Genomic DNA, 56,693 nt, shown 5'->3' with positions numbered 1-56,693 from the left:
CTTTCCCAACGTTCCACCCGCCAGTTGCGCCCCACCGAGCATGGTGACGCATTCTACGAGCGGATGATCCCCCTCATAAATGAAATCAATCATACGGCGGAGAATCTGTCAGCGCAGGGCGAACAATCGCTGCGGGGTCAATTCCGCATTACCACTCCGATGGCATTTGGTGCCATATATCTCGGCCCGGTGATCGCCGAGTTCGCTCGCCGTCATCCCAGCCTGGAACTGGCAGTCGACTATGACGATCGGCTCGTCGATCTCGTGCACGCAGGATATGACCTCGGAATCCGCATCGGCAACCTCCGAGATTCAAACCTGAGGGCGCGAAAACTCTGCGATTGCGCTCGAATCGTCTGTTGCAGCCCGGCTTATGCCGAAGCGCACGGCCTTCCCAAGACCGTCGCCGAACTCGCTCAACATACCGTCATCGATTATGCCTACGTTCATGCCAGCCGGCTCTGGCAATTCGAGGGCAAAGAAAAGGGCGCGCCGCCGATCTCGGTCTCGATGCGCAGCCGTATCGTTGTAAACAACGGCACGGCGCAGAGAGATATGGCAATTGCCGGCCTGGGGATCACGTCAATGCCGATGTTCCTGGCGGCCGAGGCACTTCGCCAAGGTAAACTGGTTCCGGCGCTGCCAAGTTTCACCCAGCCGCCGTACACCATTTCCGCAATCTATCCGCCAACACATCACGTATCGGCGAAGGTCCGGACATTCATCGATTATCTCGTTGCATTCTTCACTCCGCCTCTACCTTGGGAATTGGGCTCTGAACGAAATGAAAAATCTGCTTTGCTGAGCCTGCACCAAGAGCATTGATCGCGACGGGCGTCTGCATCTATTGCTAGGTCGCGCTCCACGCTCGGCTATCAAACCGGCATCGGAAGCATCGAGATACAGTCCATCAACGCTGTATCGTTCGACCTCTTCGCGCGCGCCCAAGTCAAGGTCTACGGGACTCGCCGGTGATTGTCTGTTGCGCAAGGCGCAGATGTCGGCCACGGAGCGAACATGATCAGGAGAAGTGCACTTGCCGTGGTGTTGAAACTGCCCCCGCCTTGGGTAGACTCGAACCAATGAGCCTAAAACAATTGTGGCGGCGACGCGGGCGGGATATTCATGGCTGCTGACCATGCAGGCGATTGGGTCCGCATCTCTGCTGAGCCAATGCTATCCCCTGTATTCTCGGTTGCTGGACGATCCGGGTCACGTGCAGATTTATGCGTCGCTGTCTTCGCCTGCCTGGTCGCCGCCACACTTGTCAGCATGGCGCTGCGTGCCCGCCTGCCTGAGCATCATCCGGACGCCGCCTCTAAGGACGTGATCCGACTGGCGACGGCTATCGTTGGAGCGTTGTCGGCGCTCGCCCGCGGCCTTCTCATCGCTTCTACCTAGAACGTCTTCGACAGTGCGGACGCGGAGCTTCGAAACTCGGTCACCCGTGTGGTTCTGCTCGACCACGTCCTGTCCCAGTATGGCGGAGACCGCGGAGGCGCGCGGTCATTTGTATGAGCTCGTCCGGTCGGAAAGTGGTCCTCTATCAACTCGTACGAAGTCAGCCCGCCAAGATATCGGCTGCCGAGGGGTCAAAAGTATCCTTGACTCCGATCGTCGCGCTCGTCGCATACGCCCGCGCAGCGAGACTAATGCGTGGTCGGCCTCGTGCACCGTGGGCGCCCGCCTCGCGCGGCGGCTGCCACACAAGCTGCCACGCTGGCGCTAGTCAGATGGAACCAGACGATTTTCGCCTTGCATAATTATCGATAACATGCAGTTTTATCGATAATTTGAGATTTGGAGCATTATTGACATGAGAAAATTGGGTAAAAACGCGCAGGGTGCTCGTGAAAGCAACAATCGGTCGCCTCGCTTCTCGCTAGATGAGGCTCATATTATCTATAATTTACCCTTCAACGATCTTCTCTTCCGCGCGCAGAGCGTTCATCGCATGCACTTCGACCCAAACACCGTGCAGATGAGCCGGCTCCTATCGATCAAGACCGGCGGATGTGCGGAGGACTGTGGGTACTGTAGCCAGTCCGCCCACTATCCGACCGGCCTGAAAGCGTCGAAGCTGATGGAGGTCGAGAGGGTTCTCACCGAGGCGCGCAAGGCCAAGGATGCAGGCGCAACACGGTATTGCATGGGTGCGGCTTGGCGCAGTCCAAAAGACCGGGACATGGATGCGCTGGTCGCAATGGTCGAAGGCGTGAGAGCGCTCGGGATGGAAACCTGCATGACGCTCGGCATGCTGACAGAGGCTCAGGCGGACAGGCTCGCAGAGGCCGGCCTTGATTACTACAACCATAACATAGACACGTCCGAGCGCTTCTATCCCGAAATCATCACCACACGAAGCTTCGAGGACCGGCTCGACACGCTGGAAACTGTACGAGCAGCCGGGATCAAGGTCTGCGCAGGCGGTATCCTGGGGATGGGCGAGACCACCGAGGACCGGATCTCGATGCTGCTGACGCTGGCAAATTTGCCCGTTCCGCCGGAAAGCGTGCCGATCAACCAGCTTATCGCCATTCCTGGCTCTAAGCTGGCCAATGCAGCGCCTGTCGATCCGATCGATTTCGTGCGCACGATCGCGCTGGCGCGCATCCTGATGCCGACCTCGCATCTGCGCCTTTCGGCCGGACGCACCGAGATGAGCGACGAGATGCAGGCACTCTGCTTCTTCGCCGGTGCCAACTCCATCTTCGTCGGCGACACGCTTTTGACGGCAGACAACCCCGGCGAGGACCACGACGCAGCACTCTTCCGCCGCCTCGCGCTCTCTCCGATGATGCTGGAGCCGGCTGAGTGACTGCGCCGATGCTGTCCGGATATGCAGCCACACTTGAGGGCTTGCAGCGCAAGGCGAGGCTACGCAGTCTTTCGCCGCAACGAGGCGTGGACTTCACCTCCAACGATTTCCTTGCTCTTGCAAGCGCGCCGCGCTTGAAGGAGGCGATCATAGCCGCAATGGAGAGAGGCGTTCCGGCGGGTGCAGGCGGTTCCCGCCTGCTGCGCGGCAACCACCCGGAACACGAAGCGCTTGAGACGGAAGCCGCCGAATTTTTCGGCGCTGATCGCGCGCTCTATTTCGGCAGCGGCTACGCCGCCAATTCCGCGCTGTTTTCGACCTTGCCCCAACGCGACGATCTGATCGTGTACGACACGCTGATCCATGCCAGCGCCCATGAGGGCATTTCGGCCAGCAAGGCGGCGGGTGTCAGTGTTTCCCATAACGATGCGAACGCCTTCGATGAGGCAATCCGAAACTGGCGCAAGAACGGTGGCAGGGGCCGGCCCTGGATTGCGGTCGAGAGCCTCTACTCCATGGATGGAGACAAGGCCCCGCTCGCTGAACTTGTCGACGTCGCCGACCGTCACGAAGGGTTTCTGGTGATCGACGAAGCCCACGCGACCGGCGTATTCGGCGCAGGCGGCAGAGGCCTTGCCGCAGGTTTGGAGGGCCGGGAAAACGTGCTTGCCCTGCACACCTGCGGCAAGGCGCTCGGTGTATCCGGGGCCCTGCTCGCAGTACCGGGCGTCCTTGCAGACTATCTCGTCAACCGCGCCCGCGCCTTCATCTATTCCACCGCACCCTCGCCTCTCATGGCGGCCGGTGTGCGAGTGGCCCTGCGCATCGCGGAGGAGGAACCTCACCGCCGCGAAGCTCTGGAACGTCTCGTTGCACTTGTCGGGAAAGGTTTGGCAGGACGGTTCGGCATGGAGCCGAGCCGGTCGCAGATCCAGCCCGTCGTGATTGGCGACAATGCCAGGGCGGTGAGAATTGCCGGGATACTTCAGGCCGAAGGCTTCGATATCCGTGCAATCCGGCCGCCGACCGTGCCTGATGGCACTGCGCGCCTTAGGCTGTCAATCACCCTCAACGTCAATCCGCAGCAGATTGCGTCCATGCTGGATTGCCTCGCCGCCGCCATGGAGGAGCACAGGAGATGACCGCCCGTTTCGTGGTATCCGGTACCGATACCGGCATCGGCAAGACCGTCTTCGCCGCAGCGCTGGCCGGTGCGCTCAACGCCCGATACTGGAAACCGGTGCAATCCGGTCTGGAGGGAGAGACGGACAGTGACGTGATCTCCAGGCTAAGCGGTTTGCCTGTAGAGCACATCCTGCCGGAAGCCTACCGCCTGGCTACTCCAGCCTCGCCGCACCTTTCGGCGCGTCTCGACGGCGTGGAAATCGACATGGCCAAGCTTGAGCCGCCGACCTGTGCCGATCCGCTGGTCATCGAGGGGGCTGGTGGCCTGCTGGTCCCGCTCACCGAAAAGGCCGTCTTTGCCGATGTTTTCGCGCGCTGGCGCATTCCCGTCATCCTCTGCGCCCGAACATCGCTCGGCACTATCAATCACACGCTGCTGTCCATCGAGGCGCTGCGCAGCCGCGACATCCCTATCTGCGGCGTGGCGTTCATTGGCGCGGAAAATGCCGATACCCAGGCCACCATCGCTGCCATCGGGCGAGTGAAGGTCTTGGGCCGGTTGCCGTTCGTGGAAAGGCTGACGCGGGAAAACCTGAGCCGCGCCTTCCGCGAGAATTTCGATACTGCATCCCTGATGGAGGCACGCGCGTGATCCCCTCACCCGTCTGGCACCCCTTTACACAGCATGCCCTCGAAGCGCCGATGAAGCGCATCGTCGCGACAGAAGGCGCATATTTGTTCGATGAGGATGGCAATCGCTTCCTCGACGCAATCTCGTCGTGGTGGGTGATCACGCATGGTCATCGCCATCCCGGCATCATGGCGGCAATCCGCGAGGCGACGGAGGCCTATGATCAGATCATCTTCGCGGAGTTCACCCACGAGCCCGCAGAAGCCCTTGCCGCAGGTCTGCTCGACTTCGCCCCTCCGGGATTGCAACACGTCTTCTACTCGGATAGCGGATCTACGGCGGTCGAGGTGGCGATCAAGATGGCGCTCGGCACCTTCTACAATCGCGCTGTCGCACGCGACCGTATCGTCGTGATGGAACACGGCTATCATGGCGACACCATCGGTACCATGTCCGCGGGAGAGCGTGGTGTATTCAATGCGCCCTTCGAGCCGCTGCTGTTCGGCGTGGACCGCCTACCCTTTCCCGAACCAGGCTGCGAACAGGAAACCCTTGACGCGTTCCAAGCCATCTGCTGTTCAGGCAGGGTCGCCGCAATTCTGGTCGAACCTTTGGTGCTCGGCGCCGGCGGCATGAAGTTCTATAGCAGTGCCATCCTCGCCGCCTTGAAGGACATCGCCGGCCGACACGGTTGCCTATTCATTGCCGACGAAGTGATGACTGGTTGGGGTCGCACCGGAACGCGCTTTGCCTGCGAACAGGCAGGTGTGACGCCGGATATCCTGTGTACGTCGAAGGGGTTAACCGGGGGTGCCTTGCCGCTCGCGGCAACTCTGTGCACCGGAGAGATATTCGAGGCCCATCTGTCCTACGACCGCCGAAAGACGTTTTTCCATTCGAGTTCCTACACGGCCAACCCAATCGCCTGCGCGGCGGCTGTCGCCAATCTGCAAGTCTGGCGCGACGAGCCGGTAGAAGCCCGGATCGTCGAACTTGCAGCGCAGCACACGCAGCATTTGCAACGCTTCGACAACGACAAGCGATTTGCAAACGTCAGACAGTGCGGGACGATCGCCGCCCTCGATCTCGCAGTCCCCTCCGGCGGTTACCTGGCGGAAGTGGGACCCCGTATGCGCAGGATGTTCCGCGAGCGCGGAATGCTTTTGCGCCCGCTCGGAAACGTCATCTACCTGATGCCGCCTTATTGCACGAGCGCCGGGGATATCGCGGCGGCCTATGAGGCGATCGACGAGGTCGTCTCGCTCGTTCTGGAGGAGACCGCATCTTGACACCGCTGTCTTCGCGCTTCGCCGGATTCGGTCATGCCGTTCCATCCCGCATCGTCCACAATGCGGAAATCGAAGCCCGCCTTGGTCTCGATGAGGGCTGGATCGAAAGGCGGACGGGCATCCGATCCCGCTATTGGGCAAAAGACGGAGACACGTTGAGCGGCCTTGCGGCCGAAGCCGGGAAAATGGCCCTTGAGGCTGCCGGGGTTGCACCAGACGAGATCGCAATGACCCTGCTTGCGACCTCGACGCCAGATCATCTGCTGCCGCCGTCTGCACCGCTTCTGGCCTATAAGCTGGGACTGGAGAAATCCGGGGCCATCGATCTTGCCGGAGCGTGTTCGGGCTTCCTCTACGCGCTGACGCTCGCTGACGGCTTCGTGCGTGCGCACGCTCGGGCAGTGCTGATCGTCGCAGCCAACATTTTAAGCCGCCGCATCAACCCTGCGGAACGTGCGAGCGCCGTCCTGTTCGCGGACGGCGCGGGTGCGGTGGTGCTTGCCCCCTGCAGCAACGGGCAAAGCGGCCTCAGGGCAGCCGTCCTGGCTTCTGATGGACGTGGCTACGATCTGATTGGCATTCCCTCGGGCGGCAGCAACAGGCCTTTCTCTCCGGACACCGCAGCGGACCAGTTCCGGATGTCCATGCGCGATGGGCGCGAGGTTTTTTCCCGGGCTGTCGATCTCATGACGCAGACCTCGCGCCAGGCGATGACCGATGCGTCTGTAACAGTTTCCACCGTTGACCGCTTCATTCCGCACCAGGCCAATGTCCGCCTTTGCGAGGCGGTTCGCCACAACCTCGGACTGGAGGAGAGCAAGGTCGTCAGCACGATCGCCGAATTTGGTAACTCGTCGGCCGCGACCATTCCTTTGTCCCTCTCCATCCAACATCGACACAAGCCACTGAAGTCCGGAGAGCACCTGTTGATGACTGCCGCAGGCGCGGGCCTGAGCGGTGGGGCCGCTCTCTTTACTATGTGAGTTCGTGGGTTGAGTTGAGACGCTGGACTGCTTGCGCAGGCTCTGCGGAGCCTGCGCGCGACACTGGTGGCGAGAGCTGAGCGTTTTTGCTGCGGTGCGACGAAGGGAATTTCTGACCGCCGAAAAGATCGATACAAAGCGTTGCACGCCCGCTTTTCCGGAATCGATTTTGGGATATTCGGAGGAGGCACCTGCGGGCACCTGACTGGCGGGTTAGCCGCTGGCGCAGATCGTGTTACATCCTGCACGCTCAATTGTCGCAACAATGTCTTAGGCTTCTAAAGCTTACGGTGCTTCGATGCCGCGTCACGATACGCCACATCACTGACGTGCTTTTGCAACACCTGTTTCCGGGACATAGCGGATGAGCAAGGTGGCCACAGCCGCCGCCGATAATGCCGTAAAGAAAATGAGGCCGGATAGCCGAAGTATTCGGACATGGCGACGAACATGATCGGGCTCAACGTCGTTCCGCCCTGGCCGGTGAAGCGCCACAAGCCGAGGAAACGTCCGCGCGCCTGTGGCGGAGCAACATCGGCCCCGACCGTCTGAATGGATCCGCCGGTCAGCGCCTGTAACGCTACAGCGATAAAAAACAGAACCGTGTACCAGACGAAGCCAAGGCCTATCAGTGTCGAGAGGCCGAGCGCGGCCATCGCGACCGCGACACCGCTGAAGCCCGGCACCATTGTGCGCTTGCGACCGAACTGATCCATCATCCAGCCTGCCAGAAAGCCGATCGGCAAAGAGAGAAGTGCAGCACCGGTTGCCAGATAGCCGATTTGCTGGGGGCCGAGATGATAGGTGAAAGCAGCATAGAGATGCAGAAGGTCGGCCATGATCGGGCCACGGGTAAGCCCGGCAAAGAGAGCAACACCGAAGTAGGGAAGACGTGGCCGGATGATCTCCCATGCCGTTAACGGAGGTGCTTTGCTGTCTTTGCCATTCGATCCGACGTCTGGATTGTTGCGCGGCGTATCGGCGGCGAACAAAAACGCAGGCACGAAAGCGATCAATGCAAGAAGTCCATAGGCGAGGAAAGGAGCACTCGGGCCCCAAGTGCCTGCTATGAACCCGCCGAGGACCGGCCCCGCCAGCGCCCCGGTGTTGTTCATTCCGAACATCCAGCTCACCTGCTTGCCGCGCTGCTGGGCTGGCGCGTGATGAGAAATCCCTGCCAACCGCGCCATCAACCACATCTGCGCTGCAATTCCATCAAGGAATCGAAGGACCAGTAGTTCCGGAAACGAAAATGCGAAGGCCGCCAGAAACGCCATAAGCGACGTCAGCAGAGGCCCTGCGATCATGACAGGACGACGCCCGAGACGATCAATCAACCATCCGGAAGGAATAGTACCGAAAAGGTTGCCCAGCAAGAAAGCGGTCACGACGCCGCTGGCCACGCTGAAGTCTACGTCGAAGGATTTCGCCAAGGTGGGAACGGCAGGCACAGCGATCCCGGCGCCAAGGGCGAAGATCAGCGCCGGCAGGTAGGTGGATAAGAAAATGTTCCAGGAAAGCGCGCGGCCGGTCTGCGAGACATTGGAGGTTGCTTGCTGAGGCGGGGTGTAGCTGCTGTTGCTCATGGCGGGTCAAATATCGCTTTATGAATTAATACATTGCGTGGTCACGGTTGGGCGCGCCGGCCGCGCGGAGGAATCGTGCGGCTGTCGATTGAAATACGCTCGTTCATATAGTTCCATTATCCTGTTTTTTGCATGCCCGCATGCCGGAATTCACCTCCAATCGCGCCGATCGCGAGCAATTACGTCTACAACCACCATAAATGGACGGATCGAGATGAAAAAATTGTAATCATCACCGGCTGTTGCTGTGGGCTGCGAAGGACGACGGCAGTCTACATCATCAATCAGGGCTGGAATGTCGTCGCCATGTAAGGCCGGACAAGGAACTTGCCGCCGTTGAGGGCGTGTTTGTCAGTCATCTCGGCAGACCAATCCTCCAGCCTGACCAGAGCGTCTGAATATGGGAAGCCTCCGTTAATATCAGTTAGCGATGCGCCAACCCCGTGCCACCTGTAGCATGGGGTCGGAACTCTCGATGGAGGCCTGTGACGCGCACAGGTCCTTGGCAAGCCGGCAAGCATAGGCCTTCAACGGATCGAAATCGCCCACCGCCGCTTCCCCCTCCCACCTCGTCTGCGACCGCCTTGAACGGAATCGAACCGCAGGACTCAGCTCCTCGGCCACCGCAACGAAGTAGGATAACAAACCTCCGTTTGCTCGATATCTCCCAACCGCAGCCACATCCTCTATTTATCGAGGCGATTCATCGATTTCCGCAGGCATTTTAGAGAGAGCCCGCGCATGAATTGCTTCCGCGTCATCCTCCGTCAGGGGAACTGGTGCAGGTGACATCTCGCCCGCCGGCCGGCCGACCGCAATCGGGAGTATATCCAGGCCCTTGCAGACGCCATCGTCGGCAAGTGTCAGCCGTAAAGCGGCGCTCCTCCACACATCGACACCCTTCTCATCGTAGGTCGTGGCGCGGTTCGTGTGGAAGACGAAGTTGCCGAGGCCGGGATGATTGCTTTGCCGCGGTGAAAAGATATCGGCTGCATCACCGGCGCACCGGTTCCGAGGATGATGTCTGCACCATTATCGATCAGGCCTCGGCAGAGCTCGAGCATCCATTCGGGTGTCTCCAACCAGTTCGCATCCCAATGATGAGTATGAACCGCCACCGCCACCAGATGGCCGGCCGCTTTCACGGCAGCAATGCCAGCCATGAGCCGACCCCACTCCTTCATCGACATCTCGAAGAACGGCGACGGCAGTTTCGCGTTGAACCACCGCTGATTCCGGCTCAGCAGCAGCCACAGAATTGGCCTGCGACGTCCTCCGGTCCCTCTTTCTCTTCAATGCGCCGCTTAGAACAAGGGGTTTTGAGAGGATCCGAACCGCAGGCGTCATATTTTCCAGTGCAATGCTGCGTCACTCTCGTGTCAGCCTTTCCAGGGTTGCGGTCAACCTAGAAGCAACCTCTCTGCTTGCCCGGCTGAGCGGACGCTGGTGGCCGGTGACGAGCGTGACATGTCTGGTTATGAACGGGTTGCGGATGACGCTGCTTGCGAACATGCCCCGGGCCGTTTCGTCGGCGATGGTGTGAGGCGCCTTCACCATGTAGCAGCCACAGTGGGCAGCCATGGCCTTCTGTCCGATGGTCGAGTCGATATCGGCAATGACATTGAGCGGCACCTTGAGACGCCGCGCGACGGAATCGACCATGATTCTCAGGCCGTTCGTTCTTGCCGGCAGGACGAGGTCGTAATCGGCAAGGCGCTCGAAGTCGATTTCCGGAGGGATATTCCAGCTTTCCCGCGGCCCGGCGAGGACCAGGCGCGATTCCAGCAAGAGAGAAGACGTCTTTTCACCTTCGCGATATTTGCTATAGGCGCCGATATCGATCGTCCCTTCGGCCAGCCAGCGTTCGATCTGATCGCTGAACCCTTCATAAACCTGAAGGCGAATGCCGGGCAGGTCCCGCCGCAATTCGTTGACCAGAACCGGCACGACGGGTTCAACCAGAGACGTCGGCAGACCGAGCGACACGATACCGCTGGGCAGCCGGCTAAAGGCGCGCAGATCTTCGCTCGCCTGGTCGGCTTCTCGCAATAGAAACCGAGCCTTCGTAAGTGCTTCTTCACCGAGTTCCGAAAGCGAAACGCCCCTGCCTGTCCGGTAAAAAAGCGGGCCGTCCCATTCCGCTTCCAGCTCGCCGATGATGCGGCTTACCGTCGGTTGCGCAACGCCCGTCGATACGGCGGCCTTGCTGAAACTTCCAAGCTCTGCGGCCCGGACAAAAATCCTCAACTCGCCAAGTTCCATCGTAAGCCATCCAAAAAATGAATATCCGATATAGATAACATGCTGTGGACGGATGACAACAAGCCTGCTTACTTATTCGTTAAGCACATAGGAGGCCGCCGGTTCGCCGGCGGTGTGCATCGGAATACCAAGGAGGAGAATAGAATGATTTCCAGAAGACATTTGGTCATTGGTGCCAGTAGCGGTCTTGTCGCGCTTCTGATGTCCAGCGCGGCTTGGGCGGAAACGAAGGTGGTTCGTTTCCTGCAAAATGAGACCGATCCGCCGAGCATTGAATTCTTCAACAAAGCCATCAAGGAATTCGAAGCGCAGAATCCCGATATCAAAATCGAGATGGAAGCGGTCAGCACGGATGGCCGTCTTCAGAAGGTCCTCGCGTCGGTCAACACCAAGACGATGCCGGAAATTTTCAAGATCCTTCCCGAGGAGCGCTTCGAATTCGCGCGCAAGGGCTACCTGGTTCCGCTCGACGACATGGTCGATCAGATCGGCCGCAACGAATACGTTCCGGGATCTCTCGTCCCTGTTGAGGGCAAGGTCTACGACATTCCCTATACGCTCGGGAACTATGGCGTACTGTGGCAGCGCGACGATCTGATGAAGGCAAAGAATGTCGCCACGCCGAAGACCTGGGAAGATCTGAAGAGTGCTGCCGAAAAGCTTACAGGCGACGGCAATTTCGGCTTCATGTTCCCGGCCGGCAAGAACCGCATGACGGGCATCTTCCTGTCGCAAATGATCTGGAGCGCGGGCGGCACCTATTTCGACAAGGATCTCAACGTCACCTTCGACAACCCGGGCACCGTCAAGGCGCTGACCTTCCTGAAGGACATGGCGAAATTCTCACCGCGGGGTGTCGGGTCCTATTCTTACGGCGACATGATCAACGTCTATTTGACCGGTAAGATCGGTCTTGACGAATATGCGCCACGCCTGATTGCCAATGCGGCGTTGAACACTCCGGATCTTTTCAAGAACACCAGTGCCGCGCCGACACCCATCGGACCGAGCGGCGTGGGCGTGAAATTCGTGAACTCGAATAGCTTCGCGCTCTCGTCCGAGAAGGTTGGCGCCAAGAATGTCGACGCTGCGCGCAAGTTCCTCGAATTCATCGTCTCTGGCGATCGCCTCAAGGACTTCTCGCTGACGGTGCATCCGCATCTGATCCCGCCGCTGAAGAACGTGCAGGAAGAGGTGATCAAAGCAGGTTCGGCTGCAAGCCTCAGCGGGCGGGAAGATATTTCGCGGACCGCCTTTGACACATCGAATTCGCTGGACTTCGAATCCGAGGCCGGCGCGCAGTTCAAGGATGGCAAGGTCATCCGCTCCGGCGTAGTCAATCCCTACATCGGATCGATCGTGGCCCGCGACATCCCGGCTCAGGTCGTACAGCGCGTCGTGCTGCAGGGCGAGGATCCGGCCGAAGCTGCCAAATGGGGTCAGACCCGTATGGAAGCAATCGTCAAAGATCTGAAGAAATAACGGAATCCGGTCTGCGCGAAATGCGCGCAGACCTCTCATTCAGGAGAAATTCATGTCTCAGGAACACCCGGCAGCACCGGTGGTGTCGCTGCGCGAACGCGTCAAGTCGCCGCCTGCTCAGGCGATGGTGGATTCTTACTTCGGACCGGCGGTGGCCGCAGGCATCCGCTTCCAGTTCGAGCCAGAGATGCGCATTCATCTCGCCCATGCCGTCATGCTGGCCGAATGCGGCATTGTGGCCCGTGAGGACATCGCCCGGACTATCGCAGCCCTGCTCGAGCTCAAGGCATCCGGTGTCCAGGCCCTGACGATCGATTATCAGCAGGAGGATCTATACTCCTACATCGAGCGCTATATCGTCGAGAAACTCGGGCCGGAGACCGGTGGGCGCCTGCATACGGGGCGCAGCCGCAACGATCTGCACACCACGTCCTGGCGTCTTGCGCTGCGCGCATCGCTGATCAGGCTGCTTGAGACGGTTGCCGCCATGAGAGGCACATTGCTCCATCTGGCCGAGGAGCATATCGAGACGGTGATGCCGGGCTATACGCATACGCAGCATGCCCAGCCGATTTCCCTCGGTTACTATCTTCTTTCGGCCGCCGATCTTGCCGAGCGCGACTACATCCGCATCCAGCATGCGCTGGAGTGCTGTGACCGCAGCCCACTAGGTTCGGGTGCACTTTCCACCACGGGCTTTCCGATCGATCGCGAAAGAACCGCTGGCCTGCTTGGCTTCGCGCGCCTTGCGGAGGTCGCCTATGACGCTGTTTCAATCCGCGACGATCTGCAGGAAGCCTCGGCCGCGCTCGCCATCCTCATGACGGGCATCTCGCGCGTCGCAACGGATTTGCAGAGCTGGAACACGATGGAGTTCGGCATGATCGAGCTCGATGATGCCTATTCCAGCGTCAGCAGCATCATGCCGCAGAAGAAGAACCCGCAGGCGCTGGAGCATGTCAAAGCCGTTGCCGCGATGGCAACAGGCAACCTGACGACCGTTCTTGCGGCCTCGAAGAATACCGCCCTTGCCGACGTCAATGACGGTGTCTCGGCCGGAAACGCTCCAGCAATGGACATGATCGAGCGCGTCATCAAGGCGCTGACGGTGTTCGAAGGTACGGTGCGTACCATGACGGTCAAGCCGGACAAGATGCTGCATCTTGCCGAGATCGGTTTTGGCACGGCGACAGAACTCGCTGACGTCATCGTTCGCGAAACCGGAATGTCTTTCCGCATGGCACATAACGTCGTCGGCCGGATTGTCCGGCAGACGATTGAAGCGCATCTTACGGCAATGGATATCACGTCCGCCGACATCGACGACGCTTCCGTCGCTCTCTTCGGTCACACCCTGGGGATTTCAGAAGACGAAGTCGCGAAGGCTCTGAAGCCTGGCGAAAATCTTCGCAGCCGTACGGTGACAGGCGGGCCCGCCCCGGTGCGCATGAACGAAATGATCGGCAGGAGAAAAGCAACACTCGATGCCGATCTTCGGCAAATAGCCGAGATTTCCGGGCGCATTGCCGCGGCGGAAAAGACCCTCATGGAGCAGGCGCACCGGCTCGCCGGCGATGCCGTTGCAAATTCCAATGCCGCGAACGCGAGAGAGAACAATGGCACGAGTTGAAATCAAGCAGGTCAGCAAAATCTTCACGGATCATACTGCCGTTTCAAATGTCGATCTGGCGGTCAACGATGGCGAATTCCTCGTGCTTCTCGGACCCTCCGGATGCGGCAAGAGCACGCTTTTGCGCATGATCGCAGGCCTCGAGTTGCCAACCTATGGCGACATTTTCATCGGCGAGCGCCGGGCGACCCGGCTGCAGCCGAAGGACCGCAATATCGCGATGGTTTTCCAGAACTATGCGCTCTATCCGCATCTGTCCGTCTACGACAACATCGCCTTTCCGCTCAACGTTCGCGGCGTCGACAAGAAGACGACGGACGACAAGGTCAAGTGGGCCGCGGAACTGGTTGGCTTGACGCGCATGCTGAAGCGGAAGCCGCGCCAGATGTCAGGTGGCGAGCGTCAGCGTGTGGCGCTTGCCCGTTCGCTGGTGCGTGATCCCGATGTCTTCCTGCTCGATGAACCGCTGTCGAACCTGGATGCCAAGCTTCGCCATTCGGCGCGCGAGGAATTGCGCCAGTTTCAGGACCGTGTGGGCGTCACCTCCATCTACGTGACCCATGACCAGGTCGAGGCGATGGGGCTCGGCGACCGCATCGTGGTCATGCAGGCGGGCACCATTCGCCAGATCGGGACGCCAGAAGAAATCTACCTCAATCCGGCGGACACGTTCGTCGCCACCTTCATGGGGTCGCCGCCCATGAACCTGGTCGTCACCGGGGACATGACGCTCGGCTTCAGGCCCGAGAACTTCCTGCCGAAGTCGCATTTCCCCGAAGCAAGCTCTGTTACCAGCGTCACCTTCAGAATTCACCGCGTCGAATATCTCGGTGGTGACCGCTTGCTTTACGGGAATATCAGCGGCGATCTTCCTGAAACGCCGGTCATTGCCCGTATCCCGTCCAGCATCCACTACACGCCGGTGCTGAACACCGACGTTGCCTTCGCCGTCGCCAACGAGGAGCTGCGACGCTTCGATACCGCAAGCGGCAAAGCGGTCGCGCAGACGGCAACTCTTCCCAAACGGAGGACCGCACATGGCTGACTCCAAGACAGCCCTTGCCGGTGACCGGCTGCTCGCCTACGCAACGCTCGCACCGAGCGCCTTCCTGCTGCTCCTGCTTGCCGGCGCCCCGACGATCACCGTCTTCTTCACCTCCATGCAGGATGTTGGCATGGGTGACACCAGTGGGCCATTCGTTGGGCTTGAAAACTTTGCCTGGGCCCTGACCGAACCGACTTTTCTAACTGCACTATGGAACACCTTCGTCTGGGTCTTCGGCAGCGTAGCACTCGAAATGCTCTTGGGGCTGGGACTGGCGCTTCTGCTTAACAAGAGCTTCCAGTTCCGCGGCGCTGCCCGCGCCGTCATTCTGGCACCCTACCTCGTCCCGACCGTCGTTGCCGTGCTTACGTGGCGCTACATGCTTCACGACATCGTCGGCATCATCAACGCCACCCTGACCGGCATCGGCCTGATCAGCCAGCCGCTGCTCTGGCTGAACAGTCAATCGCTGGCAATGGTCTCCGTCATCATGGTGGGGGTCTGGAAGTTCTTCCCCTTCGCGGTCATCGCGATCCTCGGCATCCTCCAGTCGATCCCGCAGGAGCAGTATGAGGCCGCCAAGATCGACGGGGCTTCGAGCTTCCAACAATTCTGGCGCATTACCCTGCCCTACGTGATGCCTGTCTTCCTGCTGACGACGCTTCTCAGAACCATCTGGTCCTTCAACAAGTTCGAGATCATCTACCTGATGACGGGCGGCGGACCACTGGATGCAACGACGACGCTGCCGGTTCTCGTCTATCTCAAGGCATTCTCGGATTTCGAGTTCGGTCGTGCTGCCGCGATCGCGATCATCACGCTCGCCATCCTCTGCGTCCTGCTTGCGATCTACTTTTTCTTCATCAAGAGAGCGGAGGCACGCCAGTGACCGCCATCGTTCAAAGCGTCGACACGTCCGCTCCGCGCAATCGCGAAATGATGGACGTTCATTATCTCACCAGCAAGATCATGCTGTATCTGCTGGTGCTGACTGCAGTGACCGTGATCGGCTTCCCGCTGTTCTGGATGCTGATCTGCTCGTTCAAACCCGGCGGCGAACTTTACGCCACGCCTCCGACCTTTCTGCCGCATGAGTGGACGCTGCAGAATTATCGCGACCTCTTCGTGCAGACCAACTTCCTCACCTATTTTGCAAACAGCCTGATCGTTGCCTTTGGGGCAACATTCCTATCGCTGATTGTCGGCGGTCTCGGCGCCTACAGCCTCAGCCGTTTCAATTTCTTCGGCATCAGGGCTTTTTCGAGCGCGACGCTGATCTGCTACATGCTGCCCGAGGTACTGATCGTCCTGCCGCTTTACATCTATGTGGTAAAGCTCGGCATGGCCGATACGCTGATTTCGCTGATCGTCGCCAATACGGCCTTCACGCTGCCGCTCGCGCTCTGGTTCATGCGATCCTATTTCAACGCCATTCCCGTGAGCCTCGAAGAGAGCGCCATGATCGACGGCTGCACGAGGCTCGGAGCGATGATGCGGGTCACGGTGCCGCTCGCACTTCCGGGCATCGTATCGGTCGGCGTCTTCAGCTTTAACCACGCCTGGAACGAGTTTCTCTTCGCCCTGGTCTTCATCTCCTCGGAGACGAACAAGACGCTGCCGCTTGGCCTCGCAACCTGGATCGGACAGGACAACATTTATTCGTGGGGCATGCTGCTTTCGGGGGCAGTGCTGGTGACTATCCCCGTCATCCTTTTCTACCTGCTCGTCCAAAGAAAACTCGTCGTCGGTCTGTCGGAAGGCGGCAGCAAGGGCGAATAGCTTTCATCGTCTAATCCGGAGGAAAAAATGAAGATCAAGAACGTGACGGTCATCGCCGTCGAGATCCCACTTGCCCGCAATTTCGGCGGCAGCCGCTACAACGTCACCAAGCGCTGCACGATCATCACGCGCATGGAGACTGATACAGGACTAATCAGCGAAATCTACAACGGTGACAATCGCGATCACATGCGCGACGTCGTCGAGATCATCGAAAAGGAACTGGTGCCGATGCTGATCGGTGAAGAGGTCTTCGCCGTCGAACGCCTCTGGAAGAAGATGTTCAAGGCGGCAGAGTGGAACCGCGACCGGAAGCTGGTGATGGAAGCGATCGCCTGCATGGACAGCGCCATCTGGGATTTGATCGGCAAGGCCACCGGCGTCAATGTCTGCCGCCTTCTCGGCGGCTATCGCCAGGAAATCCCGATCATCTGCATCGGCGGCTACTACGAGGAAGGCAAGACGTTGTCCGATCTCGGCAAGGAAATGGAGCGGCTGCGCGAAGCGGGTCTCGCCGGCTGCAAGGTCAAGGTTGGCGGTCTCTCGCCGGAAGAGGACGCCAAGCGCGTCGAGGCAGCCCGCAAGGGCGGCGGCGACGATTTTTGGATTGCTGTCGATGCTAACCGTGGCTGGTCGGTTTCCGAAGCCGTGACCTTTGCAAGGTTGATCGAGAAGTACAACATCGCGTGGTTCGAAGAGCCTTGCCACTGGTACGACGATGCTCGCATGATGGCGCAGGTAAGGCGCTCAACGATCATCCCGATCGACGCCGGCCAGAGCGAGGTCAGCGCCGCAGGCGTCCGCCGCCTGATCGCCGAGGGTGCGGTCGATATCGTCAATTTTGATGCGTCAGAAGCCGGTGGCATTACGGAATGGCGTCGCGCGGCGGCAATGTGCGCGCTCTATAACCTGCGCGTCGGCCATCATGAGGAGTCGCAGATTGCCATGCATATGATCGCCGCGATCCCGAACGGGGTTTGCGTCGAATGCTTTGAGCCCGCGCGCGACCCGATCTGGGCCGGGCTGATCGCCAACAGGCCCAATCCCCGCAACGGCATCATTCAGGTTCCGCAAGGTCCCGGTTTCGGAATCGAGCTCGATTGGGACATGGTCAAGCGCTATCGCGTGAACTGACAATGACGACTGCCGCAATCATGATCCGTGCTGCGGATACGACGCGGCAACGCCAGGTGCGGACGGCAAAGCGCGTCAGGCTTGCCGCCGCATTCCTGCTGATGATGGTCTCGGGCCTTGTTTGGAACTCGTTCGGGCTGTTTCTCGTAGCACTTGAAGCAGAGTTCCACTGGTCGCGGTCGTCGATTTCCGGCGCTTATGGTGCCTTCGCCCTTATCAACGCGGTTACCGCGCCTTTCTTCGGTTATCTCCTCGGCCGCTATGACAGCCGCAGGCTCCTGGCGGGCGCCTCGCTGTTGCTCGCCTTCGCGTTTATGCTGACAGCTGCCGTCAGTAGCATCACCCAATATTGGCTCGCCTTTGGACTACTTGCGGGGCTTGGCACGCATTGCACAAGTTCCTATGCAGTCTTTACGGTCCTTGCGGGCCGTTTTCGCGAACGTCCGGCGACTGCGATGGCTATAGCTGACGCCGGCTCGGGCCTTGCCGCATTTCTCGGCATCCCGGTCATCCACTTGCTGATTGTACATCTTGGCTGGCGCAGCGCATATTTTTCGATTGGAGTGGCGATCGCGCTTATCGGCTTTCCAATCCATCTGCTGCTGATGGATCGTATCAAGAAGGTCCGGCGATCTCAGTCCGCGAAAGGGACAGGTGGGCTGCCGTTGTTCATCTTCGCTGCCCTCATCATCAGCTATTTCTGCGGTTCTGCGGTCTATCATGGCCTCCTGACGCAGCAGATCGCGCTTTTCGATGAGCAGAACATCGGTGAAGACAATGCGGTCTGGCTGGCTGCGATCGCCGGTCTCGTCGTTTTCGCCTGGCGCCTGATATCAGGTTGGGTCTGCGACTTCTGGGGGCCGGCAAGGACCATGCTCATTGCAGCTTCGGCTGCAGTTATCACTTTCCTGACACTGACGGTCGTCGTGAATTCCGGCAGCAGTGCGATGCTCTTCATCTACCCTCTGGTCCTCGGCGTCGCCTTTGGCGGCCAGCAGGTTCTGCTTGCGAATGGAGCCCGGCTGATCGTAAGTCTCACGGCATTGGCCGGTGTCCTCAGCCTCTGCCGCTTGGCGTCAGGCATGGGCATGGCAGGCGGTCCTTTGATTGCCAGTTTGCTCTATGACCTGACTGACGGCTATGCGATTGCAATCGGCGCCCTCACTGTTCTCGCAATCGCACATTTCGCGAGCTTTGCTGCTCTTTCGGCACACAAAACCAAAGCAGGATAGGCAATCCGCTGTGGCGATGCGCGGTACGCTAGCCAGACCACTAATTTTGGAGCCAGCGATCTTGAAGGAAGGCGATAGGAATGGCCCGTCAAGAAAGCTCTGAGCCTGCCTCGGCAGGTTGACCGGCAATTCGGGAGACCGATCCTTAGACCGGTCCCCACAAATGTCTCCTAAGGCGTCAGAAGTCCTGCACGATAGGACGGACCACGATTTCGTTGACATCGACGTCAGTTGGTTGCTCGATGGCGTATGCGATTGCTCGGGCAATTGAACTTGCCGGCATGGCAATCTTGTAAAAATCATGCACCGCTGATTCAGCCGTTCCGGTTGTCGTGAATTTGAGCTCACTGTCCACCGCTCCAGGCGCAACGGTCGTTACGCGCAACTTGGTACCAACTTCTTGCCGCAATCCCTCGGAAATGGCTCGCACGGCGAATTTGGTACCGGAATAGACCGTCCCGCCAGGTGCAAAGACCTTGATGCCGGCAATCGAAGTCAGATTGATGATATGACCGCTCTCCTGCTTCAGAAAAATTGGAAGCGCCGCAGCAATGCCGTAGAGGGTCCCCTTGATATTGACGTCGATCATGGCGTCCCATTCTTCGGTGTTAACCTCCGACATGGGGCGTATCGGCATGATGCCCGCATTGTTGACCAGAACGTCAAGCCTGCCAAAATCCGCTAGTACAGCGTTGACGACGGACTTCGCCTGATCCTTGTTCACAACATCCAGCACATATGCCCTTGCGGTTCCGCCAGCCTCGGTGATCGTCTGCACGACCGCGTCGAGTTTGTCCTTCCGGCGCGCCCCTACAGCGACTTTAGCCCCTTTGGAGGCCAGATGACGCGCCGTCTCGGCACCGATGCCGGAGCTACCACCAGTAATGAGCACGACTTTATCGTTGATACCGTTGTTCATAACGCCTCCTTTTGGCGCTGTGCTATCTATGAGGATCGCTGACCTCTTCCTGCCAAGCTCATCCCCAATGAAATCTCCCGCCGCGAGACATGACTGGCATTGAACGAAGCTTCAATCCGAAAGATCGGGATTGGCTTTTGCAAAATTCACAGTCTCGGTGGTGATTCACGGACGATCAGTCCTCCCAGGATTTATCGTCTTCATCTCCGTTCGGGGAGCAATTTCCATGCAGCATGTGCGACGAATTGCTCTGACATAAGCCACGTATCTTGCATCGTATGATTGCACAGCGACATGGTAACCTGTCAGACGATGATCGAACCTTGGGGTGGACCCCTCCGGCCGGTTCTTCGAGGATGCGATGCAATCCCCAACCGCTAGGAACAATGCGGGAGACAGAAAAATTGGGAGTTGCGAAATGCAGATTAACAATGGAGCCGCGCAGGCATGGAATGGGGCGATATACGGGTCTTTTTGGGGGTTGCAAGGGCGGGACAGATGGCCGGAGCGACGCGGACACTTGGTCTCGAACAATCGACGATCAGCCGGCGCATCGTGCGCTTGGAAGAAAAGATGGGCGTTTCGCTTTTCGAGCGGGCTGGCCGACGCTTGAGCTTGACGAGTGAGGGCTCAAAACTCCTCGCCGCGGCGGAGAGGCTGGAGTCGATCATAATTCGCGATGTCATGAGCCTCAGAGAGAGCAATCGGGAAATATCAGGACGAGTCCGCATCGGTACATCGGTCGGCTTTGGCGCACATTATCTGGCAGCCCGCCTTCCCCTGCTCGGGGAGATGTTTCCCGGACTGGAAATTGAACTCGTCGCACTGCCGAGAACGTTTTCACTCGGAATGCGTGATGTCGACATCGCCATCGTCATGGATCGACCAGAAACGGGCGACGTTCGGTTTAAAAAGCTTTCATCATACGTGCTTGCGGCCTACGCTCAGTGCGACTATTTCAACTCGAGAAAGCGCCCGTTGGTCATTGAGGACCTTCGGGACCACCGTTGGTGCGGCTACATCAACGAGTTACTGTATACGACCGAACTCGACATGATGACCTTCGGCGATGTTGTCATCACGCCGGATCTTCGAACGACGGAGGTAACCGCGCAACTCGAGGCTGTGAGAAGCGGGGCCGTTATGGGAATTTTGCCTTGCTACATGGCCGATATCGATCCGTCGCTCGAAATCATTTTGCCAGACCTTGTCCGGCTGGAGCGCACATATTGGATGGTGGTGCATAGCGACCTTGCGGAATCCCCGCGTGTGAGGACAGTCTGGCAGGAGATAGAGCGCTGGGTTCATATGGACCGAGCCCTTTTCATTCCGGAGCGACCTCGAGATTGAGAAAACAGAAACGGCGGGGGTGATGTCAGGTTAACCGGAGTCGACGTTGTTGGCTGCTAGTCGGTGGCCATGATCCAGTCCCCCCGTCAGTTACAAGCGTCATCGTTTCCCACCGTCTGTGATCGCCCATGCGGTCTGGCTCTACTTCCGATTTCCGCTGAGCCTGCGTCTGGTAGAAGAGATGCTGTTGGAGCACGGTATCGTCGTTTCCTATGAGATGATCCGTTGTCGGGCCAGGAAGTTCGGCCCAGACTATGCCGGCCGTTTGCGTCGAAAACCGCCAGGCCCAAGCGATGTCTGGCATCTGGACGAAGTGGTCAAGACGAATTATCTCGAGCCCAATCGACCGATATCTCCGCATGCCGCCCTCCTGTACCACCATTTCGTGCTCACCGGTGATAAGGCTTTACGCTGGTGCATTGGAGGAAATGTGCTACGCTTTTGCGACAACAACGCATTAGAAAATGCAATCATGATCTGGGAGGATTCATGGTCGAGATATTTTCGAAGCGGGATGGGCCTCGGCGCGAGGACGTCCAGATTAGGCGCTTCATCGAACAAAATCGTGGCGTGATCACCAAGCTTGCCGACCATCTGAGCAATGGCCGTTATTCCCTATCCCAAAAGCCGCGCGAACTCCCGCAGCCGGATGGGCTCATCATCAACATCGGCAATACCCCGGTCGTTGAATCCGTACCTGAGCCACGGATCAGGGCGACGCCCAATGGCCGCGTGATTGCCGTCGATGTAAATTCGGGCCGGCAACTTCAGCATTTCGGCGACATTCGCGAGACCTCCAGCGGCAAGATTTTTACCCTGGCCGTTAAAGGTAATGGCTATATCGCGCCGCTTGACGATGCGACCACCGAGGCACTTGTCGACATGGACGGCGTAATCATTGGGACATCTTATGACGTGGAAGAACTTACGGCCGATATCGGCCGCCGTATCGACATGGTCCCGGAAACCTGATCTCCCCATTTTCGGCAAGGCCGCGACCGCTGGTGAGCGCCGAATTTTTCTCGATGCTCAATCTGTGAGAGCTCCATGAAGCGGAATTCACATGGCATAAACGAAATTGGCCCAGAACGAGTACCCCACATCTCCGCTCTCATGCCGAGCGGCGCTCTGCTGCGCTCCGATTACGATGAAGTCGGCGTCACCAAGGCTTGGGAAAGGCTCCTGGAGGGTAAAAATGAAACCAAGCGCAATACACTGCCGGTGCGCTCTACAATTCACGATTCCTGGTATCGCTGCGCCGAGGGAGGCATCAATTCCCAACGCAATGAGGCACCCATCGAGACCGATCGCGATGCCGTTGAGGCGCTGACACGCGGCAGCTCCGAACTGATGGAGGCCGCAACGCGTCCATTTTCGATGATCGGCCGAATGCTGGACGGAACCGGCGCCATGCTCGCCCTGGCCGACAGTGATGGTGTCCTGATCAATGTCATTGGCGACAAGAGGACCATCTTCGACGGCATGAACATCCACCTCGGCGTTGGGGGCAAGTGGACCGAAGACGTCGTCGGCACCAATGGTATCGGGACTGCTCTTTGGACCGGCGAGCCGGTCTTCGTTCACGCGGCCGAACACTTCTGCGCCGGCATCAAGAGCTGGACCTGCGCTGGCGCGCCGATCCGGGATCCCTTCGACGGCAAGATCATTGGCGTTGTCGATCTTTCGGGACACCCCGATATCTTCCGCCTCCACAACATCGCACTCGTTGCCGCCGCGGCACGCGAGATAGAGAGAGCGCTCGCCGACTCGCAGACGGCTGAACGAATGCGGCTGCTGGAGGCCTTCATCGCCTCCGCCAACAACTATCACGCCAGCGATGGTCTGCTGATCATCGATCGGCAAGGCCGGGCAATCTACCACAACAACGTACCGTTGCCGGAAGGGCGGCGGCTCGGCGAAACCGTTCGTCAGGGCGGCCCGAACTGTTGGTCGCCGGAGCTGACGGGCTCCGGCTTTTTGGACACCGTCGCCACAAGCCTTCCTGAAACAATGCGCAATTGCGATGTTTGTCCGCTCGAACTGGACGGTGATATTCGCGGCGCCGCTCTGGTGTTTCCGAAAAATACCGGCGGTCGAACTGTGTCGATCGGCAGTCGCGCGTCCGATCTGTTGAAGGAAGCATGCGGCCAGATCGTCGGTGAAAGCCAGGCCCTGTGCATGGCCGTCGATATAGCCTGCCGGGTTGCGGAAACGGAGGACGTGACGTCGCTACTGATCGAAGGGGAGACTGGCGTCGGCAAGGAACTGTTCGCGCGTCTCATCCATGCCGGCAGCCGAAAATCCGCCGGCAGTCCCTTCATCGCACTCAATTGCGGCGCCGTCACAAAGGAACTCTTCGGCAGTGAATTGTTCGGCCACGTGCCCGGCGCCTTCACCGGGGCTTCGCGCGACGGTAAGGCCGGTGTCTTCGAACTGGCAAATGGCGGCGTCCTCAGTCTCGACGAAATCGGTGAAATGCCGCTGGATATCCAGCCGTTCCTGCTGCGCGTGTTAGAAGAGCGCGTCGTTCATCGCCTTGGGGACGGCCGTGCGCGATCTGTCGACGTCAGGCTCGTCGCCTCGACGAACCGCGATCTCAAACAGGAGGTAGCCGCCGGTCGTTTCCGCCGCGATCTTTTCTATCGCGTCAGCGCCGTTTCAATTGAGGTCCCTCCGCTGAGGGACCGTGGTGATGACTGTCTGCTGCTGCTCGATCACTTCAATCGCATCATGGCCAATCGAAGAGGCGTGTCCTCGCTCCGTTTCACCAACGAGGTGCTTGATGCGATCGTCACCTATCGCTGGCCCGGCAATGTACGGGAACTGCGAAATCTCGTAGAGCGGCTGCATCTCTTTGCCCGCAACCGCCTGGTCTGCATCGACGACCTACCTGCCGAGATGGCTGAACATTGGCAGGTTGGCAGTGACCCCATGGAGGCAGAAGACTATGTCCTCAGTTTTGCCGAGGCAGAGCGCCATGCAATCATTGCGGCGTTGGCAGCAGAGCATGGTAATTTGAGCAAGGTTGCACTTCGGCTCGGAATATCGCGACCGACCCTTTACCGGAAAATGGACCAGTTCGGGATCAAGCGCAGCTACGCCTGAAAATGATGCGCCGGCATTGCATGGGCAATGCCGGCCGCTCCAGAACACGGGGAAGTCCGGGCGCAGTGGGCAAGCACGCGCCCGGACGCCGTCTACCGGACGAGATCGAAACGATCGGCGTTCATGACCTTGTTCCAGGCCGCGACGAAGTCCTTGACGAACTTCGCCTTGGCATCCGACTGGCCGTAGACTTCGGCGATGGCCCGAAGCTGCGAATGCGAGCCGAAGATCAAGTCGACACGGGTGCCGGTCCACTTCAGTTCGTTCGTATTGCGGTCGCGGCCTTCGTAGACGCCGTCCTTGCCGGTGAGCGGAACCCACTTTGTGCCCATATCGAGCAGGTTGACGAAGAAATCGTTGGTCAGCGTTTCCGGGCGCGAGGTGAAGACCCCATGTTCCGGAGCGCCCGCCTTCAGCACGCGCAGGCCGCCGATGAGGACGGTCATCTCAGGTGCGGACAGCGTCAGCAACTGCGCCCGGTCGACGAGAGCCTCTTCGGCCTTCATAAACTGCTTGCGCTTGCTGTTGACATAGTTGCGGAACGCGTCGGCGCGCGGCTCAAGCGCCGCGAAGGACGCTGCATCGGTCTGTGCGTCGGACGCATCCATGCGGCCCGGCGTGACCGAAACGTTGACCGTCTGGCCCGCAGCCTTTGCCGCCTTTTCGACACCGGCCGCACCGGCAAGAACGATCAGATCCGCCAGTGAGATCTTCTTGCCACCAGTCTGGGCAGCGTTAAAGTCCTTCTGGACGCCTTCGAGAACGCCGAGAACCTTTGCGAGCTGCGCCGGCTGGTTGGCTTCCCAGTCCTTCTGTGGGGCAAGACGGACGCGTGCACCATTGGCACCGCCACGCTTGTCGGAGCCGCGGAAGCTCGAGGCCGACGCCCAGGCGGTGGAAACCAGTTCCTGAACGGAAAGACCGGTCGCGAGCACCTTTTCCTTCAGAGCCGCGATGTCGGCGTCGTCGACGAGCTTGTGGTCGACTTCAGGAATCACGTCCTGCCAGATCAGATCTTCAGCCGGAACTTCCGCTCCGAGATAGCGGACCTTCGGACCCATGTCGCGGTGAGTCAGCTTGAACCAGGCGCGGGCGAAGGCGTCGGCGAACTTAGCCGGATTTTCCAGGAAGCGACGCGAGATCTTCTCGTAGACCGGGTCGAAGCGCAGCGCCAGGTCGCTGGTCAGCATGGTCGGACGATGCTTCTTCGAGGGATCGAAGGCATCGGGAACGGACGCCTCAGCGTCCTTCGCCACCCACTGCTTGGCGCCAGCCGGGCTTGTGGTCAGCTCCCATTCGAAACCGAAGAGGTTTTCGAAGAAGTAGTTGCTCCACTGCGTCGGCGTCTGCGTCCAGGTGACTTCAAGCCCGCTGCCGATCGTGTCGCCGGCGCTGCCTTTGCCGAACGAACTCTTCCAGCCGAGGCCCTGATCCTCGATCACGCCGCCTTCCGGCTCGACGCCGACGAAGGACGGGTCACCGGCGCCGTGGGTCTTGCCGAAGGTGTGGCCGCCGGCGATCAGCGCGACGGTTTCCTCGTCGTTCATCGCCATGCGGGCGAAGGTTTCGCGGATGTCGCGGGCCGAAGCGAGCGGATCCGGACTGCCGTTCGGGCCTTCCGGGTTGACGTAGATGAGGCCCATCTGCACGGCACCGAGCGGCTCTGCGAGTTCGCGCTCGCCGCTGTAGCGCTCGTCGCCGAGCCAGGTGCCCTCGGGACCCCAATAGAGCTCTTCCGGCTCCCAGACGTCGGCGCGACCGCCGGCGAATCCGAAAGTCCTGAAACCCATCGACTCGAGTGCAACGTTGCCGGTGAGGATCAAAAGGTCGGCCCATGAAATGCTGTTGCCGTATTTCTGCTTGATCGGCCAGAGAAGGCGGCGGGCCTTGTCGAGGTTGACGTTGTCAGGCCAGCTGTTCAGCGGTGCGAAACGCTGCTGACCCTGGCCGGCGCCACCGCGGCCGTCGGTGATGCGGTACGTGCCGGCGCTGTGCCATGCCATGCGGATAAAGAGACCGCCGTAATGGCCGAAATCTGCCGGCCACCATTCCTGCGAGTCGGTCATCAGCGCATGAAGGTCCTTCTTCAGCGCATCGAGATCGAGCTTCTTGAATTCCTCGGCATAATTGAACGCTTCGCCCATCGGATCGGAGCGGACATTGTGGCCGTGCAGAACCTGCACGTCGAGCCGGTTCGGCCACCAGTCGCGGTTGGCCGGGCGATTTGCGGCATTGCCGTGCGGCACGGGACACTTGCTTACGCTATCAGTTTTCTGGTCCATCACGTTTTCCTTGTCGTTTCGGAAAGCTGCCCTTCGAAAGGCATCGCCGGCGGCAGGTCGCCGCCGGCGATCAATCCCGGTTAGTGTCGCCCCAGTCGCTCTGCCCCGCCGCCCAGAGCGGGTCCGGCGGTCGGATCGATCTCGTCTTCGGCGAGGTCGCCGATCAGCGTCTCCGTCGTCAGGATAAGCTTCGCCACCGATGCCGCGTTGCGCAATGCCGTGTAGGTGACGCGCACCGGATCGATGATACCGGCTTCAATCATGTTCTGGTACTTGCCGGTCGAGGCGTTATAGCCATAGCCGCCATTGACGCGGGTAACCTCTTCGACGACCGCTGCCGGATCGGCACCGGCATTGACGGCAATGCGCGAGAGTGGCCGTGTCAGCACGGACCTGACGAGGCGCACTCCTTCCGCCACATCGCCGCTGACCGTCTGCAGGACGTGATCCAGAACCGGCGCGACCTGGGCGAGCGCCGAGCCGCCGCCGGCGACGACACCTTCTTCCACTGCGGCGCGCACGGCATGCAGGGAATCCTCGATGAGCTGGATCGTGCGTTTTTGCTCGACGGGTGTCACCCCACCGGCATAGATCACGGCCGTGCCGCCGGAAAGCTTGGCAAGCCGCTCGCGCAGCTTGTCCTGCTCGATATTGGGCGGCGCGATCTCGTATTGACGCTGAACTTGCGCCCGCCGTGCGGCAATCGCCGCTGGATCGCCGCCGCCGCGGACGATCGTGGTATAGGTGGAAGTGGTTCTCACCCGTTCAGTCGAACCGAGATCGTCGGAGGTTATGTCCTCCAGCCTGCCGCCGAGGTCACGGGCAATCACCCGGCCGCCGGTCAGAATCGCCAGATCCTCCATCAGCGCCTTTCGCCAATGGCCGTATTCCGGGGGGTGTATGACCAGATACCTGCCGGAGCCCTCTTTGCCGAGCAACGCCACGACGGCCTCCGGCGACATCTCTTCGGCAAGGATCAGCAGGGGCCGGCCCGCCGCGTCGGCGATGCGGCGGGCTGCGTCGAGGGAGGATGGATCCTTGATCTTGAGATCGGTCATCAGGATGAGGGGATGTTCGAGAACGGCCTCCATCTTGTCCTTATCGGTGACCATGTGATGCGAGAGGTAACCGCGGTCGAACGACATTCCCTCGGCGACATCCAGCGTGGTCTCCGTCGTCACGCTGAAATCGGTGGTGATGACGCCCTCCGTTCCCACCCGTTCATAGGCCTCGGCGACGAGCGCGCCAAGCTTCGGATCGGTGGCTGCGATATTGGCGACCGCCGACAGAACGCCATTGCCGTTGGCCGGCCTGGCCCTGCTCCTCAGCGCCTCTACAATCTTCTCCACCGCGAGATCGATGCCCTTGCAGAGGTCGACGGATTTGGCGCCCTGCTCATTGGCCGCGATCCCCTCCTGCACCAGCGCATTGGCCAGCACGATGGCCGTCGTCGTGCCGTCGCCGGCAATATCGTTCGTCTGCATTGAGACTTCGCGGACCACCTGCGCGCCCATGTTCTCGAAACGATCGGAGAGCTCGATCTCCGAGGCGATGCTGACGCCGTCGCGCGTGACCAGCGGCGTGCCGATCGGACGGTCGATCATGGCATTCATTCCCCGGGGGCCGAGAGTGGGCTCGACCGCAGCGGCGAGCCGCCCGACGCCGCGCGCAAGCGCGCGCCGAGCTTCGGAATTGTGTAGCATCAGTTTTGGCATGACTCCTCCTCCTTCCGCCTGAACGGCGGTTCGTTGCGTGGGATCTTTCCCTGCAGGCTGTCGTCTTAATGATCGGTCGCGTGAGGCGGTATGGCAGGAGACGGAACGCGCCCGACGATGAAGTCGACCAAGGTCGGCTCGCCGTCGATCCTTTCCATCTCCTTGTATCGCGTCTGCTTCAGCCCACGACAGAGCGCGCCGTTGAACTCCATGTTGATGCGCACGCTGCGGAGGTGGGCGAGATGAGCCGCCAATGCATCCACTTCGACCGGCGTGCCCTCCCAATCGACGATCACCCTGGCATTCGCACGCAGGCCGGGCCGGCGCGCGAGCAGAGCCTCGCGATAGCGGAGCCTGCGCTTGGCCGTCTCGCTCTCTCCTGTAGGCAGAGCATCCAGATCGGTGAGCGTCATGCCGACGATCGCCCCATCGGAAAGTCCGGCAGCCCGAAGGTCGAGGATCACTGCCTCCTGCCGCCGCTTGAAAGCCTTGAGACGAAACTTCTCGCGCAACGCTTCCAGATCGACCTTTTCGGCCAATGTGCCGAAAATCTCCGCGAAGCTCTTGCCGACTGCAATCCCCTGGTTCACTTCCTCCGCGAACATGTGGTCATGCAGGGCAATGCGGAAGCGCGGCGACCATGACAGCGCCTCGAGCGCCGCCCGCATGTCCTCCAGCATCAGGAAGGCGAAATTGGGCGAGCACCAATAAGTCGGGAGGCGAAAGTCGACTTCGACATGGCCGTCACCGGCGATCTCAGCCCGTTCGATGAAACCCATCTCCGTGACCGGTTCATCCAATTCCGGGTCGTTCACCTGCTCCAGCCGCCGCCAGAGCTCCCCCTGGCGGCTTTCATTCAGATCGGTGGCACTCATCGGCTCACTCCGCGGCAACGCTGAATGGCGATCCGGCAAGCGCCTTCTTCTTGGCGGCGATGTCGATGCCGTAGAGGCGCGCCGCGTTCAGGCCGAGGATCTTCTCCTTGATCTCCGGCGTCAGATCGACGCCGCGCTCCTGCTTGATATCCTCGGGCAATTCGAACGCCCAGAACTTCTCGACCAACCAGCGCGGCGTCCAGATCGCGTAGTCGGACCCAAACAGGATTTTCTCGGGGCCGACCCAGAACAGCAGTTCGGAAATCACCTCAGCGAAATAGCGTGGCCGCGAATGGATGAACGGCAGGGCCACGGCAAGCCCGCCATAGACATTGGTCTCCTGGACGCCAATCCAACAGAAGTCGTCGAGGCGCGGCAGGCCGCAATGCTCGACGATCCAGTTGAGGTTTTGGAAGTCGGTCGCTGCATGGTCGACGTCATGGACGTCGAAGGCATCCTTGTTGAGCGGAATGATCGTCGGGCCCTTGTGGACATGGATGTTCTTGATGCCGAGCTTCTCGCAGAGCTCGAAGCAGCGATAGGCGTCGGGATCGTTGAGCCTCCAGCCCTTGGAAGCGCCGTTCCATTCGGCCGTATACATCTTCACGCCCTGAATGTCGTAGGTCTCCTTCATGTAGTGAATGTATTCGAGGGCCTTCTCGCCATCACGCGGATCGAAGGACCCATTGACGATGAAGCGTTCCGGATAGCGCTTGGCCATCTCGGCATTGCGCTCGATCGTGTTGAAGCCGTTCTTGTAGAAATCCTTCAGATAGGTCGACTGGACGATCGCCACGTCGTCGGGACCATCGATGAACAGATCCCGGTAGAGGTCGTCGGCGCTGTATTTCTCGAACTTGCTCTTCTCCCAAAGCTGCTCCTTGGGGCTGAGCGCAGTGTGGTAGGCGTAGAAGCATTCGACGAACTGCTTGCCGTGAATGTTTCGCTGGTTTTCCGGGCTCCCGTCCCAGAAATGCGTATGGCCGTCGACGATAAAAATCTCTTTGCCTTCGGGTGTGACGTACATGGTTTTCTCCTCCAAACCTGTCTTGTTTCGAGGAGGCGCGCCCTTGAAGGGCACGCCTCCAATCGCCGTTCGGGATGTCAGATGTATTCGAACACCTCATCCATATCGCCGAAGAGGATCACGGTGTTGTCGTCGATACGGACCATACGGCCATAGTGCGTGGACGTGTTGACCTCGAAGATTTCGGCGGTCATCTCCCGTCCGAGATATTCGCTGATCTCGTCCATCTTGAAGATCAGCTTGCCATCGCCGTCGATGCGGATCATGGCCGGCTGGTAGGTGACGGTCACACCGGGCTTCTTGCTCATGAATTCGGCAATGGCGCGCGCCTCGACCGAGTCGTTCATCGTGACGCCACACTGGTGGGAAATCGTCTGCTCGAAGGTGATATCCTTCATGGACTTGAAGATGTTGTCGTGCGAGTTGTCGCGTGCAACGGTTGACATGGAAAAATACTCCTCCGATTAGCGCTTGAGATCGAGTTCGCCGAGAATCTTGCCGAGGCGTTCCTGGGACTGGGCCTGGACGTCGGCGAAGGAAACCGGTTTGGAATGCGGCATCGACCAGATCGGCTGAAGCCCCTGCGCGGCTTTTTCAGCCAGGGCCCCATGCTTGGCGAGCCAGCCCTGGACGATCTTCCTGTTGGAGTCGCCGTAGGAATTGTCGTTGGCGAGCAGGTAGATCAGGTCGATCGCGTTGGCGAGATTGCGCTCGTAGTCTGCCTCGGCCGCGGAGATTACCGGCGGCGTGACGAAATCGTGGTTGGCGGCGGCTACCTGCATCAGGAAGCCCGAGCGGAACAGTTCGCCTACCAACGGCTCGAACACGATGTTGATCGCGAAATACTGCTCGAGATAGTCGGTCGCGCCCATGATGGTCTCGATCGCCTCGCGGGTGGGCTGCCAGACGCCGTCCTCGAGCCAGGTCTTCTTGCCGAGCTCATCGTCCCAGCCCGGAATGTCCATGCCGATCTCTGCGAGATAGAGGGTGATGTCCTGCGCGAGCCGGAGCTTGTAGGAAGAGTTGGTGAGCGTGGCGTTGTTGATCATCTGGGTGTAGCCGTAGCGCTGCGCCTGCATCAGCGAGGTGCCGAGGCCGAACTCCACATGCTTCCAGGCTCCGAGATGCGCCTGCAGGATCTTGGCCCAGGCCTTGTCGAAGGTCTTCGGCGCGCCGGCGCGGCGGGCATTGGCGATGACGCTCTGCACCATAGTCTCGATCTTCGATTGGCGCTGGTAATGGGTTCGCTCCCATTCCTGATCGGGCGCACGGAAGGCATGCCAGTTGGAGCTTCTGACGGCAGTGTTGTCCTTGACGTAAGCGCCCTTGCCATTGGCAAAGGAGATGATCCAGTTCTGGATCAGATAGCGCTCGGGATCCGGCTGAACGTCGACGGTGACGTCCTCGTAATGCGTGGCACGCTGGCCCTTCGGCTCGAAATAGCGGTATCTGCGGCTGTCGGAATCGGCGAATATCGCCGCGCCGGCGGCCCCTGATCCGACTGAACTTGATAATGCTGGCATAGTTCTCGCTCCCTTGTTGCGTTGCGGTGTTGCTGTCCGATCTTCGTCCAGCTCTAGTGACCCGGAGCTCCTCCGGACGAAGTCGTGAATTTGTCGAAGAAGATGCGCTCGCTCTCGAAGCCGTTCATGAACAGAACCGGCTGCAGCGCGTCGATCATGACCGGTGGGCCGCAGGCATAGACATCGCCTTCACCGTCGATCCCGAGTTCCTTGAGCCTGGCGTCGACCGCCTGGTGGACGAAGCCGCGTTCACCCGACCAATCGTTGGTTTCATCGGCATGCGACAGCACCGGTATGAAGGTCACTTCCGGATGGCGATCGACGAGCGCGGCGATCTGGTCGAGATAGAAGAGATCGTCCGGCGTCCTCGCCCCGTAGAAGAAATAGACGGGCCGGGATTCCCCGCTCAGCAGATGATCGTTGAGGATCGACCAGACCGGCGACATGCCGGAGCCGGCGCCGACCAGCACTAGGGGTCCTTCGCGTTCTTCCCGTCGAAAGCAGGTGCCGTAAGGTCCGACGACGGTGACGTCGGCTCCGGCGCGGATTCCTCCGGAATCGAGCTCGCCGGAGAATTTTCCTTGGGGGTATTTCTTGATGATGAAGGAGAGTTTCTGGGTTTCGCGCGGCGTATTTGCCATGGAGAACGAGCGTGTAATCGTCTCCCCTTTTTCCGTGGTGACCGTGATGTCGACATATTGCCCCGCCCAGAACTTCATCGGGGAACCCAGTTCGATTTCAATGCCTCTGATATCGTGGGTGAGCCTCTGGATATTGGAAATGCGACCCTTGAAGCTCTTCACGGCGATCGATTTCGACAGCACCTCCTCGTCATAGTTGAGAAGCTCGACCTCCATGTCCGAGTAGGCCATGGAGCGGCACAGCAGTATGTGACCGGAATCCTTTTCCATGTCGTTCAGTGCGAAGGTCGAATATTTGAGCATGTCGACTTCGCCGTCGAGCAGGACGCATTTGCAGGCGGAACATTGTCCTTCCTTGCAGCCATGCGGCAGTGCGATGCCCTGTCGGAATGCGGCGTTCAGGACCGTCTCGCCGTTCTCGACCTCGAACTCCACGCCGACCGGCTCCAGCCGCACCTTATGGGCGGCCACATGCACTTTTTGAGCGTCAGCCATATCAAAAAATCTCCCAAATCCGCCCGTTCCCCGAAGGGAGCGGTCTCTTCCCGGATGCGCGAAGGCCGGCGAACGGCCTTCGCGCGTTGTCATGCGCTCAGTTGCAAGGATTGATGGTGAAGCCGGCGCGGTATTCGGCGATGTGATTTTCCCGCTCCGCAGGCGACATTTCACGCAGCAGCGTCAGCGGCGACAGCAGCGTGTGGCCGCGGACGTCGTCGAGCGTCCACATGTCCTTGGAGTCGAAGCGCAGGTGCGGCTGCGGCACCAGCGTCTTGCCGTCGGAGCGAACGAAGTTCAGGTCCTTGATCGCGTCGGCAAGATCCCAGCCGTGGTAGAGCGTCTCCCACTCGCGCTTGCCGCCGAAGCGGCCCATCGCGGGCGTCGGCCGGCCTTGGTATTCGTCTGCGAAGGCCTCGACGGCGGTCCAGCGGTCGAGCTCATGGGCGAAGGTGTGCAGCTTGCCGTCGATCTCGTCGACCACCATGTCCTCGCGGATCAGGCAGGGAACGAGGCAGCTCCAGCAGCGATGCGGATAGACGTAGCCGACATCCTCGTTGAAGGTGATGATCGTTTCGCCTGGGCGGCTCAGCTTGTCGTACCACCGCCAGAACTCGCCGAACTGGGCATACCAGCCCGGATACTTGTGCTCGAACCATTCGAAGTCGGCTTCGCGCTGCGCCTCGATGCGCCAGAAGTTGACCGGCCAGCCGACCGCGAAGAACTGCGCGACCTTGTGGACGTAGTGCTTCTTGGTGATGCGGTTCCAAGCTTCATGCACGTCGTCGTGGTGGATCTTGATGCCGTATTTTTCCAGCGGCAGCATGTAGGTGCGATAGTAGTCCTCGAAGATCCAGCGATGCCACATCTCCGCGTAGGACTCCTTGTTCTTGTCGCGGTTCGTGGTGCCGTATTCGATGAAGGTGCCGATGGCCGCATCGACGATGGCGTGGTTCTGCCAGAAGGCGTAGCGCAGGTCGCGCTCCAGAAGCAGGTGGTTTTCCGGCTCCTTCAGTGCCGCCATCAGCAGCGAATGGCCGTTGCCGATATGCCGGCTTTCGTCGGACTGCACCGACAGGAACACGGTCGGCAGGGCGTAGTCGCCGTTGCGAGCGGCCTCCGACGGCATCGCGACGAAGAGCGTGTTGGTGAACGCAGTCTCCGCAACAACGGTCAGGTACAGGCAGGCCGAGGTCATCACGTCGCCGGTGATGAAGCCCTCACCGAACTGGCGGCCGATCGTCGTGGCGTAGCACTTGCCGAAGGCTTCCTCGGTGATGTCGAAGCCGGCCGGATCGATGTAGTTCTCCATGTACCATTTTTTCAGGTTCATCTGGATGGTCGAATGGCGGAACTCGTCGACCATCTGCATGGTGAAGCCGGTGCGAAGGTCTTCACCCGGAGCGATACGGGCGACCATGGCCATGGAGCGGGCGGCGGAAATTTCCGGGAAGGGGATGATCGCCAGGAAGAGCTTCATCCATTCCACCCAGCGCGGCTCGACATTGCGGAACATGTCGCCGCGTAGCGCCGCGTCGAGTGCGCCGTAGACGCGATTGTCCTTTTCCTCCTGCATGGGGAAATAGGAGCGCAGGACCTGCTTCATCGGATCACGGGGTGCCTTTGTGATCTTGTAGTCCGTCGGAAACGTCATCGCTTCCTGCACGTAGCTGGGATTCCAACCGAGGTCGGAAATCCGCTTGGTCGCCTCGCCGACGGAAATGCCCCGCTGCGAGGTTATCTTATTGAGTGTCAAAGACGACATCGTCCTCTGCCTCCACTTTGTTGTGCCGCAGGCCTCAAGCCTCGGCCGGAACGGCGCCAGAAACGCCGCGAGCGAAAGTTGGAAGGGCGCGACAACGGAATGCGCATGCGCGCGTCCCGGCGGGCCGGCCATTCAAGTCGATCGAGGCAAAGGTCTTCGGGGAAGTTCCGGACTCCTGGACGGATGGTCAGTCGCTTCCCCAACTCCTTCGTTCTTCTGGCGTCGCTGTCAGCGCGATAGCTTTTATGAGAACAGACAATGCAAGGGGCGTGCCAAGTGAGTTTTACGGCAATTCCGGGCGCCTGAAGAACCGAAAGAGTGAAATGGTGTAAAGTTATTTTACAATCGTAATTTACAGATGTAACTTTATTTATATTTGCAACGATTGCCTATAAGCTTTTGCAAGAGCGCGATAAACAGGGATCGACATCGCCACATCCATCACTTATATTTCGCGCAAAGGGTTGTTTATTTCAGGTTTGGAAAAGCTCATGCCAGACAAGGACGAGCATCAAACGCCGCTCGGCCCCGTCGGAGGCGACATCACCACCGAACTCGCCGGGCTCATGCAGCGAGACCTCGTCTTCGTGATGCGCTTCCTGGGAGAAAGCCAGCACTTGATGCAGAGCCATTTTCAGCGGTTCATCCTTCGCGAACTCTCCGCCGCCGGCATCACCGACGAAACCCATCCGATGATACATGCCTTCGCGGAAAGGCACGCGATCCTGCTGCGCGATTTCGTCTTTTCGGGCGTGTCGCTGTCGAGACAGCTGCGCGTCGAGGAGATCGAGCAGCTGACGGGAGATACAATGATCCGCGTAGATGTATGGGATCAGCTTCGCAGCCATGTCGATCTGGCAGAACGGCAGTTCCGAACGCAGATGCCGGAATTGCCGGCCGTGCTCGAAGCCTGGAAAGCACCGGGAGGGACCAGTCCATGAGCGAGCCGGTTCGGCATCAATGGCTGACGCCAGCGGGGTTCCAGCCGCCGAGGATCCGTGCCGGATCTTCGCGCAGCAACCGGTGTGCTTCAGCCATCAGCGCGTTCATGATCGCCGGATCAAGAGCGGCGAGCGCATCCTGCGCCGCAGCAACCGCCGCGGAATCGGCACCGCGGGCTGCCGCGCCGAGCGCCTCGATACAGGGATGGCCATGCTCCAGATGGCGTTCGGCCGCCCGGCGCAGGGCATCGAAGAACGCGCTGCCAATCGTGTCGAACATCCCACGGCTCCTCTTACTCAAATCCACGCGCCGCGGCGGCGCCGGCAGAACACGTAGGATTTCGCCATGAGCGGTCAAGACCAACCGATCCAGGAACTGCTGCAGCGCCGACTTGATTGTGTGGCGGACATCTCGGCCCTGACCGCGAGGATACACAAGCTGATCCAGGAAACATCCGGCATCGAGATGGAGATCCTGCGCCTGCAATTGGCTCTGGAGCAAGACCCCGCCAACGACGAAGTCGCAAAGGAACTGAGCGAGGTCGAAGAGCAGGCAGCGGCCATCCGATCGGCCCAGGCCTATTGCGTCGCGGAGATCGAAGCGGCGGAGGCGGCGGTGACGGACATCGATCACCTGATCGCGGCGGCAAAAGGAGGACAATCATGAACCAGCAGGCCGTTCCCAACATCACTCTGTTCGACCTTCTCGCCCGCAACTGGCAACGACCGGCTCCGGTTCGTCATGTCTGCTTCAACCAAGATGAGACGCTGCTTGCCGTCGTCTGCGAAGACGGTTCGGTTGCATTCGCGAGAATGGCGGACAACGAGCCACCGGAAGCCCGCATTACGGTCGACGGGGGGCAGACGACGATAAGGCCCCGTCAGGGCAAGGCCGCGCCGCTCATCATCACGCGGGTGAAGGACGCCGACGCCGTCTCTGCCTACAGCGACGGCGGCTTTCTCGCCACCGGCATGAAGGGCGACCTCGTGCGGCTCAGCCGCGCCGGCGAGATCGCAGACACCGTCTTCTCCGCCGCCGAGCCGGTCTCGGCCTTCGATCATTGCCTGACGACCGGGGCGACGGCGATTTCGGTCGGCGACAGACTTCATATCCGCTTCGCCGGAAGCGCCCCTGCCCTGGAGATAGACCTTGGCGAAAGGATCCCGGAGCGGATCGCGTTTTCGGGGGACGGCACCAAGGTGGCGGTCGCCGCCTCGCGCAGCCTCATCCTTTACGAGGTCGGCGACAGTCTGCGGCCGTTCCTGGAAATTCCGCTCCCCTCCGTCTCTCTATGCTTGAGGTGGAGCGGCGATGGCCGCTGGTTGGCCTTGGGCATCGATGGCGCGGGACTATGTCTCATCGATGTGGGTTCCGGCCGCCACATGCAGCTTGGCGATTTCCCGGGGCCGGTTCGTGAACTGGCCTGGAGCACGCGGGAAAACGCGCTCGTCGCCGCCGGCGCCTATCGCATCGCCGGCTGGTCGATGGAGACGCCGCCGTTCGATAACAGTGCCGCGGGTGCGCTGGCGACAGGTCGCGCCGGTCTCGTCCTGGTGCAGGCCGTTGCGGCCCAGCCTAACGGCCGTCTCGTAGCCGCCGGCTATGCCAACGGCCAGGTGGTCGTGGCGCCTCTTGGCGCGCGGGAAGAGCTCGTCGTGCGGCCGGCCGGCGGTCAGGTTACGGCGCTTCAGTGGACGGTCGACGGCCGGCATCTCGCCATGGGCGATGCGCTCGGCAACGTCGCGGTCATCACCTTTCCGGTGGAGCTTTTCAAATGAAAAAAACGCAAATGGAGGAAATCATGCTGGCCGAACTCTCAGTGGAGGAAAAGAGCAAGGACGCCTTTTTCGAAAGGATCGCCAGACTGTCGCAGGAGATGGTCGCAGCCCATGGCAAGGATTTCAGCATGGGCGCGCTGGTGCTCGGCGCGCGCTGGATCGCCGAAGGCAAAGCCGACGCCGACAGCGAGGTTACTCTACCCAAGGCGTGAATCCGCCTTGGGACAGGTTTTCTCGCGCGGCTTCCCGTGCTGATCAACGGCAGCCGCGCTCGGATCAGGCCGGCTGTAGCGGTATGGCGGCCTGTGCATTGCGCTCCTGCTGGTAGAGCAGGCAGACGGTCCGCAGCATCGAGGCGAGGTTGGACATGTCGTCATGTTGCTCCAGGGCCTCGCCGTACAGTGCCGCTATCAGCTTCGCTATCGACAGCCCTTCCACGGCGGCCATCTCTTCCAATGCATTCCAGAAGGCCGATTCCAGCCGCACGCTGGTCGAATGCCCGGCAATCCGGACCGATCGGCTGACCTTGATGAACCTATCCTGCCCCTGATGGCTCAAGACCCTGCACATCATTTCTTCCTCCCTCGCGCTGGGTTTCGCTCACGACAATGCTCTCCGGCCGGACTCTGGTCGGAGAGCGCATGTCCTGGTGTCAGCGCCGATGCGTTCAAGGGATCAGCACGGCACGCCCGTGGATCTTGCCGTTGTGCAGATCCTTGAGCGCCTTGTTGGCGTCGACGAGCTTGTATTCCACGGTCGTCAGATCCACCAGACCGCGGTCGGCGAGCGCCATCAGTTCCACCAGTTCGGCCCAGGTTCCGACCAGGTTGCCGATGATGTTCTTCTCGGTGATGACCATGTCCACCGTCGGCACGCGGATGTCCTCGCCGTATCCGACGACATAATAGCTGCCCATCGGCCGGGTCATCGCCAGCCCCCTGGTGGTGGTGCCCTTTTCGCCGACGAAGTCGATGACGGCTTCGGCACCCTTGCCCTCGGTCAACTGCAGCACCGCCTCGACCTCGTTGCCATCGGCCTTCACGAGCTTGTCGGCGCCGATCTTGCGCGCGAGTGCCAGCGAATCGTCGGACATATCGACGACGATCACGTCAGCGGCGCACATCGCCTTGAGGCATTGGATGGCAATATGGCCAAGCCCGCCTGCGCCGATGACCACGCAGCTTTCGCCGGGCAGCAGATGCCGCGTCGCCTTCTTGACGGCGCGATAGGCTGTCAGCCCCGCATCCGCATAGGGCGCGACATCCTTGGGGGCCAGCGTCTTCGGCAGCGGCACGATATTGCGCTCCGACGTGCAGAGATATTCCGAATAGCCGCCGTTGCTGTCGAGGCCCGGAAACTTGCCGGGGCCGTGCATGTCGAAACCGCGCCGGCAGGCAAGGCAGGTGCCGCCGGAAATCTTCGGATGAACGATAACGGGATCACCGACTTTGATGCCCTCGACCTCCTTGCCGATGGCTTCCACCCAGCCAGCATTCTCATGGCCCATGATCAGCGGCAGGAGGCTATCTCCGGTCGGATCCATATGGGGCCGCCAGACGCCTTCGATGATGTGGAGGTCCGTGCGGCAGACTCCCGCGCCGCCGATGCGGACGATGACATCGGTGGATTTCTTGATCTGAGGATCGGGGACCTCCTGCAGCGAAACCCACTGCTCCGCTTTCAGATTGTCGTCATATTTGTTCAGAACCTGCGCCTTCATGCTGATGTCTCCTCCATCGACGGGATCGATGCCCGTTGCAGAAGACACGGCTGCAATTGCCGTTCCAGATTACATTTCCTATTCTTATCAATAGGATATCAAAAAATCGCCGGAGTCTGCCTGTTCATTGGCTGAACGCGGTGAACAGCAGAACTGTCCAGTTTCTGTCTATTGTCATCCTGCCAGCGGCTGTTATTCTCGGTGTCATGGCGCATGAGGAGTAGCCATGCAGCATCTTTCGGGAATGGACCGGGCACGCAATGCGCTGGAGAAGGGTGACCGTTTTCCGGTCGGCACCCTTCAGCCGATTGTCGCCGAGAGTTGGCAGCGATGTCGCGACGGCGGCCTCGATCCGCGGGCCGCGCCGCAACGCAGCGTCGTGCCGTTTTCCGATGTTCGCCGCCGGCGCGAGGCGACTGTCTCCATGCGCCGGCTGGCGCTGGCCGAAATGCAGCTTCTGCATTCGCAGATCGCCGGATCGAACTTCATGATCGCGCTCGGGGATGCTGATGGCATCGTCCTCGATACGATCAGCGACCAGGAATTCGCCGACAGTGCGGCCGGCCGTTCGATCATTCCCGGCAGCATGTGGAACGAGAGCGAGCGCGGCACCAATGCGCTGGGGCTTGCCGCCATGACCGAAAAGCCCGTAGCGATCTACGGGCGGGAACACTATTTCGCCTGCCATGGCCATCTGAGCTGCATGGCAGCGCCGATCTTCAATTCGCACGGAGAGATCCTCGGCCTGCTCGATGCCTCCTGCGCCCATGACGCGCGGCAGGAGCATACGCATGCCCTCGTGCGGATGGCCGCGGCCCAGATCGAGAACGGCCTGGTGTTTCAGGATTTTTCCAGCAGCTTCGTCTTCGCCTTCCATCCGCGCGTGGAATATCTCGACACGCTGTCCGCGGGCCTGATCTCGGTATCGCCCTCGGGCGATGTCACCTCCATCAACCGTTCCGGAAAGGCGTTGCTGGCCGGTCTGCCGGCGACGCTCGGCAGCCATTTCGATGCGCTGTTCGAATCCGGCTTCGGAGCGGCGATGGACGGGCTCCTCAACGGCGGCATCATCCGCATTCGCGACCGTGCCGGCAGCGGCGTTTTCATGGCTTGCCGCCAGATCGCCCAGGGGCGAAGCAGCGTGCGGTCGCCGCGAACCGCGTCGTCCGTTCCCGCGCTGCTGCCGAAAGAGGGCATGCCGGACTTCACCTGCGACGACAGCTCGATCCGGCAGGCGCTTGCCAATCTCGCGGACGCCGTCGCCCTCGGGATGCCCGTGCACATCACAGGCGAAACGGGAACCGGCAAGGAACTGATGGCGCGCCATGTTCATCGCCTGAGCCAGCGGAAGGGCGAGTTCGTGCCCGTCAACTGCGGTGCGGTGCCGGAGGATCTATTCATCGCGGAAATATTCGGCCACGAGGGCGGGGCTTTCACCAATGCCCGCGCCAAAGGCGCGCCGGGGCTCGCGCGCGCTGCCCATCGCGGCACCCTGTTTCTCGACGAGGTCGCCGACATACCGCTGGCGGCACAGACCTCGCTCCTGCGCTTCCTCGACAGCATGGAGGTCCGCGCAGTCGGTGCGCACAAGGCCGAGAAGGTGGATGTGCAGATCGTCTCGGCCACCAACCGCAATCTCGAGGAGATGGTGACGCAACGGCTGTTTCGCGCGGATCTCTATTACCGGCTGAACGCCTTCGCCATCCATCTGCCGGTCCTGAGGGCGCGAACGGATTTCGCCGCGATCGTCCGCCAGGTGATGGAGGAGATGGCGCCCGGAACGCCGATCACGGACGCGGCTGTCGCCGCGCTCTTCCGCAGGAAGTGGCCGGGCAACATCCGCGAACTGAAAACAGTGCTGCAGCGGGCATTGGTTCGCCGCCGCGCCGATTATCTCGACGAGGATTGTTTCGACGAGGTAAGCCCCGTTGCCGAGAGCCTGCAGGATTGCTGCGAGGGATGCAGGGACCGCCCGCTCAGCCGCGCGAAATGCCAGGAAATCCGCGCCGTCCACCGCCGGACGGGCGGCAATGTTTCACAGACGGCGCGCCAGCTCGGCCTCTCCCGCACGACGGTCTACAAGCACGTCCTGTGACGGGTCGACCACGCCGGTCAGAGATAGCGGCCAGCGCGCTGCAGGACTTCGATCTTGTAGCCGTCGGGATCGCAGACGAAGAAGAACCGGGCGAGCGGCGCGCCATTGTGGTTGAAATCCACGATCTTTCCCGCCTCGAAGCCGAGCGCTAGAAACCGACGGTGCAGGGCCTCGAGGTCGTCGACCGAGACTGCCAGATGGCCGTAACCGTCGCCGATCGCATAGGGTTCGATCCGCCCCTTGTTGACCGTCAGTTCAAGCTCGAAACCGCTCTCCGAATTGCTGAGATAGATCAGGAAGAAGTTGTCGAACTCCAGACGGTCCGCGATGGCAAGACCAAAAGCCTGCCGATAAAAATCGACCGAGCGCTGCTCGTCCAGCACCCGGATCATCGAATGAATCATCTTCGCCATGCTCGTCCCTCCACGCTTGGTCTAGGATGGATCAGCGCAGGTTCCCTCAGGTAGTAGTGGAGGGCGACTTTGGATGTTCTTCGCATCGAATGGTCGACGACTGTTAGAAGCGGAACCTGCGGCTATCGGTGAGTTGATCCGATACGAAGCCCAGCGACCAACGATCCTTGGCGGCCATCGGGATCACCATCGGCGCCGCCTCGATTCCTTTGCTGATAAATTCAACGTGACCGCTCCATGATAATACAATCTTGACGGGCTATCGGGTGGTACATAGGCTGAAGTGACTTCGGGAATTGCGACTTTTACGGGAGGAAGACGTGGCTACCAAAAGTATTCAGCTCAATGTCGACGGCGAAATGCATACGATCACGGCGGATCCGGATATGCCGCTGCTCTATGCGCTTCGGGACGATCTAGGCCTCAGAAACCCTCGTTTCGGCTGCGGTCTGGCCCAGTGCGGCGCTTGTACTGTCCAAATCGATGGAGAGGCCGTCCGCTCCTGCGTGACACCGGTGGATTCGATCGGCAGTGGCAAGATCGTAACGCTGGCGGGTCTTGGAGGAGGCAACGGCAAGGCCCACAAGATCCAGGAGGCCTTTATCGAAGAGCAGGTGCCGCAATGCGGCTACTGCCTCAACGGCTGGCTGATGACTGCAGCCGCTTTCCTGGAGACCAACCCCAAGCCCAGCGATGCCGAGATCCGCGAAGCGCTGACGGGGCTTAAATGTCGCTGCGGCACCCATTACAGTATCATGCGTGCCGTCAAGCGCGCAGCGCAAGCGTAAGGGAGGTGGCCATGACTATGAACCTCACTCGTCGCGCCGTGCTCGGCGGCTTTGGCGCCCTTACCGTTTCTGTCGTGCTGCCAGGCATGAAGGCACGCGCCGCCGTTTTCGGCGCCGCCACGCAGCCGCCCCTGAAACCAGAAAATCTTTCCTCTTATATCAAGGTCAATGCGGACGGCACCGTCTCGGCATTCTGGGGCAAGATGGACATGGGTCAGGGCACCGATCTTGGCGTTGCCCAGATGGTGGCGGAGGAACTCGATCTTCCCGTATCCAAGGTTTTCGTGCAGCAAGGCGACACGGCCACCAGCATCAACCAGGGCGGAGCCTCCGGCTCTACCGGGATCCAGAATGGTGGCAAGGCTCTGCAAAGCGCGGCAGCTGAAGCTCGCTACCAGCTTGTCGAGATGGCATCACGTCACCTTGGTGTTCCGGCGGCCGACCTGAAGGTGGACGACGGTGTCGTCAGTGTTGCTGCAGATCCGGCGAAGAAGGTTACCTATACCGAGTTGATCGGTGGACGTTTCTTCGACACCCAGCTCGAGTGGAACGAAAAGATCGGCAATGCTCTCTTCGTCAAGGGCAAAGGCGCCATCAAACCTGTGGCCGATCACAAGGTTATCGGGACGTCGCCGATGCGCCGCGACGTGCCGCGGAAGGTGCTGGGCACCGGTGACTATGTCGTGGACATCAAAGTCGACGGCATGTTGCACGCGCGGGTAATCCGCCCGGAGGTTGCTGGAGCTCTTCCCCTTGAGATCGATGAATCGTCGGTGCAGGATATTCCGGGCGTACAGGTCATTCGTGAAAAAGGCTTTCTTGCAGTGGTCGCCCCGAAAGAATGGGATGCGATCAAGGCCGCGGAGCAACTCAAGGTGAGCTGGTCGGATTCCAAGCCGAATTTCCCAACGCAGACGGGGGTTCATGACCACCTCAGGAAAGCCGCAGTCGTCCACCGCGATCCCGGCGACGATGTCGGTAACGTCGATGCCGCTTTCGCCGGCGCTGCGAAGGTTATCGAGGCGGCTTATGAATGGCCATTTCAAAGCCATGCGAGCATGGGACCGGCCTGCGCGGTCGTCGAGATCAAGGGCGACAAGGCGACCCTTTGGACCGGTTCGCAAAAGCCGCATTTCGCTGCCGCTGGCGTTGCTGCCATTCTTGGTCTTCCGGCAGAAAACGTGCATGGCATTTGGGTTCCGGGTCCAGGCAGCTACGGCCGCAACGATGCCGGCGATGCGGCCGCGGATGCCGCCTTGATTGCCAAGCTTACCGGTAGGCCGATCCGGGTTCAGGGAATGCGGCGGGATGGTACCGGCTGGGATCCGAAAGGTCCGGCCTCGATTCATACGGCTCGCGTCGCACTTGACGATGGCGGCAACGTGCTGGCCTGGCATTTCGAATCCAAGGGTTTTTCGCGGGTAGACGTCAATTCCAATGAGAGCGCTGCCTACGACACGCTGGCCGGCCAACTCATCGATACGCCGCTTCAGCCAGGTGAGGGGTTTGGCGTACCGGAGGAGTCCTACGGCTTCCCGGCCAAACGAAAGGCCTGGGAGACGGTCGCGCCGCTGCTCGACCGCGCCTCACCGCTCAGGACCTCGCATCTGCGCGACCCCGTCGGGCCGCAAATCCACTTCGCCTCGGAATCATTCCTGGATGAGGTGGCTTATGACATCGGCATGGACCCGGTGGCCTTCCGTCTCAAGTATCTGACTGACCCTCGCGACATTGCCGTCGTCAAGGCCGCCACTGAAAAGGCTGGCTGGCGGCCTCGTACGGCGGCCCGCCGCCAGAGCGCCGGCGGAGACACGCTCAGAGGTCAAGGCATGGCCTATGCACAGCGCAGCGGCACTCGCGTTGCCATCGTCTCCGAGGTTGAGATCAACAGCAAGACCGGCGAGATCTGGGCCCGTAAATTCACCGTCGCCCACGACTGCGGCATGATCATCAATCCGCGGCAACTCACGCACACCATCGAGGGCAATATAGTCCAAGGGATCAGCCGGGCGGTGCACGAAGAGGTGCAGTTCGATGAGAACATCGTGACGAGTGTCGACTGGGAGACATATCCGATCCTGGACATCACCGAGACGCCGGAGACGATCGACGTCGTTCTGATTGATCGCAAGGACATTGCGCCAAGCGGCGCCGGCGAGCCGAGCATGCGGCCGGTGGCGGCCGCCATCGCCAATGCCATTTACGACGCCACCGGGGTGCGCATCCGTCAGGCACCGTTCACCCCGGACAAACTTCGCGCCGCTGGCCTCACCTGAGGGGCCAGCGATCATCGACCGCGGTAATTGGGTTTGCGCTTCTCAGCGAAAGCCGCTTTGCCCTCGCGCCGGTCTTCGGTATCGCGCAGCAATCCCCAGGCGAGCTCGGTAAGCTGCTGGGACTGCGATGCGGCCATGTTTTCCGACTGCACGGCAAGCATCTTGACCAACTGCACTGCCAAAGGGCCGTTTTCGGCGATCTTCGAAGCAATTGAGGCTGACACAGCGGCCAGTTCTTCGGGCGGACACAGGTCAGTCACCAGCCCGACGTCGTAGGCCCGTTGCGCGCTGATCCGCTCGCCCGTCAAAAGCATTCGCATCGCGACGTTCCTCGGAATGGCTTTCAGTAGGTTTGGGACACCCCCCGCGCCTGGCAGGCTTGAGACTACGACTTCGGGAAGCCCAAACGACGACGCGTGCGATGCGACAATGAAATCACATTGCAGCGCAAGCTCCAGTCCTCCGCCGAGGCAGAATCCATTGACCGCCGCAATCAACGGCTTCTTGATCTGCAACCCCCGAAGATCGAGAAGTCGGATATAAAGTCCTCTCTGACCCGACTCCTCCAATGTCAGGCCGAAGCCTTCGGCTACACCAACGTCGTTCTGGCTGCTGGCCGTAAGATCCGCACCAGCGCAGAAAGCCCGGCCAGTACCCCCTGTTAGAACGATTGCCCGGACAAATGGATCTGCAGATGCGGAAGCCAGGTGCTTCCGCAGTTCCACAAGATGCTCCACATCGAGGGCATTTAGTTTTTCCGGACGGTCGAGCTGCACCGTCGCTATAGCATTGTCTATGGTGAGAGTAACAGCCATGGCAGCCTCACACGCTAGGGCTAGACAGGGAGCGGCCACCGCAGACATAAATAAGTTGACCAGTAATGTAACTGCTCGCCTGCGCCGCGAAGAAAAGGACCGCCTGGGCGATGTCCTCGGGAGTTCCGATACGCTGCATGGGGACGCTCTTCTTGAGTTTCTCCTGCACCTCGGTGGTGAACGTCTGGAAGAGCGGCGTCTCGACGATGCCGGGCGCGATTGCGTTGACGGTGATCCCGACCGAAGCGAGCTCGATTGCCAAGCTGCGGGTAAGGCTCACCACTCCACCTTTCGCAGCCGAGTAATTGGCTTGCCCGAATCCACCGAGCCAGGCGCGCGACGAGATGTTGATGATGCGTCCGTAACCTCGTTCGATCATGCCGGGGACGACAGCCTTGCAGGTCAAAAACTGCGATTTGAGATTGGTCGCGATGACACTATCCCAGTCGTCCTCCTCCATCTTCACCAGGCGCCGGTCTCGCACGATACCCGCGTTGTTGACGAGAATGTCGACCCTGCTGAAACTCCGCCGGATGTCGGCGAAAGCGCCTTCGACCTGTTTGCGGTTTGTGACGTCGGCCCGGACGCCGAGAATTTCGGAGTTGGGATATTTTACGCGCAGTTGCTCGACGGTCTTATGGAGAGTCTCCGTGTCGAAATCGATCAACGCAACATTGTAGCCGGCATAAAGCATCGCTTCCACAATCCCGAGGCCTATGCCTCGGGCGCCACCGGTGACAACAGCTATATCTTTCTGGCTCATCTCAGACCCCCAGGATGTGAACGGCGGAAGCGGCATGGTCGACGCCCGCGATGCCGCCGCCGGTGCACTGGGTCAGGCCAATCTTCGCACCTTCAATCTGCCGGCCATCGGCGCGGTTCTGAAGCTGCCAGACGATCTCGACCATCTGTGCCACGCCGGTTGCACCGAGCGGGTGGCCCTTTGCAAGCAGCCCGCCGCTGGGGTTGACGGGAACCCGACCACCGAGCGCAGTGTCGCCGTTCTTGAGGAGAGCTGCGCCCTCCCCCGGCCTCGCCAACTGTAGCGCTTCATAGTACAGGAGCTCTGCGATGGTGAACGCGTCGTGCAGCTCGACGAGGTTTACATCTTTGGGATCAACGCCTGACTGTTCGTAGGCAAGCCGGGCGGTGCGGGCTGTAATTTCCGCGTCGAGGATGTCGTCAGACCCGATCTCTTGATGGCCGGACTGGACAGCCGATCCGAGAATGCGTACCGGCCTCGCATGCTGCGTCGGACGCTTCGTGGTAAGGACGATCGCAGCTGCCCCGTCGACACTGGACGGGCAGCACTGCAGAAGGGTGAGCGGTTCGGCGACCAGCCGCGATTTTAGGACCTCGTCCAGCGTGACTTCGGTACGCTGCTGGGCGAATGGATTGCGCGCACCGTGCGACCTGTTTTTAACAGCGATCCCGGCCAGAAGTTCAGGTTTTTCACCACGCTCATGCAGGTAGCGGGTGCCGCGCATCGCGTAGACGGTCGGCAAAGTCATACCCATGGATGCGTAGAGCTCGGTCTTGTAGTCGTTGCGCTGAAGCGGGATCGTGCCGCCGCCCAGTTTCGTAAGCTGCTCGACCCCGAAAACGACGACTGTCTCGTACAGTCCCAGCTTGAGCGCGTGGCATGCGAGATGCACCGCCGTCGCGCCGCTCGCGCAAGCGTTCTCAACGTTGTAGAGCGCGGGACCGGTGATACCGAGATCGCGCATCAGGACCTGGCCAAGGACCATGCCGCCATAGACGTTTGCGGCGTAGATCGCCTGGACCTCTTCCTTGCGGACCTTTGCATCCTTCAAAGCTCCGCTGACTGCGGCTTGCGCCAGATCCTGCATCGAAAGATCGTTGTGGCGACCGAATGCCGTCATTGAAGCACCGGCGATATAGACGTTCTCGTTCATTGCTGCCTCCCTAGGCCAGTTCGAATGTGTAGCTGGTGCTGGCACTCATCGGAGCCGCGCGCTCGGAAACCGGCCTGATCGTCATGCCAATTGCCGGCCTCTGTCCTTCGGGAAGCTCCAGGCGGCCAAACACGCGTGCGTCTTCAGGGAAATCCGCGTAGACCAATACAAAAGGTGTCAGGCCAGTTTTCGGATTTGGGTGGATGACGGTAAAGCTGTAGAGTGTGGCGACCTCCGATAGCGTGATCGGCTCGAAGCGATCTGCTGAGGGCGATGTCGCAGGAATGCGGGGAAATATCCCCTTGCCGGTGGATTTGTCGCGGGACGCTTCGAGACGCACCACAGTCTTGGAAACTTCGGCGGCGTCAGGGCGCGCCGCCTGGTCGATGATAGTCATGGTTTCCTCCGCAAATCGTGGATTGTTTTGCACCCTGAAAATATTTGATTTTGCCGCCGAGGCAGAACGACAAAGCCGCTCGAAACCGTTGACTAAAAGGCAACACGCGAGATATTCGTGCTCATGGACTCGCTACCACCATTAAACCCCTTGCGCGCTTTCGAGGCCGCGGGCCGCTTGCAAAGTATTCGGCGCGCCGCAGAGGAGCTTCTTGTCACTCCTGGAGCTGTCAGTCGCCAGGTCCAGCGCCTGGAGACTTATCTCGGCGTCAAGCTCTTCCGACGCGACCCCCGCGAGATCGTTCTGACGACCGAAGGCGAACAGTATCTCGCCGCCGTGACCCGCCATTTCGATGGACTGCGTGAGGAGACGCTGAAGCTGACAGGTCGGCGGACGATGGAAATTCTGCGTGTGCGCGCCTACACCACGTTCGCGATGAAATGGCTGATACCTCGGCTGAGCACATTCAACGCGTCAAACGACACCACTGAAGTCAGACTGACGACGTCCAACGAGACCGTGGATTTCGACCGCGAGAACGTCGACGGCGCGATCCGCCTGGGCGACGGCAACTGGCCCGGAGTTGAAGTCGACCGCGTTATGAAGAATGAACTCGTTCCGCTCTGCACACCTGCGTTTCGCGAAAGCCACGGCTTGAACGAGTTCGGTGATCTCAGCCGGATACACCTCCTTCACTCCTTCATCCGTCCCGACGATTGGCGCTATTGGCTAGAGTCGGCGGGCTGCAAGACCGTGGATCCGTATGCCGGAGACAAGTACGCTAGCTCTACCCTGGCGTACCAGGCAACGCTCGAAGGACAGGGCGTCATGATCGCACAGAAGGCGCTCTTCCTCGACGAACTCCGATCCGGGCGGTTGGTCCAGCCGTTTGAGCACAGCTTGGATCGCGGTGATTTCACCTATTACTTCATTTATCCCCGCAACCGTCTCCGCAACCCTGCATTCAGGCGCTTCCGGATATGGTTGCTGGAGCAGGCCGCGGCCGCCACGCAATCTGCGGCGCTCAATCCCGTGGAAACACAAACGCAGCCATAGATGCGAAGAGGCCCCGCTACCAGGCGGGGCCATCGATCGATATCTCCGACGCTTGATCCTTCAGCGCAGCGGGCGTCCGTTCGTTTCCGGCAGTCTGGCGTAGACGATTGCGGCGACGACACAGATCGCGGCCACATAGATCCAGATGAAATCGCCATATCCCCAGCCGTTCATCGCCGTCATGATGTAAGGAGCCGTCCCGCCAAAAAGAGTGACCGAGATTGCATAGGGAAGAGCGACGCCTGTCGCCCTGATCCGCGCTGGAAATTGTTCGGCCATCATGGCGGCCGCCGCACCGGCGAACCCCGTCATGATGATCATCGATACAGTCATTAACGCAGTCGCCTGGAACCATGTGATGCCGGGTACGAGCAGAGCGAAGCTTGGCCACGCCCAGATCGCGGACGCGATCGCGAAGGTAATCAGCACCGGCCTGCGTCCGATCCGATCGGAGAGCATTCCCACAAACGGTATAATGAAGAGTGAGATGGTCACGGAGACACTGCCGACAAGAAGCGTATCGACAATTGGCATCTTGGTGACCAGGTGGATGTAGCTCGGATAGCTGACCATCCACACGTAGTTAAGCAGATTTCCGGACATTGCGATGCCGACGACACGTAGAGCATCCTTCGGGTGTTTCAGCAGGACATCCATCATTGGGCTTTTTTGAACGCCTTCAACGGCCACGCGCTTTTTGAAAACCTCAGTTTCCGAGACAGACAGGCGAATCCAGAGTGTGATCAGCCCAAGGATCGCAGCGACGATAAACGCCACTCGCCATCCCCAGTCCGTCAAGCCGGAATCGTTGCCGAATTGAGACAGAATGTAGCCGAGCACGAATGAGACCAAAGTGCCTGCGTTAATCGCGAACCATTGCCAAGATCCTGCGAAGCCGCGCCTGTCTGAAGGTGCTGATTCCACCAGGAAAGTCGATGCGGAGCCGAATTCGCCGCCCGCTGAGAAGCCCTGCACGAGGCGCGCGAATACCAAGATGACCGGCGCCGCGGGGCCGATTACCGCATAGCCTGGGCATAGGCCGATGATAAGGGACGCGGCTGACATCAGAAGGATGGATAGGGTGAGCCCCGCCTTGCGGCCATGCCTGTCGGCAAATGCACCGAGAATCGCGCCGCCGACGGGGCGCATCACGAAACCAACCGCAAACACGGCAAAGACCGACAACAGTGCCGTGAGTGAGTCCCCGGAGGAAAAATACTCTTTCGCCAGGATCGATGCGAACGTCGCGTAGATGACCCAGTCCGTGTATTCGACGATCGTACCAAGTGTCGCGGCGACCACCGCTTTCTTCTGATGGGCCGTCAGGGCCGTCGCCGCACCGACGTTCTCGTTCGTTTGTTCAGATGTAAAAGGCGTTGTGCCGGGGACGTCCGACATAGCTGATCCTCCATGCTGTCAAGCAGGTCTCTCCCATAGGACCCGAGGGGCACAGCATGGCAAAATCGCAAAATCGCTGTGAACGACTTTTGCGGCCCGCGCGATTGACAAAAACTCAACGGAGGCGTCCGACCAAGGGATGTTGACTTGCGGTCAACAACCGAGACCGAAATCTCACTTGAAGAACGGCTCCGAAAAGCGCTCGTCTGCCGAGACAAAAACGCGGCGGAGGAGCCACTCGTCATGCAAACTGAATTTCACGGCCAAAACGATATCGGTTTCATCGGCCTCGGTGCCATGGGCGCCCATATGGTCCGGCATCTTCTGAAGGCAGGCTTCAATCTGCATGTCTACGACACGGACGCGGCTGCGGTGGAATGCTGTGCGATACTTGGCGCGAGGGTGTGCGCTTCGCCTTCGGAGGTAGGGAATGCCGTCGATGCAGTCTTCGTCTGCCTGCCGACCCCCGAAACTGTGAAGCGTGTCGTGCTGGGTGAGAACGGAGTCATTCACGGGTCCAGGGTCAAGATTTACGTCGATCATTCAACGACGGGCCCGAGCGTTGCAAAAGAGGTAGCCGAGGGTCTGGCGGCACGTCAGATAACCGCGCTCGACGGACCGCTTGCCGGCGGTGCTGCTGGAGCCGAGGCCGGAACGCTTTCAGTAATGATCTCGGGAGACCGATGGGCTTTCGAGAAACTGCAACCAGTCTTCAAAAGCTTCGGTCGCAACGTTGTCCACGTCGGAGATGGCGTCGGCCAGGGGCAAGCTCTTAAGTTGGTCAACAACATGATCGTTGGTGCAAATCTCGTCGCCGCCGCGGAGGCGATCCTTTTCGGCGTCAAATTCGGCCTCTCCGCAGACGTTATACTCAAGATGCTGAATGCCAGCACGGGCCGCAGCTTCGTCACCGAGCAGATTCTGGAGCGCATCATCGACCGAAAATTCGACTTCGGCTTCCGGCTCGAACTGATGCGCAAGGACCTCCGTCTGTGCGTCAACGAAGCCGATGCGATCGGAGCTCCGATGATGGTGTCGGCTCTGGCGAAACAGTTCTACGAACTGGCGCATGCGCATGGCCATTCCAGCGAGGACATGACCGTTGTCGTCAAGGAACTTGAAGAGACTTTTGGGGTCGAAATCAGCCGCTGACCTTCATTCCGGCGGTCGCCTCCTCGGACGAGGCGCAACCCCGCCGATAGAGCGAGAAAAGACAATGTTACGTGACGCGCTAGAAAATCTCACTGTCATAGACTTTACGCAGATCGGTGCCGGACCAACGTGCACCATGCTGCTCGCCGACATGGGCGCCCGCGTAATCAAGGTCGAATCGCCGGATGGCGAATTGGGGCGTAAGCTCGGCCCGGCTTGGATCGGCAACGATAGCGCTCTCTACCATGGCTTCAACCGCAACAAGCTCGGCCTCAAGCTCGATCTCAAGTCGCCCGCTGGCGTTGCTGCGGCGAAAAAGCTGGCGGGCAAGGCCGACATCCTGGTTGAAAGCATGCGCCCGGGAGTAATGGATCGCCTGGGGCTGGGGTATGGATCGCTATCCAACGCAAACCCATCTCTAATCTATGCCTCGATATCCGCCTATGGGCAAACGGGTCCCTATGCCGACCGGGCGGGAGTCGACGGTATCCTGCAGGCCGATAGCGGACTGATGAGTATAATCGGAACGGAGGGGGCCGAGCCGGCCAAGGTGCAGGCTCCGATCGTCGATGTCTTCACGGGCTATGTCGCGGTGTCCGGCATCCTTGCGCAGCTTCGCAAGACTGCTGAGACGGGCAAGGGAGCGCAACTCGACGTCAACCTGTTCAATTCGGCGATCGCACTGCAGCAGGTGTCGCTCACGAACTATCTTGCCGACGGGCTTGTTCCGGAACGGATCGGAAGTGCGGCCCCCTACTCCGCACCCAACGAAGCCTTCGAAGCGTCCGACGGATGGCTCATGGTGGCCGCATATAACGCCGGCAGATGGGAGCGTCTGTGCGACGTGCTGGATCTTGCACCGCTGGCCGCCGATCCACGTTTTGCGACTTCCTCGCAGAGAGTCGCGAACAGGACGGAGATGCGGAAGTTGCTTGGGGAACGGTTCATTACAAAGACGCGCACCGACTGGCTTGCGGCGCTGAAACATGCCGACATCCTTTGCGCGCCGGTTGCGAACTATGACGATCTTCTTCGGCACCCGCAGATCCACGCAAACGGCATGATGCTAACGCTCGATCACCCGACAATCGGATCGGTCCGGACGCCAGGGTTTCCGATCAATAGTCTTGAAATGCGCGGCGCCGGCCATGTCCATGCACCTTCGCTTGGAGAGCATTCTCGGATGATCCTGCAATCTTCCGGATTTCGTAAAGACGAAATTGACGAGTTAGTCGGCGAACCGGAGACATCGATGACGACGTTAGAGCCGCCGCTTCGCTCGGTCTCGATACGGTGATGCTCAGTCACGACGATCAATAGATAACAGACCGGAGGAAATGCGACATGGTAGAACGCACTTTAAGCTATATCGGTGGCTCGGATGTTGAGCCACTCGACGGCGACTATGCCGATAAAATCGATCCGCGTACCAATCGGAAAATCAAGGACGTTGCCAACAGTGGCCCCAAGGACGTCGAGCTGGCGATCGCATCCGCATCTACAGCCCTGTCCGCTTGGCGAGACATGCGTCCTTCCGAGCGCGGCCGGCTGCTTGTTGAAATCGCCAGACAACTTCGTGAGAGCGGCCAGGCCGTAGTCGAGACCGAAAGCCTGGAAACGGGCAAGCCCCGAAGAGAGATGGCCCAGCTTCTCGATCTGACCGCGCAGTATTTCGAATTCTACGGCGGTATCGTCAATATCGACGATGGCAACATCATCAATGTCGGACCCGACTATCACGTCTACACTCGCCGTGATCCGTTCGGCGTAATCGGGGTCATCCTTCCCTGGAACGCGCCTCTTCATCAGGCCGCACGGGCGATTGCTCCCGCGCTTGCCATGGGAAACACGGTCGTTGCCAAGCCCTCCGAACATACGTCGGGATCGCTCGTCGAATTCGCGAAGCTTGCGGTCGAAAAAGCTGGACTGCCTCCCGGCGTGCTCAATGTGATCGTCGGCAAGGGCAGTGTCGTCGGACCTGCAATGGCCAGCCATCCGGATGTTCGGAAGATCTCCTTTACAGGAGGACTGAAGGCCGGGCAGGAACTTGGCCGTATCGCTGCCGAAAGAATTCTGCCTCTGACGCTAGAACTAGGTGGAAAGAGTGCGAATATCGTCTTCGATGATGCCGACCTCGATGCCGCCGCAAAGGGATCGACGAGCGCCTTCACCTGGAACGGCGGGCAATGGTGTGCGGCAGGCACTCGGCTGCTGGTGCAGGAAAGTGTCCACGACGCCTTTGTGACCAAGTTGGTAGACAACGTGGCGAAACTGGAGATCGGGCCGCAGGACGATGCATCCTACGGACCGATCACCACAAATGCGCAATTCGACAAGATCAAAAACTTCTTCGACATCGCCGAGCGAGATGGATTGAAGCCTGCGATCGGCGGCAAAGTGCTCGATGAGGATCTTGGGGGCGGCCATTATATCGAGCCTACGGTCTACACCGGTGTAGGCAACGACATGGAGATCGCTCGTGAAGAGATATTCGGGCCAATCCTCAGCGTCATCAAGTTCAAGGACGAGGCGGACGCTGTTCGGATCGCCAACGACTCGGACCTTGGGCTCGCAGCAGGCATCTGGACGCGGGACATTGGACGTGTTCACCGCGTGGCCGGACGCTTGGAGGCCGGACGCGTCGTTGTTAACGAATACAGTGGCGGGTTCGTCCAGACGCCGTGTGGCGGTTTCAAATATAGCGGCTACGGTCGCGAACAGGGCGTCGACGCTTTGGCCCACTACACGCAATTGAAGTCAGTCATCATTCGTCTTTGATGTCGCTGTGCGTGCGCTGGTATTTGAGCTATGGCCTGAGCCTGCGCGATCTGAAGGAAATGATGGCCGAACGCGGCATCCGCGTCGATCATTCGACGATCCACCGGTGATCTTTTCAACCGGCGCAAGCGCCCCGTCGGTGATAGATGGCATGCCGACGAGACCGATACCAAGGTTCGAGGCGGATCGACCGATCAAGGCAGCATTGATGACGGCAATGGCAGAGAGATCCGACTGAGCACCTATTGTCGAAATTCGTCTAAGCCCACTTCAATTGCCGGACATGCAAATCTCGAGCAGCTTCCTAACCGCGTCGCTCTGGTGCCGCTCCTTGTGTCGGAGTGACAGGAAAGCGCGATCAGGTAATTTGAAATCAACGGTCATCAACTCCCGCTGCTGGACGCGTTGCCGCACGATGATACTCGATACCGCCGCCGCGCACATACTTTCCGCGACGGCAGAAAGCACCGCCTCGTTGGACGGCAGGACCATGGCGATGTCAAGCCGGGAAGGATCGCAGCCGCTTGCGGTCAATGTGGTTTCAAAAGTGGATCTTGTGCCAGATCCCGGCTCACGCATGACCCACCGGGCTTTTGTCAAAAGATCGTCGGCAGTAATGCCCTTTGTGTCCGCGAGTGGATGTCCCGGAGGCACCACGACGACCATTGCATCCACCGCGACGCGATGCGACGCGAGCACCGGTTCGTCGATTTCGCCCTCAACAAACCCAAGGTCGGCAAGACCGTCTATCACTGCCTGTGAAACCGTTCTGGTATTGCCAACGGTTAGGCATATTTCGATGCCAGGATAGGTTTCATGAAACCGCATCAGACGTGGTGGCAGCCAGTAGCTCGATATGGTCTGGCTCGCATAGATATTGAGCGTGCCACGCCGCAGGCCACCCAATTCACTTAGGACGAGCGCGGCAGACCTTGCGCGTGCGAGTACTGCCTCTGCCTCTCCTAGGAAATTCCTCCCTGCCTGGGTCAATTCGATCCGGCGTCCGACACGATGAAAAAGCTCCACATTGTAGAATGATTCCAGGGCTTTAATCGCGGCGCTGACGGCCGATGGCGTCAGACCGATGGCGGCAGCGGCCTTGGTGAGGTGTTCACGTTGCGCCACCGCAACGAAGATCGAAAGTTGCTCGAAAGTCATGGGCTAAGCATCCAGTTTTATCGAATGAAACATGCCGTATTATTCGATGGAAGTCGATGATCGACGATGACATCTAGTGTGCATCAGACGGAGATTATTCCTATGTTGCACAGAGTTATCGTCAGTTTGTTGCCCGGTCTTCTTTTGGCAACTCTTGTTGCCGGGGTAGCGCTTCTGCTCGAACGTGCAGAAGCCGCGTGGTTTGGTGCTGCCTGGATCGAAGGATTGGTTTTAGCTATTTTGATTGGAACAGGCATACGCACCGTTTTTCGTCTGCCTCTGGGATTCCAGAGCGGCATTCATTTTGCCAGCAAGATAGTGCTAGAGATAGCGATCGTATTGCTCGGAGCATCTATCAGCTTCGAAGCAATCGGAAATGCTGGTGCAATGCTGTTTGCAGCAATCGCGGCGGTGGTGGTGATCGCCCTGCTTGTAAGCTACGGGATCGGGCGCAGCCTCGGTTTGACGCACAAGCTCGCCATCTTGGTCGCTTGCGGAAACTCCATCTGCGGCAATTCCGCTATAGCAGCAGTGGCGCCCGTCATTGACGCGGATGCGGATGACGTGGCTGCCTCCATCGCCTTCACAGCGGTACTTGGCATTTTTGCCGTCCTGGCGCTGCCACTGGTCGATATCTATTTCGGCATGAACCAACACTCCTACGGGATTTTTGCCGGACTTACGGTTTATGCCGTTCCCCAGGTCCTGGCTGCAACTGTGCCGGCCGGAATGTTGAGCGTGCAAGTTGGCACTCTGGTGAAATTGATCCGCGTACTGATGCTCGGACCGGTCATTCTGCTGATTGGGGCGGGTACCGGGCGCCGTAGCGGTAGGGCATCGTCAACTGCGATCGTACCGTGGTTTATTCTCGGGTTTCTGGCGATGATGACCCTGCGCTCATTCGGCCTAGTTCCTGATGAAGCGATCGCCCCGATGAGCCACGTGTCGACTACCCTGACGATCATCTCAATGGCCGCACTTGGCCTCAGCGTTGACGTCCGCACCGTTGCTCACGCTGGCGGACAGGTAATAGCCGCAGCATCGCTCTCGCTGTTGGCGCTTGCTGGGATTAGCGCCAGTGTTTTGGCACTTCTGTCATAGCTGCGATGGTGCGCGTCCCAAATACCGCCATGCGCCTGCTTCGTTACAAGGCCACCAGCGACTGTCGCTATAATCAGCGCTTATCCAGTTTGTAATTAACTGATATTAGACATTATGCAGGTGCTGGCTCAGGGTCTCCTTGTCAAGAACAAAGGAGACCAACATGACCGATCTCGTTGCGGGCTTCCTGAAGTTTCGGGAAACGGCGTTCAAGGAA

Annotated in this window: 52 protein-coding genes and 3 pseudogenes (2 of these 55 running past the window's edge); 32 read left to right on the top strand and 23 right to left on the bottom strand. The window is 59.8% G+C overall.

Translation table 11 applies throughout. The features are described from left to right. From HGP14_RS12590 to HGP14_RS12560, 7 genes are all read left to right on the top strand, one after another. On the top strand, nt 1-825 hold the 3' portion of the coding sequence (locus tag HGP14_RS12590; protein ID WP_168830156.1) for a LysR family transcriptional regulator. It extends 144 nt beyond the left edge of the window; the window shows 825 of its 969 coding nt (coding positions 145-969); its start codon lies off the left edge, out of view; the stop codon is at nt 823-825. Between the two features lie 300 nt (nt 826-1,125). Further along, entirely contained in the window at nt 1,126-1,401 is a 276-nt protein-coding gene (locus HGP14_RS12585; protein ID WP_168830155.1) for a hypothetical protein, read from the top strand. A 415-nt stretch (nt 1,402-1,816) separates the two neighbouring features. Beyond that, nucleotides 1,817-2,818 (top strand): biotin synthase BioB, encoded by a 1,002-nt coding sequence (gene bioB / locus HGP14_RS12580; RefSeq protein ID WP_168830154.1) that lies wholly within the window; start codon nt 1,817-1,819, stop codon nt 2,816-2,818. 8 nt (nt 2,819-2,826) lie between these two features. Next, nucleotides 2,827-3,960, top strand: a complete 1,134-nt coding sequence (locus tag HGP14_RS12575; RefSeq protein WP_168830316.1) for an 8-amino-7-oxononanoate synthase — start codon at nt 2,827-2,829, stop codon at nt 3,958-3,960. Next, nucleotides 3,957-4,595 (top strand): dethiobiotin synthase, encoded by a 639-nt coding sequence (gene bioD, locus HGP14_RS12570; RefSeq protein WP_168830153.1) that lies wholly within the window; start codon nt 3,957-3,959, stop codon nt 4,593-4,595. The genes HGP14_RS12575 and bioD overlap by 4 nt, the downstream gene beginning before the upstream one ends. Continuing rightward, nucleotides 4,592-5,863, top strand: a complete 1,272-nt coding sequence (locus tag HGP14_RS12565) for an adenosylmethionine--8-amino-7-oxononanoate transaminase (RefSeq protein WP_168830152.1) — start codon at nt 4,592-4,594, stop codon at nt 5,861-5,863. Before bioD ends, HGP14_RS12565 begins: the two co-directional genes overlap by 4 nt. After that, nucleotides 5,860-6,846 carry a beta-ketoacyl-ACP synthase III gene (locus tag HGP14_RS12560; RefSeq protein ID WP_168830151.1) on the top strand — a complete coding sequence of 329 codons (987 nt, stop codon included), beginning with the start codon at nt 5,860-5,862 and terminating at the stop codon, nt 6,844-6,846. The genes HGP14_RS12565 and HGP14_RS12560 overlap by 4 nt, the downstream gene beginning before the upstream one ends. Nucleotides 6,847-7,124: 278 nt before the next feature. Here HGP14_RS12560 and HGP14_RS12555 read toward each other — a convergent pair whose 3' ends face one another. The 3 genes from HGP14_RS12555 to HGP14_RS12545 all read right to left on the bottom strand — a co-directional run bounded on the left by HGP14_RS12555 (nt 7,125) and on the right by HGP14_RS12545 (nt 10,694). Further along, nucleotides 7,125-8,432, bottom strand: coding sequence for an MFS transporter (locus tag HGP14_RS12555; protein WP_168830150.1), 1,308 nt, complete (start codon nt 8,430-8,432; stop codon nt 7,125-7,127). A gap of 863 nt (nt 8,433-9,295) precedes the next feature. Next, nucleotides 9,296-9,616, bottom strand: coding sequence for a CapA family protein (locus HGP14_RS12550; RefSeq protein ID WP_205927130.1), 321 nt, complete (start codon nt 9,614-9,616; stop codon nt 9,296-9,298). A 184-nt stretch (nt 9,617-9,800) separates the two neighbouring features. Continuing rightward, nucleotides 9,801-10,694, bottom strand: coding sequence for a LysR family transcriptional regulator (locus HGP14_RS12545; RefSeq protein WP_168830148.1), 894 nt, complete (start codon nt 10,692-10,694; stop codon nt 9,801-9,803). A 144-nt stretch (nt 10,695-10,838) separates the two neighbouring features. On the opposite strand from HGP14_RS12545, the gene HGP14_RS12540 reads away from it, so the two are divergent. From HGP14_RS12540 to HGP14_RS12510, 7 genes are read left to right on the top strand one after another with little or no spacing between them, the layout of a single operon-like run. Further along, nucleotides 10,839-12,176, top strand: coding sequence for an ABC transporter substrate-binding protein (locus HGP14_RS12540; RefSeq protein ID WP_168830147.1), 1,338 nt, complete (start codon nt 10,839-10,841; stop codon nt 12,174-12,176). Nucleotides 12,177-12,228: 52 nt separating this feature from the next. After that, on the top strand, nt 12,229-13,806 hold the full coding sequence (argH, locus tag HGP14_RS12535; RefSeq protein WP_168830146.1) for an argininosuccinate lyase: 1,578 nt from the start codon (nt 12,229-12,231) through the stop codon (nt 13,804-13,806). Next, nucleotides 13,793-14,851: an ABC transporter ATP-binding protein gene (locus tag HGP14_RS12530; RefSeq protein ID WP_168830145.1), complete on the top strand. Its 1,059-nt coding sequence runs from the start codon at nt 13,793-13,795 to the stop codon at nt 14,849-14,851. Before argH ends, HGP14_RS12530 begins: the two co-directional genes overlap by 14 nt. Then, complete coding sequence (locus tag HGP14_RS12525) at nt 14,844-15,740, top strand: carbohydrate ABC transporter permease (RefSeq protein WP_168830144.1); 897 nt, start codon at nt 14,844-14,846, stop codon at nt 15,738-15,740. The genes HGP14_RS12530 and HGP14_RS12525 overlap by 8 nt, the downstream gene beginning before the upstream one ends. Further along, nucleotides 15,737-16,630, top strand: a complete 894-nt coding sequence (locus tag HGP14_RS12520) for a carbohydrate ABC transporter permease (RefSeq protein WP_168830143.1) — start codon at nt 15,737-15,739, stop codon at nt 16,628-16,630. Before HGP14_RS12525 ends, HGP14_RS12520 begins: the two co-directional genes overlap by 4 nt. A gap of 27 nt (nt 16,631-16,657) precedes the next feature. Continuing rightward, nucleotides 16,658-17,764 (top strand): mandelate racemase/muconate lactonizing enzyme family protein, encoded by a 1,107-nt coding sequence (locus HGP14_RS12515; protein WP_168830142.1) that lies wholly within the window; start codon nt 16,658-16,660, stop codon nt 17,762-17,764. A 2-nt stretch (nt 17,765-17,766) separates the two neighbouring features. Then, the gene (locus HGP14_RS12510) at nt 17,767-18,996 is read left to right on the top strand and encodes an MFS transporter (RefSeq protein ID WP_168830141.1); all 1,230 of its coding nucleotides are present in this window, start codon (nt 17,767-17,769) and stop codon (nt 18,994-18,996) included. Nucleotides 18,997-19,174: 178 nt separating this feature from the next. Here the strand turns inward: HGP14_RS12510 and HGP14_RS12505 are convergent, their stop codons facing one another. Continuing rightward, nucleotides 19,175-19,915 carry an SDR family oxidoreductase gene (locus HGP14_RS12505; RefSeq protein WP_168830140.1) on the bottom strand — a complete coding sequence of 247 codons (741 nt, stop codon included), beginning with the start codon at nt 19,913-19,915 and terminating at the stop codon, nt 19,175-19,177. Between the two features lie 447 nt (nt 19,916-20,362). Here HGP14_RS12505 and HGP14_RS12500 point away from each other — a divergent pair, with 447 nt between their 5' ends. The 4 genes and pseudogenes from HGP14_RS12500 (at nt 20,363) to HGP14_RS12485 (ending at nt 24,370) form a co-directional block, all read left to right on the top strand. Beyond that, nucleotides 20,363-21,265 (top strand): LysR family transcriptional regulator, encoded by a 903-nt coding sequence (locus tag HGP14_RS12500; RefSeq protein ID WP_281408086.1) that lies wholly within the window; start codon nt 20,363-20,365, stop codon nt 21,263-21,265. A gap of 118 nt (nt 21,266-21,383) precedes the next feature. Beyond that, nucleotides 21,384-21,584 (top strand): annotated as a pseudogene (locus HGP14_RS12495) (IS6 family transposase); the annotation flags it as partial. 170 nt (nt 21,585-21,754) lie between these two features. Beyond that, nucleotides 21,755-22,237: a hypothetical protein gene (locus tag HGP14_RS12490; protein WP_168830138.1), complete on the top strand. Its 483-nt coding sequence runs from the start codon at nt 21,755-21,757 to the stop codon at nt 22,235-22,237. 75 nt (nt 22,238-22,312) lie between these two features. Next, nucleotides 22,313-24,370 (top strand): sigma-54-dependent Fis family transcriptional regulator, encoded by a 2,058-nt coding sequence (locus HGP14_RS12485; RefSeq protein ID WP_168830137.1) that lies wholly within the window; start codon nt 22,313-22,315, stop codon nt 24,368-24,370. 92 nt (nt 24,371-24,462) lie between these two features. On the opposite strand, the gene katG is transcribed toward HGP14_RS12485, so the two are convergent. From katG to HGP14_RS12445, 8 genes are all read right to left on the bottom strand, one after another. After that, nucleotides 24,463-26,652 carry a catalase/peroxidase HPI gene (gene katG / locus HGP14_RS12480; protein ID WP_168830136.1) on the bottom strand — a complete coding sequence of 730 codons (2,190 nt, stop codon included), beginning with the start codon at nt 26,650-26,652 and terminating at the stop codon, nt 24,463-24,465. 80 nt (nt 26,653-26,732) lie between these two features. Next, nucleotides 26,733-28,367 carry a molecular chaperone GroEL gene (locus HGP14_RS12475; RefSeq protein WP_168830135.1) on the bottom strand — a complete coding sequence of 545 codons (1,635 nt, stop codon included), beginning with the start codon at nt 28,365-28,367 and terminating at the stop codon, nt 26,733-26,735. Nucleotides 28,368-28,432: 65 nt separating this feature from the next. Beyond that, the gene (locus HGP14_RS12470; RefSeq protein ID WP_168830134.1) at nt 28,433-29,242 is read right to left on the bottom strand and encodes an iron-sulfur cluster assembly protein; all 810 of its coding nucleotides are present in this window, start codon (nt 29,240-29,242) and stop codon (nt 28,433-28,435) included. Nucleotides 29,243-29,246: 4 nt separating this feature from the next. Then, nucleotides 29,247-30,269 (bottom strand): amidohydrolase family protein, encoded by a 1,023-nt coding sequence (locus HGP14_RS12465; RefSeq protein ID WP_168830133.1) that lies wholly within the window; start codon nt 30,267-30,269, stop codon nt 29,247-29,249. Between the two features lie 77 nt (nt 30,270-30,346). Beyond that, nucleotides 30,347-30,715: an MmoB/DmpM family protein gene (locus HGP14_RS12460; RefSeq protein WP_168830132.1), complete on the bottom strand. Its 369-nt coding sequence runs from the start codon at nt 30,713-30,715 to the stop codon at nt 30,347-30,349. A gap of 18 nt (nt 30,716-30,733) precedes the next feature. Then, nucleotides 30,734-31,792, bottom strand: coding sequence for an aromatic/alkene monooxygenase hydroxylase subunit beta (locus HGP14_RS12455; RefSeq protein WP_168830131.1), 1,059 nt, complete (start codon nt 31,790-31,792; stop codon nt 30,734-30,736). A gap of 53 nt (nt 31,793-31,845) precedes the next feature. Continuing rightward, a complete protein-coding gene (locus HGP14_RS12450; RefSeq protein ID WP_168830130.1) occupies nt 31,846-32,928 on the bottom strand; it encodes an NADH:ubiquinone reductase (Na(+)-transporting) subunit F in 1,083 nt (360 codons plus the stop codon). 97 nt (nt 32,929-33,025) lie between these two features. Continuing rightward, nucleotides 33,026-34,693, bottom strand: a complete 1,668-nt coding sequence (locus HGP14_RS12445) for an aromatic/alkene/methane monooxygenase hydroxylase/oxygenase subunit alpha (protein ID WP_168830129.1) — start codon at nt 34,691-34,693, stop codon at nt 33,026-33,028. Between the two features lie 491 nt (nt 34,694-35,184). On the opposite strand from HGP14_RS12445, the gene HGP14_RS12440 reads away from it, so the two are divergent. Next, entirely contained in the window at nt 35,185-35,634 is a 450-nt protein-coding gene (locus HGP14_RS12440) for a hypothetical protein (RefSeq protein WP_168830128.1), read from the top strand. Nucleotides 35,635-35,650: 16 nt separating this feature from the next. Here the strand turns inward: HGP14_RS12440 and HGP14_RS12435 are convergent, their stop codons facing one another. Further along, a complete protein-coding gene (locus HGP14_RS12435) occupies nt 35,651-35,914 on the bottom strand; it encodes a hypothetical protein (RefSeq protein WP_168830127.1) in 264 nt (87 codons plus the stop codon). Between the two features lie 66 nt (nt 35,915-35,980). Here HGP14_RS12435 and HGP14_RS12430 point away from each other — a divergent pair, with 66 nt between their 5' ends. From HGP14_RS12430 to HGP14_RS12420, 3 genes are read left to right on the top strand one after another with little or no spacing between them, the layout of a single operon-like run. Then, nucleotides 35,981-36,301, top strand: coding sequence for a hypothetical protein (locus HGP14_RS12430; protein WP_168830126.1), 321 nt, complete (start codon nt 35,981-35,983; stop codon nt 36,299-36,301). Next, complete coding sequence (locus HGP14_RS12425) at nt 36,298-37,413, top strand: WD40 repeat domain-containing protein (RefSeq protein ID WP_168830125.1); 1,116 nt, start codon at nt 36,298-36,300, stop codon at nt 37,411-37,413. Before HGP14_RS12430 ends, HGP14_RS12425 begins: the two co-directional genes overlap by 4 nt. Then, complete coding sequence (locus HGP14_RS12420) at nt 37,410-37,625, top strand: hypothetical protein (RefSeq protein ID WP_246704433.1); 216 nt, start codon at nt 37,410-37,412, stop codon at nt 37,623-37,625. The genes HGP14_RS12425 and HGP14_RS12420 overlap by 4 nt, the downstream gene beginning before the upstream one ends. A gap of 64 nt (nt 37,626-37,689) precedes the next feature. Here HGP14_RS12420 and HGP14_RS12415 read toward each other — a convergent pair whose 3' ends face one another. Together HGP14_RS12415 and HGP14_RS12410 are read right to left on the bottom strand one after the other, a co-directional pair. Then, nucleotides 37,690-37,983, bottom strand: a complete 294-nt coding sequence (locus HGP14_RS12415; RefSeq protein ID WP_168830314.1) for a ribbon-helix-helix domain-containing protein — start codon at nt 37,981-37,983, stop codon at nt 37,690-37,692. A 97-nt stretch (nt 37,984-38,080) separates the two neighbouring features. Continuing rightward, nucleotides 38,081-39,133 carry an NAD(P)-dependent alcohol dehydrogenase gene (locus HGP14_RS12410; RefSeq protein WP_168830124.1) on the bottom strand — a complete coding sequence of 351 codons (1,053 nt, stop codon included), beginning with the start codon at nt 39,131-39,133 and terminating at the stop codon, nt 38,081-38,083. Between the two features lie 226 nt (nt 39,134-39,359). Between HGP14_RS12410 and HGP14_RS12405 the strand changes: the two genes are divergently transcribed. Further along, complete coding sequence (locus HGP14_RS12405) at nt 39,360-41,228, top strand: sigma-54-dependent Fis family transcriptional regulator (protein ID WP_168830123.1); 1,869 nt, start codon at nt 39,360-39,362, stop codon at nt 41,226-41,228. Between the two features lie 17 nt (nt 41,229-41,245). Here the strand turns inward: HGP14_RS12405 and HGP14_RS12400 are convergent, their stop codons facing one another. Both HGP14_RS12400 and HGP14_RS36660 read right to left on the bottom strand, forming a co-directional pair. Beyond that, nucleotides 41,246-41,641 (bottom strand): VOC family protein, encoded by a 396-nt coding sequence (locus HGP14_RS12400; protein ID WP_168830122.1) that lies wholly within the window; start codon nt 41,639-41,641, stop codon nt 41,246-41,248. An 80-nt stretch (nt 41,642-41,721) separates the two neighbouring features. Further along, a pseudogene (locus HGP14_RS36660) lies at nt 41,722-41,837 on the bottom strand (IS3 family transposase); the annotation flags it as partial. A 124-nt stretch (nt 41,838-41,961) separates the two neighbouring features. Here HGP14_RS36660 and HGP14_RS12395 point away from each other — a divergent pair. Both HGP14_RS12395 and HGP14_RS12390 read left to right on the top strand, forming a co-directional pair. Then, nucleotides 41,962-42,429 (top strand): 2Fe-2S iron-sulfur cluster-binding protein, encoded by a 468-nt coding sequence (locus HGP14_RS12395; RefSeq protein WP_312862128.1) that lies wholly within the window; start codon nt 41,962-41,964, stop codon nt 42,427-42,429. Nucleotides 42,430-42,440: 11 nt separating this feature from the next. Further along, on the top strand, nt 42,441-44,705 hold the full coding sequence (locus HGP14_RS12390; RefSeq protein ID WP_168830121.1) for a xanthine dehydrogenase family protein molybdopterin-binding subunit: 2,265 nt from the start codon (nt 42,441-42,443) through the stop codon (nt 44,703-44,705). An 11-nt stretch (nt 44,706-44,716) separates the two neighbouring features. Here HGP14_RS12390 and HGP14_RS12385 read toward each other — a convergent pair whose 3' ends face one another. Genes HGP14_RS12385 through HGP14_RS12370 form a run of 4 tightly spaced genes read right to left on the bottom strand, consistent with a single transcriptional unit; the run spans nt 44,717 to nt 47,833 of the window. Beyond that, the gene (locus tag HGP14_RS12385; RefSeq protein ID WP_168830120.1) at nt 44,717-45,520 is read right to left on the bottom strand and encodes an enoyl-CoA hydratase/isomerase family protein; all 804 of its coding nucleotides are present in this window, start codon (nt 45,518-45,520) and stop codon (nt 44,717-44,719) included. A gap of 7 nt (nt 45,521-45,527) precedes the next feature. Continuing rightward, a complete protein-coding gene (locus HGP14_RS12380; protein ID WP_168830119.1) occupies nt 45,528-46,283 on the bottom strand; it encodes an SDR family NAD(P)-dependent oxidoreductase in 756 nt (251 codons plus the stop codon). A gap of 1 nt (nt 46,284) precedes the next feature. Next, entirely contained in the window at nt 46,285-47,436 is a 1,152-nt protein-coding gene (locus HGP14_RS12375) for a thiolase family protein (protein ID WP_168830118.1), read from the bottom strand. A gap of 10 nt (nt 47,437-47,446) precedes the next feature. Beyond that, nucleotides 47,447-47,833 carry a Zn-ribbon domain-containing OB-fold protein gene (locus HGP14_RS12370; RefSeq protein ID WP_168830117.1) on the bottom strand — a complete coding sequence of 129 codons (387 nt, stop codon included), beginning with the start codon at nt 47,831-47,833 and terminating at the stop codon, nt 47,447-47,449. 123 nt (nt 47,834-47,956) lie between these two features. Here HGP14_RS12370 and gcvA point away from each other — a divergent pair, with 123 nt between their 5' ends. Further along, nucleotides 47,957-48,889, top strand: a complete 933-nt coding sequence (gene gcvA / locus HGP14_RS12365; RefSeq protein WP_168830312.1) for a transcriptional regulator GcvA — start codon at nt 47,957-47,959, stop codon at nt 48,887-48,889. A gap of 60 nt (nt 48,890-48,949) precedes the next feature. On the opposite strand, the gene HGP14_RS12360 is transcribed toward gcvA, so the two are convergent. Beyond that, entirely contained in the window at nt 48,950-50,287 is a 1,338-nt protein-coding gene (locus HGP14_RS12360) for an MFS transporter (protein WP_168830116.1), read from the bottom strand. A gap of 243 nt (nt 50,288-50,530) precedes the next feature. Between HGP14_RS12360 and HGP14_RS12355 the strand changes: the two genes are divergently transcribed. From HGP14_RS12355 to HGP14_RS36655, 4 genes and pseudogenes are all read left to right on the top strand, one after another. Further along, nucleotides 50,531-51,439, top strand: coding sequence for an NAD(P)-dependent oxidoreductase (locus HGP14_RS12355; RefSeq protein WP_168830115.1), 909 nt, complete (start codon nt 50,531-50,533; stop codon nt 51,437-51,439). Nucleotides 51,440-51,503: 64 nt separating this feature from the next. Next, complete coding sequence (locus HGP14_RS12350; protein ID WP_168830114.1) at nt 51,504-52,736, top strand: CaiB/BaiF CoA transferase family protein; 1,233 nt, start codon at nt 51,504-51,506, stop codon at nt 52,734-52,736. A 47-nt stretch (nt 52,737-52,783) separates the two neighbouring features. Next, nucleotides 52,784-54,217: an aldehyde dehydrogenase gene (locus tag HGP14_RS12345; protein ID WP_168830113.1), complete on the top strand. Its 1,434-nt coding sequence runs from the start codon at nt 52,784-52,786 to the stop codon at nt 54,215-54,217. Continuing rightward, nucleotides 54,217-54,400 (top strand): annotated as a pseudogene (locus tag HGP14_RS36655) (IS6 family transposase); the annotation flags it as partial. The gene HGP14_RS12345 and the pseudogene HGP14_RS36655, both read left to right, overlap by 1 nt. A gap of 87 nt (nt 54,401-54,487) precedes the next feature. Here HGP14_RS36655 and HGP14_RS12335 read toward each other — a convergent pair. After that, nucleotides 54,488-55,375, bottom strand: coding sequence for a LysR substrate-binding domain-containing protein (locus HGP14_RS12335; protein WP_168830112.1), 888 nt, complete (start codon nt 55,373-55,375; stop codon nt 54,488-54,490). Nucleotides 55,376-55,477: 102 nt separating this feature from the next. Between HGP14_RS12335 and HGP14_RS12330 the strand changes: the two genes are divergently transcribed. Together HGP14_RS12330 and HGP14_RS12325 are read left to right on the top strand one after the other, a co-directional pair. After that, entirely contained in the window at nt 55,478-56,476 is a 999-nt protein-coding gene (locus tag HGP14_RS12330; RefSeq protein ID WP_168830111.1) for a YeiH family protein, read from the top strand. Between the two features lie 163 nt (nt 56,477-56,639). Beyond that, nucleotides 56,640-56,693: the 5' end (the start) of a carbonic anhydrase gene (locus tag HGP14_RS12325; RefSeq protein ID WP_168830110.1), read on the top strand. The gene runs 612 nt beyond the window's last position; only the first 54 of its 666 coding nucleotides appear in the window; the start codon lies at nt 56,640-56,642; the stop codon falls past the right edge of the window.

Origin of the sequence: Rhizobium sp. P32RR-XVIII (assembly GCF_012641395.1) — a bacterium.
In the GTDB taxonomy this organism is placed as follows: Bacteria; Pseudomonadota; Alphaproteobacteria; order Rhizobiales; family Rhizobiaceae; genus Rhizobium.
The sequence above is the reverse complement of the archived record's forward strand: the minus strand, read 5'-3'. Positions and strand labels throughout refer to the sequence as shown.

Excerpts from the sequence above, each read along its gene's own strand:
- HGP14_RS12585 (WP_168830155.1), top strand. The coding sequence starts at position 1,126 with ATGGCTGCTGACCATGCAGGCGATTGGGTCCGCATCTCTGCTGAGCCA.
- bioB (WP_168830154.1), top strand. The coding sequence starts at position 1,817 with ATGAGAAAATTGGGTAAAAACGCGCAGGGTGCTCGTGAAAGCAACAAT.
- HGP14_RS12575 (WP_168830316.1), top strand. The coding sequence starts at position 2,827 with ATGCTGTCCGGATATGCAGCCACACTTGAGGGCTTGCAGCGCAAGGCG.
- bioD (WP_168830153.1), top strand. The coding sequence starts at position 3,957 with ATGACCGCCCGTTTCGTGGTATCCGGTACCGATACCGGCATCGGCAAG.
- HGP14_RS12555 (WP_168830150.1), bottom strand. The coding sequence starts at position 8,432 with ATGAGCAACAGCAGCTACACCCCGCCTCAGCAAGCAACCTCCAATGTC.
- HGP14_RS12550 (WP_205927130.1), bottom strand. The coding sequence starts at position 9,616 with ATGAAGGAGTGGGGTCGGCTCATGGCTGGCATTGCTGCCGTGAAAGCG.
- HGP14_RS12545 (WP_168830148.1), bottom strand. The coding sequence starts at position 10,694 with ATGGAACTTGGCGAGTTGAGGATTTTTGTCCGGGCCGCAGAGCTTGGA.
- HGP14_RS12540 (WP_168830147.1), top strand. The coding sequence starts at position 10,839 with ATGATTTCCAGAAGACATTTGGTCATTGGTGCCAGTAGCGGTCTTGTC.
- argH (WP_168830146.1), top strand. The coding sequence starts at position 12,229 with ATGTCTCAGGAACACCCGGCAGCACCGGTGGTGTCGCTGCGCGAACGC.
- HGP14_RS12530 (WP_168830145.1), top strand. The coding sequence starts at position 13,793 with ATGGCACGAGTTGAAATCAAGCAGGTCAGCAAAATCTTCACGGATCAT.
- HGP14_RS12525 (WP_168830144.1), top strand. The coding sequence starts at position 14,844 with ATGGCTGACTCCAAGACAGCCCTTGCCGGTGACCGGCTGCTCGCCTAC.
- HGP14_RS12515 (WP_168830142.1), top strand. The coding sequence starts at position 16,658 with ATGAAGATCAAGAACGTGACGGTCATCGCCGTCGAGATCCCACTTGCC.
- HGP14_RS12510 (WP_168830141.1), top strand. The coding sequence starts at position 17,767 with ATGACGACTGCCGCAATCATGATCCGTGCTGCGGATACGACGCGGCAA.
- HGP14_RS12505 (WP_168830140.1), bottom strand. The coding sequence starts at position 19,915 with ATGAACAACGGTATCAACGATAAAGTCGTGCTCATTACTGGTGGTAGC.
- HGP14_RS12500 (WP_281408086.1), top strand. The coding sequence starts at position 20,363 with ATGGAATGGGGCGATATACGGGTCTTTTTGGGGGTTGCAAGGGCGGGA.
- HGP14_RS12490 (WP_168830138.1), top strand. The coding sequence starts at position 21,755 with ATGGTCGAGATATTTTCGAAGCGGGATGGGCCTCGGCGCGAGGACGTC.
- HGP14_RS12485 (WP_168830137.1), top strand. The coding sequence starts at position 22,313 with ATGAAGCGGAATTCACATGGCATAAACGAAATTGGCCCAGAACGAGTA.
- katG (WP_168830136.1), bottom strand. The coding sequence starts at position 26,652 with ATGGACCAGAAAACTGATAGCGTAAGCAAGTGTCCCGTGCCGCACGGC.
- HGP14_RS12475 (WP_168830135.1), bottom strand. The coding sequence starts at position 28,367 with ATGCCAAAACTGATGCTACACAATTCCGAAGCTCGGCGCGCGCTTGCG.
- HGP14_RS12470 (WP_168830134.1), bottom strand. The coding sequence starts at position 29,242 with ATGAGTGCCACCGATCTGAATGAAAGCCGCCAGGGGGAGCTCTGGCGG.
- HGP14_RS12465 (WP_168830133.1), bottom strand. The coding sequence starts at position 30,269 with ATGTACGTCACACCCGAAGGCAAAGAGATTTTTATCGTCGACGGCCAT.
- HGP14_RS12460 (WP_168830132.1), bottom strand. The coding sequence starts at position 30,715 with ATGTCAACCGTTGCACGCGACAACTCGCACGACAACATCTTCAAGTCC.
- HGP14_RS12455 (WP_168830131.1), bottom strand. The coding sequence starts at position 31,792 with ATGCCAGCATTATCAAGTTCAGTCGGATCAGGGGCCGCCGGCGCGGCG.
- HGP14_RS12450 (WP_168830130.1), bottom strand. The coding sequence starts at position 32,928 with ATGGCTGACGCTCAAAAAGTGCATGTGGCCGCCCATAAGGTGCGGCTG.
- HGP14_RS12445 (WP_168830129.1), bottom strand. The coding sequence starts at position 34,693 with ATGTCGTCTTTGACACTCAATAAGATAACCTCGCAGCGGGGCATTTCC.
- HGP14_RS12440 (WP_168830128.1), top strand. The coding sequence starts at position 35,185 with ATGCCAGACAAGGACGAGCATCAAACGCCGCTCGGCCCCGTCGGAGGC.
- HGP14_RS12435 (WP_168830127.1), bottom strand. The coding sequence starts at position 35,914 with ATGTTCGACACGATTGGCAGCGCGTTCTTCGATGCCCTGCGCCGGGCG.
- HGP14_RS12430 (WP_168830126.1), top strand. The coding sequence starts at position 35,981 with ATGAGCGGTCAAGACCAACCGATCCAGGAACTGCTGCAGCGCCGACTT.
- HGP14_RS12425 (WP_168830125.1), top strand. The coding sequence starts at position 36,298 with ATGAACCAGCAGGCCGTTCCCAACATCACTCTGTTCGACCTTCTCGCC.
- HGP14_RS12420 (WP_246704433.1), top strand. The coding sequence starts at position 37,410 with ATGAAAAAAACGCAAATGGAGGAAATCATGCTGGCCGAACTCTCAGTG.
- HGP14_RS12415 (WP_168830314.1), bottom strand. The coding sequence starts at position 37,983 with ATGTGCAGGGTCTTGAGCCATCAGGGGCAGGATAGGTTCATCAAGGTC.
- HGP14_RS12410 (WP_168830124.1), bottom strand. The coding sequence starts at position 39,133 with ATGAAGGCGCAGGTTCTGAACAAATATGACGACAATCTGAAAGCGGAG.
- HGP14_RS12405 (WP_168830123.1), top strand. The coding sequence starts at position 39,360 with ATGCAGCATCTTTCGGGAATGGACCGGGCACGCAATGCGCTGGAGAAG.
- HGP14_RS12400 (WP_168830122.1), bottom strand. The coding sequence starts at position 41,641 with ATGGCGAAGATGATTCATTCGATGATCCGGGTGCTGGACGAGCAGCGC.
- HGP14_RS12390 (WP_168830121.1), top strand. The coding sequence starts at position 42,441 with ATGACTATGAACCTCACTCGTCGCGCCGTGCTCGGCGGCTTTGGCGCC.
- HGP14_RS12385 (WP_168830120.1), bottom strand. The coding sequence starts at position 45,520 with ATGGCTGTTACTCTCACCATAGACAATGCTATAGCGACGGTGCAGCTC.
- HGP14_RS12380 (WP_168830119.1), bottom strand. The coding sequence starts at position 46,283 with ATGAGCCAGAAAGATATAGCTGTTGTCACCGGTGGCGCCCGAGGCATA.
- HGP14_RS12375 (WP_168830118.1), bottom strand. The coding sequence starts at position 47,436 with ATGAACGAGAACGTCTATATCGCCGGTGCTTCAATGACGGCATTCGGT.
- HGP14_RS12370 (WP_168830117.1), bottom strand. The coding sequence starts at position 47,833 with ATGACTATCATCGACCAGGCGGCGCGCCCTGACGCCGCCGAAGTTTCC.
- gcvA (WP_168830312.1), top strand. The coding sequence starts at position 47,957 with ATGGACTCGCTACCACCATTAAACCCCTTGCGCGCTTTCGAGGCCGCG.
- HGP14_RS12360 (WP_168830116.1), bottom strand. The coding sequence starts at position 50,287 with ATGTCGGACGTCCCCGGCACAACGCCTTTTACATCTGAACAAACGAAC.
- HGP14_RS12355 (WP_168830115.1), top strand. The coding sequence starts at position 50,531 with ATGCAAACTGAATTTCACGGCCAAAACGATATCGGTTTCATCGGCCTC.
- HGP14_RS12350 (WP_168830114.1), top strand. The coding sequence starts at position 51,504 with ATGTTACGTGACGCGCTAGAAAATCTCACTGTCATAGACTTTACGCAG.
- HGP14_RS12345 (WP_168830113.1), top strand. The coding sequence starts at position 52,784 with ATGGTAGAACGCACTTTAAGCTATATCGGTGGCTCGGATGTTGAGCCA.
- HGP14_RS12335 (WP_168830112.1), bottom strand. The coding sequence starts at position 55,375 with ATGACTTTCGAGCAACTTTCGATCTTCGTTGCGGTGGCGCAACGTGAA.
- HGP14_RS12330 (WP_168830111.1), top strand. The coding sequence starts at position 55,478 with ATGTTGCACAGAGTTATCGTCAGTTTGTTGCCCGGTCTTCTTTTGGCA.